This is a genomic window from Actinoplanes sp. CA-030573 (genome assembly GCF_050951115.1).
Taxonomy (GTDB): domain Bacteria; phylum Actinomycetota; class Actinomycetes; order Mycobacteriales; family Micromonosporaceae; genus Actinoplanes.
This window is the reverse complement of the sequence record NZ_CP192038.1, coordinates 5,419,607-5,474,784: the sequence shown is the minus strand read 5'-3', so window position 1 is coordinate 5,474,784 and position 55,178 is coordinate 5,419,607. Positions and strand designations below refer to the sequence as shown.

Here is a 55,178-nt window from a genome sequence, read left to right as displayed (position 1 = left end):
TCAGCAGCAGGGACCGGGCGGGGCCGGTCACGGTAACGCCGGCGGCGGGGCGCCTGCCGGGCTGCCAGGTTGCCCCGTCCGGGCGCCGGTCGACGGACCAGGCGCCCTCGTCGTCGGTGGCCACCCACTGGAGGATCTGTCCGGTGCCGCGAAGGGCGTGTGCGGACTCGGACCGCAGCATCTCCCAGGTGGGGGAGGTCAGCATCGCGAAGTGGTTGGTGATGAGCGCGGCGGCGATGTCGGCGTCGACGGCGGCCGGGCGTCCGGCCGCGGTGGCGGCGTCGAAGCCGTGGACCACGGCCTCGTTGAGCTGCGTGGCGAGCCAGAAACGCGTACCGGACCGCCCGTCGGCCGCCGGGTTGAACACGGGCGCGTCGAGGGCGTCGCCGGAGCACGCGGCGGTGAGCCGCTGCGCCGAGTCCGACAGCCACGCCGGCCACGCGCGGGGATCGGTGGGCAACGCGGCCATCTCGGTGGGCAGCTTGGTGGGGTCGGTGACGCGCCGCTCAATGATCTCGGCGACCCAGTGCTGGGTCTGGCCCACGTGCCGGACCAGGTCGGTGACGGTCCACTCGGGCGTGGTCGGCACGGCGGCGTCCGGGCCGGCCGCGGCGGCCGACTCGGCCAGGCGCCGGGTGTGGTCGGCGATCGCCCGCCGGGCGCGGTCCGGGGTCAGCTCGGTCATGGGATCGCCCTTCCGTAGGCTCGCTGTTCCGATTCAGACCCGGCGCGCCGGTCGAACTCATCGGCGGGATCCGCGGGACAGACCCTAGTTCCGTAGCTCGTCGATCAGGGCGCGGGCCACCCGGCCGATGCCGGCGTCGATCAGCGCCGGGTCGGTGGTGGTGGCGGGCGTGGCGCGGGTGAACACGGCGACCGCGTACTGCTCGCCGTCCGGGAAGGTGACCACGCCGGCCTCGTTGCGGACCAGGCCCATCAGGCCGCCGCTCTTGGCCGCCACCGTCACGCCGGGGCCGAAGCCGGCGGCGATGCGGTGGCGGGTCAGCTGCTGGGCCATCGCCTCGCGCACGGTGGCGCACGCCGCCGGGGTGGCGGCCCGGTCGGTCCAGATGGCCTGAAGCAGGGTCACCGTCTCGGCGGCGGTGGTCGCCCAGCCGCGGGCCGGGTCGAGGGCGGCGCTGGTGTGCAGACTCTCCCGGATCCGGGCGAGCGCCGGTGGCCGGGCGGCCGGGTCGTGGCCGGCGAGAGCCGGATAGGAAGGGAAGCCGGCCTCCGCGGCCATGTCGTCGAGCATCGAGCGCAGGTCGCCGGTGATGCGGGTGCCGCGCAGGCCGAGCGCGGCGGTGAGCGCGTTGATCCGGTCGGTGCCGAGCATGGCGATGAGCTCGTCGGTGGCCACGTTGTCGCTGATCGTGAGCATCTGGACGATCAGGTCGCGGACCGACATGGTGACCTCGTCGCGCAGCAGGGAGATGCCGGTCGGGCCGGGGGTGCGGGGCGAGGCGGGCAGGGTGCGCCGCTGCCGGCCGTCGAGCGAGCCGGCCGCCAGCGCGATCTGGATCTTGGCCACCGACGCGGGGGAGACGGGCCGGCCGGCGTCGAAACCGGCGCCGGGGCCGGAAGCGCGAACCGGCGCCGCGTAGGCGGCGCCGGTCACGTCGAGGTCGTCGAGGATCACGGGGCGGGGCAGGCGGGGGCGGCGAAGAACGCGTGCGCCCCGTTCGTGAAGCGGCAGCCGAACGTCGGCGACGCGACCGCGCGGGGGTTGAGGATCGCGTCGCCGGCCGGGCGGTGACCGGTGTGGATCCACGCCGTCAGGTCGTCGAACGCCGTGGTCAGCTCGGCCTGGGTGAAGTCGCAGTGTCCGGTGCCGCGGATCGCGCGGGACACGAACAGCTTGCTCTTGCCGTGGGCGGCGGCGCGGGCCGCGTACGTCTGCTCCATCGAGAAAGGCACGAAGAGGTCGCCGATGTCGTGCATCGACAGGACCGGGACGCGCGGGTTGCCGTCCACCCGCGGGATGCCCGCAAGGCCGGGATCGGCCGGCGCGGTCGCCTTGACCCGCAGGACCGAGGCGTTCAGGCGCCACTCGTCGGCGGTCGGGAACAGCCGGTCGGTGCTGCGGTAGAACGTGAACCGGTTGTCGGTGACGTTGCCGGGCGCGATGTAGGACGTACCGCCGGAGAGCCCGGGGTAGAGCCCGAAGAGGAACGGCAGGTCGTTCAGCGGCGCCAGCGAGGTGGCGGTGTTCCAGTACGCGAAGGCGCTGTCGAACCCGGGCCGGTCGCCGCCGCTGCGTCGCTCGACCACCGACGACCAGGTCTGGCCGAGTGCGGTCAGCGCCGGCGGCTTGCCGACGTTGACGCCGAGCGCGGGGAGGATGGCGGCGGTCTGGGCGCGCCACGTGTCCTGGTAGTCGGCCGGCGGCTGCAGCGGGAACGAGATGCGCACGCCGGCCAGCGCGGCCGCGGTCACGTTCGCGTCCAGGAAGTAGTCGAACAGCTTGACGTCGCCGAGCACACCGCAGACCGGCATCGCGCCCGAGAACGCCCGCGGATAGGTCTCGATCGCCACGGCGGTGACCTGCCCGCCCATCGACTCGCCGGACATGATCACGCTCTCCGCGGCGTGCCCGGTCACCTGGCGGAAAAGACCGATCAGCGCGTACGAGTCACGGACGCCCTGCCCGACGTCGTACCCGTTGGTGGCGTAGCTGGACGCGGCCCAGGCATAGCCGAGGTCGATGTAGTGCTGGCGCAGCCGGGGGCTGTCCACATAGACGACGGTGCCGCGGCCGCGGTAGCCGTGCGCGTAGAGCACCAGCTTGCCGTTCCAGCCGGCGGGCACCTCGATGCGGTAGGCCGCCCCAGCGCTGATGCCGGTGTAGATCTGGGCGCCGGGCAGCGCGACGAACGGCGCGCCCGAGATGTCGCATGCGGGATCGGCGACGAGATAGCCGGGCTGTGTCGTGCTCGGCGCCGGCGCCGCACACGAGGCGGCGAAGGCGGGGCGGCCGGCGAACCCGACGGCCGCGACGACGAGCAGAACGGCCACGACCGCACGACGAAAAATCATGTTGTTTACCTCCCGGTAACAAGAGACGCCCGGGAGGGACCGCTGTCAAGACCATGGGAGCGATACGGCCACAACGCGGCCCCGGCTATGGCGGAACGCGGGCCCGCTCGGCCACCATAACCTGCACAGAAGCGGAGGGAGGACGCGATGATGACGGCCGTGGACCGGGCTGACCTGTGCCGGCGACTCGAGCCGACGCTGCTCGCCATCGCCGAGGACCGCACCGGCGTGGCCCTGCGCGAGCTGCGTCCGCGCCGCGACGACTACCCGCTCGTCTTCGCGGCCGCCGCCGTCGGGCCGGCCATGGGCCGCTACGAGGCGCTGTGGGCCGGGCCGCTCGACTTCCGCCACCCCGAGCCGACGGCCCGGGCCGAGATCGCCCTGATGCCCGCCACCGACGAGACCATCTTCGTACCGGACCGGGTCTGGGCCTCGTGGCGGTACGTCATCCCCGGCCAGACCGCCGGCCTGTTCTACGACGGCCTGGCCTGGTGCGACGACCACTGGGCCTGGTTCCCGAAGCCGTACCGGCTGCGCGGCCGGTGAGGTCGGTGCCGGGCACTCGGCGGCTCACCGGGCCAGGCGCTTCTCCTGTCCCTCGTGCACGCCGGTGACCCATTCCCAGCCGGGCCGGGCCGAGGGGCCGATGCGCGGGTCACCGGCCACCTCGCCGGCGCGCAGGCCCAGCACGTACGCCCGATCCTGCGCTATGCGTTCGCGTGCCTGACCGGCCTCGCCGACCGACCCGTGGCCGGGGATGACCCACTCGGCGTCGCCGGCCACGTCGGCCAGCAGGCGCAGCGCGGCGAGGTAGTCCTCGATCGGGTCGGCGGCGCCACTGAGGTCGAGGATCGGCACCAGAACGTCGGACAGCATGTCGCCGGCAATGAGCACCCCGCTCTCCTCGACGAGCAGTGCCGCGTGACCCGGGGCGTGCGCCTGGTGCTCGATGATCCGCACCGGCGGGCCGTCCCACGGGACCCGTTCCGCCCCGGCGGGCAGGCCGGTGACGTCGCCGAGCGGCTCGAGCGGGACGTGGCCGGCGATCTCGGGCGGCATCATCGAGCGGACCCGGTCCTTCGCGCCCGGGTCCGAGAGCCGGGTTCGGGCCGTCTCGGCGGCGCGGGCCGTGGCGTACCGGGGCGCCGGGCCGAGCCGGGCGTGCCAGAGCAGGTGGTCCCAGTGCGGGTGGGTGGAGAAGCCGGCCAGCACGGTCCGGCCCTCGGCTGCCAGGTCGTCCGCCAGGCAGGCGAGCTCGTGCTCCTGCACCCCGGCGTCGATCAGCAGCACGCCGGCCGGGCCGTGCACGACGACGGCGTTGCTTTGGCAGAACTCGCTGCGGTGGATCAGGACGCCGTCGGCTACCGGTGTCAGCACGGGTGGTTCCTTCCGTATGTGATCGGCGGCCAGCCTACGGTCGGTCGGGTAAGGCGGCCGGCGCGGACCGGGGCGGTCAGGGGCGATCGGTGGCCCAGCGGCGGTCGGGCAACCTCCAACTCCGGGGAATCCTGGATGCCCCGGACGGCCTTCGACGACGATGATGCGCTCGTGAGCAACGTCAGCTGGACGCAATTCGCGCGGCTCGTGGGCGCGCCGGTCACGGTGACGCTGCGTGGGCGGGTCGCCTCCGCCGATGAGCCGGCCGAGCGGGTCTGCTTCGCGCCGCCGGACTTGTGGCGGGTCACCGACGACGATGGGCATCTGCGCTATCTCGCCAACGATGACGGGCACTACACCTATCCGCCGGGGGAGACGCGGGCCTGCTTCCAGCCGCGGCGGAAAGGGTTCTGGCACTCCGGCGGCACGGTCTGCTCGGCGCTCATCCACCCGCGGGATCTGGACGACGCCGACGACGACTTCACCCGGCCGCTGGGGGCGGTGGAGGAGATCGCGTTCCTCGGACGGGTGGCGTGGCGGGTGCTGCTCGCCCCGCCCGCGCGCAAGCCGCAGCCGGTGTGGCAGGTCCTCGACGTGGCCAGCGGTGTGACGCTGGCCTATCAGGCGCCGGACGGGCAGCCGCTGGTCGCCTTCACGGCGCTGGAGACCGATGTCGCGCTGCCGGACGGGACGTTCGCGGCATGAGGGCGGTCGTCTACGACCGGTACGGGCCGCCGGACGTGCTGCGGCTCGAGGAGGTGCCGCGGCCGGTGCCGGGGGCCGGGCAGGTCCTCGTGCGCGTGGCGGCGACCTCGGTCAACCTGAGCGACTGGGAGACCTTGCGCGGCACCCCGGCGTACGCGCGGATCGGCGGTTGGCGCACCCCGGCCCGCCGGACGCTCGGCTCCGACATCGCCGGCCGGGTCGAGGAGCTCGGGCCGGGCGTCACGAGGTTCCGGGTGGGTGACGAGGTCTACGGCGACAACCTCCGGATCAAAGGCGGATTTGCCGAGTACGCGGTGACGCCGGCCGAAGTGCTCGACCGGAAGCCGCCCTCGCTGTCGTTCGCCGAGGCGTCGGCGATCCCGCAGGCCGGCGCGATCGCGTGGCAGGGCACGGCCGGCGCCGGGACCGGGACGCGGCTGCTGATCAACGGCGCCGGTGGTGGCTCGGGCTCGTTCGCGATTCCCCTGGCCAAGCGGCTCGGCGCGCACGTGACCGGGGTCGACAACGCGTCCAAGCTGGACTTCATGCGGTCGCTCGGCGCCGACGAGGTGATCGACTATCGGGCCGCCGACTTCACCCGGGCCGGGCCCTTCGACCTGATCCTCGACCTGGTCGCGCACCGGTCGGTGTTCGCCTACCGGCGGGCGCTCGCCCCGGGCGGCCGTTACCGCTGCGTCGGCGGCCCGGTCCGCACGCTGCTGCGGGTGCTGACCGCCGGCACCGTGGCCGGCCTGGCCACCGGCCGGCGGATCGGTGTGCTGGCGGTACGCGAGGGCCCGGACCACTTCGCGCCGGTGACCCGCCTGTGCGTCGCGGGCGAGCTGGGCGTCCACATCGACCGCACGTTCCCGCTGGAGGAGACGGCCCGGGCGCTGGCCCACGTCGGCGAGGGGCGCGCGCTCGGCAAGGTCGTGGTGGCGCCCGGCTGAGTGGCCGGCGCGGGCGGTGGGCCCCGCCCGGGGGCTGAGGTCGGACGGGGCCCACCGCGGTCACGCGGCGAGCCGTGGAACAGGGCCGGGCGCCGCCGGTCAGGCCAGCCAGATGAAGTCGAACTTCTCCCACGGCCCGATCTCGGTGCCGCGCGCTCGCAGGTAGCCGTTGTAGTTGGGGTCCTTCACGCCGACCTCGGCGCTCAGCCACCGGTTGGCGTCGACGCTGCGGATGGCGTAGCACTCGAGGCTGCAGCCCGACGCGCGTACGGTGTAGAACTCCTCCCAGACGTCGATGATCGTGCCGTCCGGCCGGGCCCGGACGTAGTCGCCGTCCGCGCGCTCGGTGGTCCACCAGCCGTTGTTGCCGTCCAGGGTCGAGTCGAAGGCCTCCGACGAGCCGCTGCGACCGCCGCCGATGATCTGGCAGAGGTAGAACTTCTCCCAGGGCCCGATGACCTGGGCCCGGGCCCGCAACAGACCGTCCATCTTGCCGGGGTAGGCGGCCTCGGTCGACACGTACAGGCCGTTGGCGACCGAGCGGAGGGCGACCTGGCGGCAGTTGTTCGCGGTGTAGGCGGCGGCCGGCGCCTGGAACACGAGGAGGCCGGCCGCGGCGGTGACGACCGACATCAGCGTCGCCAGGAGGGTGCGTGATCTGCGCATGACCGCCATCGTCGGCAGCGGATCGCCTCCGGGCCAGGCGGTTGCGGTTTCCGGAAACCCGCGGTGGCCCCGCCCGGGGGCTGAGGTCGGGCGGGGCACGCCCTCATCCTCGGTGCGGGCCCGTGCCCGGGACAGGCAGCCGACCGGCAAACGACCGGCAACCCACCCGGCCGGGTGATCGGTCACCGATCGTTACCCAAGGGTGTGGGCGGAATCCCTATAGTTCACGCTCGTGCCCCCGGATCATGTGATCATTGAGGCTGACGAACCCCCCGGATCGCGAACGGGGGCTCTCGTGTCCGCGCCCGGTACGGCACCGCCGGTGGCCTGGTCCACGCAGGTGCGCGTCCGCGACGGCGTCCGCTTCCGGCGCGAGGCGTTCGGCGGAGTGGCGTACGTTCCGGAGCTCGACCGGTTCGCGGCGCTCGACCACCGGGCGGCCGGTCTGGTCGCCGGCCACCGCGCGCCCGCCGATCACGAAGAGTGGTCGCTCGCCTCCGAGCTGACGGCGGCCGGCATCCTCGACGGGCCGCCGGCGGGGGACTGCCGGCCACCGGCCGGGCGGTCGCTGATCGGCGCGTTCGACGATCTTCCGGCGCTCGAGGGGCCGCTCGTGGTGAACACGTTCGCGACCGCGTTCTGCCCGCTGCGCTGCCGGTACTGCCACGCCGACGATCTCATGCAGCCGTTCCGGGCCGGGGAGTCCGACGAGGACCTCGAGCGGGTCGCGCGGACGGCGGCGGCGGTCCCGGCCATGGTCGCGGTGATCACCGGCGGCGACCCGATCGTCAGCCCGGTGCGCAGCGCCCGGCTGATCGAGAAGCTCGCGGGGGAGAAGGCGATCGTGGTCGACACGTCCGGCGCGGGCGACGTCACGCCGCTGATCCCGCTGCTCAAGGGCGTGCAGGGGCACCTGCGGGTGTCGCTCGACAGCGCCGGCGCGGCGCTGCACGACCGGTTGCGGCCGATCTCGCCGCGCCTGCTGCCCCGGGGGACCAGCTCGCACGCGGCGGCCTGGGCGACGATCCACCGGGCGGTGGAGGCCGACGTCGCGGTCACCGTGCAGACCGTTGTGACCCGCGCCAACGAGGACCCCGGCCACCTCGCGAGCCTGGCCGGGGCGCTGACCCGCGCGGGCGTACGCAATTGGGTGTTGCATGTGGTCGTTCCGGCCGGGAAGGCGGCCGAGCCGCGCAATCGTGCCCTGCTGCCGGGCGCCGACGTGTCGCGGAAGCTGGCCGAGGTGGTCGAGCGGGTGGACGGCGACCTGCGGGTGCGGGTGACCGCGACGCACGCGAACCCGAACGCGGTGCTGCTGGTGGGCAGCCGCGGCGACGTCTATGCGGAGACGGGCCCGGCCGGCAAGGTGAAGATCGCGGAGGCCACCGGCGACCGCGACGCGTTGCTGCGGCTCTTCCGCGACCGGGTCGATCTGCGGGCGCACGCCAACCGTTATCTGGGCGGGACGGCGCCGTTCAGGACGAGTGCGGACGCCTGACGCCGCGCCATGCCGTAGAGCAGGGAGTGCACCTGCGGGACGGCCGAGCGGTGCAGGGCGTCGGCGGGGGAGATGCCGCCGAGCGCGGCGTCGGGGGTGCGGAACCAGGCGAGCGTGGCGGCCTCACCGATCGCGGGCGTGAGCAGCGCGGCGATCCGGCGGGCGGTCTCGAGACGGCCGCGGGCGAGCCGCGCGGCCTCGTCGGGGGTGGCTGTCCAGGCGTCGATCTCGGGCGTGCGGGCGGCCCCTCCGACGTACGCGGTGAAGGCCCTCCCCAGCAACGATGTGCACTCGTAGATGAGCTGACCCATCTCGTCGGCCCACTTCTCGGCGTCGGCCGTCAGGTACCCCATGCCCAAAGGCTACGTCAGTCCTGCTCGCCGAGGAACCACGACGACATCCGCCGGGCCAGCAGGTCGGCCAGCCCGGGCGTGGTCTGCAGCTCGCCCAGCACGTCCTGCCAGGCGTTGAACGTCCGGTCGCCGAGGCGGGCGCCGCCGCCGGTGCGCAGGTACTCCGGTAGTAAAAAGGCATGCCGGACAAGCCACGGCATATACCGATTCTCCCGGCGCCAGTTCTCCTGGCCGACCGCGCGGTCGATGTACGCGTGCAGGTCCGAGTAGTGGTCCCAGCGGATCAGCCCGGAGTCCTGGCTGAGGTTGACGATCCGCGGGTGGTAGAGATGCCGGGTCGGCTCGCCGGTCACCGTGTGCCGGTGCCGCCACAGCGGGCGCTCGTCCTCGCCGGCGAGGGTCATCACCTCGCTCGGCTGCCAGCCGAGCAGCAGGTCGTTGAAGAGCGACCAGACGGCGGGCGCGGTCAGCAGCCGCTGGGCGCCCCGGGTCTTGAGGCTTTCCAGGATGAGCGCCGCCGACTCCTCGTCGGGCTCGATGTCCGGCACGATCTTCGCGGCCCGCAGCGTCTCGTACGCGCTGGGCTTGTGCTGCCCGTAGTACTCCTGCAGGACCGCCCACGGCCGGGTCGGGCGCGACCGCAGCCGGGGCGGGCGCTGCTCCTGCTCCTCGATCCAGCTGCGCAGCGAGATCACGTCCGGCGACTGGGCCTCGGGGATGCGGGCGAACCACTCGCCGACCCGCTCCTCGAAGTCGGCCCGGACGGTCGGCGGCTGGTTGCCGATGTCGTCCAGCGCCAGCACGACCCGGACGCCGTGCGAGGAGAGCGCGGCGGCGGCCAGCGCCTGGACCATGTGGATGATCGAGGGCGGCCGCAGGCGTACCGGCCAGAACAGCAGCGCCGGCGCCGGATGCGCGGGCCGCTCGAGCCGCCAGTCGAACCGCTCACCGAGCTGCCGGAGCAGGTCGGTGGCGCCGTCGGCGGGCGTGCGCAGCGGCACCGAGCCGAGCCCGCGGGCCATCTCGAGCTGCTCGAACAGGCGGGGGACCGGCACCCGGGGCAGCGGCGGCGGCCCCTGGCCGGCCGGGATCAGCGCGAACCGCACGGCGAGCTTCTGCAGGAGCACGTCGCCGTCGACGCTACTGTGGACCACCACGTTCGCGCCGCCGCCGATCCGGGCGGCCAGGCCGCGGATGCGGGAGTCGCGGTCGGCGTCCTCCCGTACGCCCCAGAGCACGTGCGCGCCCTCGGCCACGGCGGCCTGGAGCACGGCCGTCACGATCGGGTCGCCGCCGCGGTAGCCGAGCACACAGATGGTCTTGCCGGCCAGCAGCTCGGTCAGCCGGTCGGCCGCGTCCCGGGGCAGGCGCGGGTCGCGCAGGTCGGGCAGCGGCGCGGTGCGCTGCCGGCGGTCCAGCGGCCGCCAGTAGCCGAGCAGGTGCAGCACGTCGATCTCGCCCGGGCGGGTCGACCGGGTCAGCGACGGGTGCGAGAACGGGGTGATCGGGTTGGCGATCAGCCCGGCCCGGCCGAGCGCCACCTCGATGCCCGGCTCCGGGGTGGCGGCCAGGACGAGGTGGTCGAGCTGGTCGGGGAAGGCGGCCGCGATCCGGCCCAGCGCGAGCAGGCCCGGCGCGATCCGCCACGAGCCGGCGGCGAGCTCGAGGATGCGGGCCGAGTCGAAGTCGAGCGGCCGGGCCGGGATCGGGTCGGGCAGCCGCTCGTCGTCGGGCGGGCGGTAGCGCTCGAGCACCATCCGCTGCACGACGACGTCGAACTCCTCGGGGCCGAGCCAGTCGTCGAACGCCTTGCGGTAGCCGGCGTGGAGCGCGGCCGGGTCGGTGGCGGTATCGGAGACCCGCCGCAGCTCACGCCGGAGGTCGTCGTTCTGCCGGAGCTGGACGTACTCGCCGGCCACCCGCACCAGCGAGCCGGGCCAGCCGCCGTCCGCCCCGGCCAGGTCCGGTCCGATCAGGAAGATCAGCCGGCGGTCCTGTTCACGCAGTTCGCGAGTGAGACGGACCAGAAGATCGTCCTTGTCGGCGAACCGCGCCACGACACCTCCTCACCCCCGAGAGCGACCATTGTCACTCATACCCCAATGTGTGCTCGGAGACGGGTCCCTCCGCCACCAGCCGTCCCTCGGCCAGCTCGGCCTCGAGCTGGAGCGGGCCCCAGCCGTAGTAGCCGACGAAGACCCGCAGCCGCACGTCGCTGAGCCGGGCCGGCCGCGGGTCGGAGGTGAGGTCGATCAGGCCCACCCGGCCGGCCAGCGGGCTGAACGCGGGCAGCGCGCCCGGTCCGTCGTGCACGACCGCCACCCCGAAGGCCCGGTACGGGTCGAGCGGCCCGCCGGTCCAGAGCACCGGCGGCTCGGTGACGACCTCGGCCCACTCGCCGAGCACCGGGCGCACCGGCCGGGTGGTCCGCTCGTCCAGGCGGACCGCCACCGCGCCCTGGTCGGGCCGGTGATCGAGCACCAGCAGCCGGGCCGCGGGCGAGCCGAGCGAGCCGTCCGGGCAGCTGAGCACCTGCCCGACGAGCAGGTGCCCGGGCTGGCGGGCGGCGTTGCGCACCAGGTGCAGCCCCGGGTTGTGGTCGCGCAGCTCGGGCAGCGGGCGGCCCTTGGCCTCGAGCGCCTCCCGGACCGTGCGCCAGATGGTGGCGAGGTCGAGCAGCTCGGGTCCGCCCGGCAGGCCCGCCTTCAGGGTGCGGATCAGCTCGCCGGTGAACGCCGTGTGCTCCTCGTCGGCGGGCGCGTAGGCGGTGCTGTTGCGGGCCGACGCGACCAGCACCGAGGCGCGGTCGATCTCGACGACCGGTTCGGCGCCCATCCGCTCCAGCGCCCGGCCGGCGTAGCAGCAGTCGAGGACGACGACGCGATGCCGGGCGCGACTGGTGAGGATCCGCTCGCGCAGCCACTCGTACGGGAAGGAGGTCGAGTTGAGCATGGGCCGCTGGGTGATGCGCACCGAGAGATGCAGGGCGCCGCTGTCGGCGACCACACCGTGCCCGGCGTAGTAGACGAGGAAGAGCCCGCCCGGTCCGGCCTGTTCGGCCGCCTCGACCAGGGCGAGCTCCATCTCGTTGGGCAGGCTGGGGTTGGCCAGCACCCGGCAGCGCTCCGGCGGCAGTCCCCAGTAGAGGTCGTCGCAGAGCAGGTCACGCAGGTCGGTGAGGTTGCGCTCGACCGTGGGCAGCGCGTCCAGGTGCTCGTAGTCGGCGGCGCCGATCAGGACCGCGACCGACGCGTGCGGATCCGCGAGACCCGGGCCTTCGACCATGCCGCCCAGCGTAAGGTAACGACGCTTGTCAGTGTCGCCGGTTGAACTCGTGGCTCAGCACGTACCGCGCGACGCCGTTGCCGATCTTCACCCCCTGCTCGTCGGCGGTCCGGAAGTGCACGCCACCCCAGATGCGGGCCTCGACCACCTCGTCGAGGGCGGCCGAGAAGCTGTCGAAGTGCCGGACCGTCCCCGAGTCGGCGCTGTAGGCGCTGAACGACAGGTCGTCGCGGCCGAAGAACGCCCGCAGCGCGGCCATCACCGTCGCGGTCGAGCAGGTGTGCCCGGAGGTGTAGTCCGGGAACGGCGGGGTCACCAGCAGCGGCGTCCAGGCCGGGTCGCCGGTGGTGGCCGGGTTGCCGTCGTTGTCGGCCTCCCGCACCGCGGTCACCGGCCGCCAGAAGCTCCAGAACTTCTTCTCGTTGAAGCAGGCGATCAGCGAGTCGGCGTTGGCCACGTCGGCCATCGCGAACATCCGGGCCGTCTGCAGCGTGCTCAGGTGCTGGGTGCCGGCCAGCTGTCGCTTGATCTCCCACTCGGCCAGCCGCCGGTCGTGCCACCACTTGGCCGCCTCGGTCTGGTCCGGCGTGCGTACGGTGCTGGTCGCCCCGCCGATCGCCTTGACCTCGTTCAGGTCGCGGGCGTACTGCCGGCCGGTCAGCGCCGGCGGCCCGGCGGTGCGGAACATGTCGTTGCGCGGGATCACGAACGGGCGCATGCCGCCGACCCAGGCGCCGTCGGCGGCGTTGGTGGGCGGGGTGGGCCGCCAGACGCCGGGCGCGGTGCCGGTGGCCCAGGCGGCGTCGCCGAACGCGCCGTCGTCCACCCGCGCGGCGATCATCGCGTCGGCCGCCTGCTCGCCGACCGCGACGCCGCCGTCCTTGGACCGGCCGTCCGGGATCGCGGCGAGCGAGCCGGCGTACATGTCGTCCAGCGACGCCGACTGCTCCGGGAAGAGCGACACCAGCACGCGGTAGGCGGCGGTGGCGACGGCGGCGTCGGCGCTGTCCCCGCGGTGGGCCTTCGGCGCGATCAGGTACGGCTGGTAGTGCGTCCCGGCGATGGCGTTGACCGCGTCGTAGACCGCGCCCTGCACCATGGCGAAGCTGCGCGGCGCCACGTACGGACCCTGGCGGGCCACCTCGTAGATGGCGGTCTGCGCGTTGGCGTTCCAGACGACGACGGAATTGGTTCCGGCGGCGGCGGCGGCCGGCACGGGCGTGGCGGCCAGCACGACGGCAAGGAGCAGTTTCATCGATGTCCCCCGTTCGATGTGTCGATCAACATCGAAACCGGCGGATCATGCGCGGGGCAACCCCGTCTATCCGATTCGGACAGACGGGCTTTTAGTGCGGTTGCGCCATTGCGGTCGCGGTCCGGCTCCCGTACGCGGCGAAGAACTTGTCCCGGAACTCCGACATCGGCCACACCGGGGTGTCCGCGCCCGGCTTGAGGCCGTCCGCCCAGTTCCAGCCGGAGAGGCGGTCGAGCACCTCGCGGTCGTGCGCGATGATCGTGATCGGGATGTCGTGGCTGGCGTTGGTGTAGCCGCTCACCAGGGGCATCGGCTGGTGGTCGCCGAACATGACGACGACCAGGTCCTTGTCGCCGTACTTCTGCGCCCAGGAGATCAGCGCGTCGACCGAGTAGGCGATCGACTTCGCGTACTGCACCTGGGTGCGCTCCCCGGACGTCCACAGCGTCGACCGCGGCTCGAAGCCCTGCGTCATCGAGCGGTAGACGCTGCCGTCGCCGACCTGGTCCCAGTCGAGCATGCGCGGGATCGGGGTCCATGGCTCGTGACTGGACGTCATGGTGATCTCGGCCATCAGCGGGCCGGTCTTCTTCGCGTACACGTTGTCCTGGAACTTCTTGAAGGTGTACTGGTCGGGCATGCGCGACCAGCCGAACCGCGGGCCCTGATAGCCCAGGTTCCGCGAGTCCCAGACCTCGTCGTACTTGTAGAACGACGCCTCCGGCCAGGCCACCGTGTTGCCGGGCTCCATGCCGACGGTGCGCCAGCCCGCGTCGTGGAAGGCGCTGGTGATCGTCACCCGGTTGCTCGCGGTCAGCTGCCGGTACCGCTGGGTGTTGTCGATCCACAGGCCGGACTGCAGGGTGGCGTGCGCGAGCCAGCTGCCGCCGCTGAAGGTCGAGGAGGTGAGCCAGCCGCTCTTGGCCGCGAAGCCGGCCGCCTCCAGCTTCTTGGCGTCCACGGCGAGCTGCGGGTCGACGATCGCGCGCATGTTCGGCTTGGTCAGCGACGACCGGCCGTAGCTCTCCACCACGCCGATCACCACGTCCTTGCCGCGCAGGCCGGTGAGCATCTCCTGCGGCGGCACCTTCCGGTACGGGTCGGCGGCCGCCTGCGCCGCGAACTTCCGCTGGTCCCGCAGCGCCGCCGGCACCTGCTTGACCGTGCTCTTGAGCAGGTCGGCCGAGGTGTCGGAGGCTACCGGCGCGCTCGGGAACCAGGTCAGGCCGCTGATCGCCAGCGCGACCCAGACGGCGGTGAGGCCGACCAGGGTGCGGCGGGCGGGCCCGGGGTAGCGGGCGGTGAGCCGGGTGAGCCGCAGCACGGCCAGGGTGCAGAGGGCGAGCACGATCAGCGACAGCGCGACCGCGCCGATCACGGCGCCGATCGCCTTGCCGCGCCCGTCGGTCTCGACCAGCGCGTTGAAGCCGTCGTGGAAGAGCGGCCAGTCGAGCACCGGGTTGAACCGCCGGCCGAGAACCGTCCGGAACCCCATGTTGACGATCTTGAGCACGACCACGACGCCGAGCCCGAGCCCGAGCAGCGCCGCGACCGGCCGCCGCCACCGCCGGGGCAGCGCGAGCAGGACCGCCGCCCCGATGATCACCTCGATCGGCAGGCGGAGGAACGCCGACTCGGTGGCGGTGCCCTTGGGCGGCCGGGCCACCGCGTCCGGCACGATGAGCGCGAGGTAGACCAGCACGGCCGCGGCGGACGTCAGCACCCACCCGGCGACGCGACGCCAACGGGGGGCGGCCGGTCGGCTTTCGAGCGTCAAGATCTGCATCCTCCGGAACGGGCGGCCGCGGGCAGCCGGACGCCACCCACCTTCCGTTCATACGAGGAAACTTCCGTGAACGGTTCAGTTCGGGGTGACTATCGCGAAATCGGGGTCGGTCCGGTCCAGCGCGGCCAGGAGCCGGCCGAGCACCGCCCGGTCGCCCTCCATCGATATGCCCTCGGTCTGCCCGGCGGCGAGCGCGGGCAGGGCCTGGGCGGTCAGGCGCAGCGTGACGTCGGGGCCGGGCCGTCCGGCGACCGGCGGCGCGTACGTCAGGACGCCGTTGCGCAGGGTCAGCCGCCACTGCTGCCCGGTGTCCGTCAGGTCGATGTCGATCGTGAGGTGCTCGTCCCAAGAGCGCGGGCCGTCGACCCGGATCGCCAGCGTGTCGAACAGCTGCTCGGGCGTGAGCTGGGCGATCAGGTCGGGCGAGGCGACGGTGACCGGTGTCGGCACGACGCCGTGCCGCAGTTCCTGCGCGGCGGACAGGTAGACGCAGCGCCAGGTGCCGTTCTCGGCGCCGTAGCCGAGCTGCTCGTAGGCGTCGGCGAGCAGGCCCTTCGCCCGGTCGTGCCCGGGCTGGGCGAACACGACGTGGTTGAGCAGCTCGGCCGCCCAGCGGTAGTCGCCCTCGCGGAACGCTTCACCGGCCCTGGCCACCACCGTGTCGGCCCCGCCCATGGCCGCCACGTACCGGCGGGCGGCCTCGGCCGGCGGGTGCGGCCACAGGTGCGCCGGGTTGCCGTCGTACCAGCCGAGGTAGCGCTGGTAGACGGCCTTGACGTTGTGGCTGACCGAGCCGTAGTAGCCGCGGGCGTGCCAGGCATGCTCGAGGGCGGGCGGCAGCGGCAGCATCTCGGCGATCTCCGGCCCGGTCAGGCCCTGGTTGAGCAGCCGCAACGTCTGGTCGTGCAGGTACGCGTACAGGTCGCGCTGCAGCGACAGGAACTCGATGACCCGGTCGTTGCCCCAGGTCGGCCAGTGGTGGGAGGCGAAGACGACCTCGGCCTCGCCGCCGAACAGCGCCATCGCCTCGGTGAGGTAGCCGGCCCAGGCCCGGGGGTCGCGCACCTCGGCGCCGCGCAGGGTGAGCACGTTGTGCAGGTTGTGGGTGGCGTTCTCGGCCATGCACAGGGCCCGCCGGTCCGGGAACCAGAGGTGCATCTCGGCCGGAGCCTCGCTGGACGGCGCCATCTGGAAGACCATGCGCACGCCGTCGACGGTCTCCTCCTGCCCGGTGCGGCCGATCGTGACGGTCGGCGGGATCAGCGTCACCGTGCCGGTCGAAGTGCCGGCGCCGAGCCCGGTACCGACCTGGCCGCCGGCGTCGCGGGTCAGGTTGGCGCCGTACATGTAGACGGCGCGGCGGCCCATCGCGGTGCCGGCGTAGACGTTCTCGCTGACCGCGTGGGCGACGAAGCCGTCCGGCGCCAGCACCGGCACGCCCTCCGGCTCGGGCAGTACACCGCGCGCGCCGCCGAAGTGGTCGAGGTGGCTGTGCGTGTAGATCAGCCCGGTCACCGGCCGGTCGCCGCGGTGCCGGCGGTAGAGGGCGAGGGCGGCGGCCGCGGTCTCCTTCGAGATCAGCGGGTCGATGACGACCACGCCGGTGTCGCCCTCGACGAACGTGACGTTCGACAGGTCCAGGCCGCGGACCTGGTAGATGCCCTCGACCACCTCGAAGAGGCCGTGGATGGCGGTCAGCGTGGACTGCCGCCAGAGGCTCGGGTTCACGGTGACCGGCGCCGGCCCGTCCACGAACGCGTAGGCCGCGGCGTCCCAGACCACCCGGCCGGCGTCGTCCCGGATCCGCGGGTCGTCGAGGGTGCCGAGCCGTCCCCGCGTGGCGTCCGCGAAGTCCTGCTCGTCGTGCAGCGGCAGCGCCTTGAGCAGATGGTCGTGCTGCGCGGCGATCGGCGGGGTGGGTGGCTTCCGGCTGGTGTCCATGGGCCCGACGGTGCCGGGCGTACGGTCCGGGGCCATCCTCCGCCGCGGATGAGCGCGCCGTCAGAACGGGAAGGTGCGCGGGGTGTCGCGCAGCGTTATCCACTGCAGCTCGGTGAAGTCCTCGCTCGCGAACTGCAGGCCGAAGCGGCCCCAGCCGGATTCCTTGAGGCCGCCGAACGGCATCTGGGGCTCGTCGTTCACGGTCTGGTCGTTCAGGTGCACGATGCCCACCTCCAGGCGGCGGGCCAGGTCGAGGGCGCCCAGGACGTCGGCCGAGATGATGCCGGCGGTCAGGCCGAAGCGGGACGCGTTCGCCATCGCCAGCGCCTGGTCGGGGCCGTCGGCCACGTCGAGCAGGGCGACCGGGCCGAAGGTCTCCTCGGTGGCGATCTCGGCCTCGGCCGGCACGTCGGTCAGGACCGTGGGCGGGTAGCACGGCGGCGCGGCGACGCCGCCGGTGAGCAGGCGCGCGCCCATCGCGACCGCCTCGGTGACCCGGCGGTCGACCAGGCTCAGCGCCCACTCGTCGATCAGCGGGCCGACCACGGTCGCCGGGTCGCGGGGGTCGCCGACGGGCAGCCGGGAGACCTTGGCGACGAAGCGGTCGATGAAGGCGGGCGCCACCGCGCGGTCGACGATGATGCGGCGTACGCACATGCAGATCTCGCCCTGGTGGACGAACGCGCCGTAGGTGGCCGCATCCACCGCGAGGGAAAGGTCGGCGTCGGCCAGGACGATGAGCGGGTTGTGGCCGCTCAGCTGGAGGATCGGGCGCTTGAGGTGGCGGGCCGCGAGCTCGGCCAGGCGGCGGCCGGTGACCGTGGAGCCGGTGAAGCTGATCCGGCGGACGAGGGGATGGGTGACCAGCTCCTCGGCGATCATGCCGGCGTCGCCGGGGGCGTGACAGACCACGTTGACCGCGCCGGCCGGGAGGCCGGCGGCGGCGAAGATCTCGGCCCACAGCGTGCCGCCGGTGACGGGCGATTCCTCGCTGGGCTTCAGCACGACGGTGTTGCCGAGGGCGAGCGGGCCGACGATCGCGCGGCCGGCCAGGGTGAGCGCGGCGTTCCAGGGCGCGATCGCGGCGACCACCCCGACCGGGCGGCGTACGGCCAGGGCCCGCGACCCGGGCACGTCGGTCGGCAGGATCTGGCCGGTCGGCGCGTGCGCGAGCCCGGCGGCCTGGCGCAGCAGGGCGAGGCTGAAGTCGGCCTGGACGTTGGCGAAGTACGGCCCGCAGCCGGTCTCGCGGGCGAGCAGGTCGATCACCTCGGCCCGGCGCCGGTCGAGTTCGTCGGCGGCCCGGATGAAGATCAGCTGGCGTTCGCTCGGCGGCATCGCCGACCAGGCCGGGAACGCGGCGTGGGCGGCCTCGATGGCGAGCCGGGCGTCCTCGCCGTCGCCGGAGGCCACCTCGGCCAGGACGGCGCGGTTCCACGGGTCGTGGTCGGGGTGGGTGCGCCCGCCGATCGAGGCGACCCGCCGGCCGCCGATGTGGTGCAGCACCGTCCCGATCATCTGGCGATGCTAACCGGGCGTTCGAATATCCGGAACGGCTGCCGATAGAGTGCGACGGCATGACGGCACCGTCGTACTCCCAGTCCCTGGAGCGGGGGCTGCGCATCCTCACCGAGTTCGCCGCCCACGGGCCGGTTCTCGGCATCGCCGACATCGCACGCGCCGTCGATCTCAACCGCAGCACCACGCACCGGTACGTCGCCACGTTGACCAGCCTCGGCTTCCTGCAGCAGGATCCGGAGACCAAGAAGTACTCGCTCGGCCCGCGCGCTGCCGACCTGGGCTTCGCCGCGATCAGCTCGATGGAGATCACCGGGGTCGCGGCCGGGCACCTGCAGGCGCTCGCCGACGAGACCGGATGCGCGGCCAGCATGGCGGTGCTCGACGGCGCCGACATCGTCTACGTGGAGCGGCGCCGCTCGCGCCGGGCGGCCGGGCTGGCCGTCGACCTCAACCTGCATGTCGGGTCGCGGCTGCCGGCGTACTGCACATCGATGGGCAAGGTGCTGCTCGCCTACCGCGACCCGGTGGCGCTGCGGCCGCTGCTCGACCGGATGGACCTGGCCCGGCGCGGCCCGCGCACGATCACCGTACGGGAGCAGCTGGTCGCCGCCCTGGCCAAGGTGCGCCAGGCCGGGATAGCGGTGAACGACGAGGAGCTGGCGCCCGGGCTGCGGTCGATCGCGGCCCCGATCCGGGACCGGTCCGCGCACGTGGTCGCGGCCATCAACGTCGCCGTCCACCTGACCACGTGGACGGCCTCGGTCGAGTCGGTGGTCAGCCGGCTGGGTGGGCCGCTGCTGCGTACCGCCGCCGAGATCTCGCATCAGCTCGGCTACCGTTCGAATAGTTGAAACATCGCGTTGTCCCGCCACCGTTCCGGGCCTAGATTCGGCGGCACCCTTGCCGGTCTGGAGGCCCCGATGGCACTGCTCGACTCGTCCCGATGGAACGACCTGATCTTCGAGGGCGGCTCGTGGCGCCCGGGCAGCGGCGCCACCACCGACGTGATCGAGCCCGCCACCGGCGAGACGCTCGGCCAGGTCAACCTGGCCACCCCCGCCGACGTGGCCCGGGCGGCCGAGGTCGCGGCCGGCGCCCAGCGCGAGTGGGCGGCGCTGCCCCACCCGGCGCGCGCGGCGGTGCTGCGCAAGGCGGCGCAGCTGTGGGCCGAGCACGCCGAGGAGATCAGCTGGTGGAACGTGCGTGAGGTCGGCGCCGTCCCCGGCATGGCCGGCTTCGCCGTGCACGTCGCCGAGCAGGAGTGCTGGGAGGCGGCGTCGCTGCCCAGCCGGCCGTACGGTCAGCTGGTCCCCTCCGAGGAGCCGAGGCTGTCGATGACCCGCCGCTACCCGGTCGGCGTGGTCGGCGTGATCAGCCCGTTCAACGTGCCGATCATCCTCGGCATCCGCTCGGTCGCGCCCGCGCTCGCGCTCGGCAACGCGGTGCTGCTCAAGCCCGACCCGCGCACCGCGGTCACCGGGGGCCTGGTGCTGGCCCGCATCTTCCAGGAGGCGGGCCTGCCCGACGGCCTGCTCCAGGTGCTGGTCGGCGGCGCCGACGTCGGCGAGGCGCTGATCACCGACCCGCGGGTGGGCGTCGTCTCGTTCACCGGCTCGACCGAGGCCGGCCGCCGCGTCGGCGCGCTGGCCGGCAGCCACCTCAAGCGGGCGCACCTCGAGCTCGGCGGCAACTCCGCCCTGCTCGTGCTCGACGACGCCGACGTGGACGCCGCGGTCAACCTGGCGGCGTGGGGGAGCTGGTTCCACCAGGGCCAGATCTGCATGACCACGGGCCGGCACCTGGTGCACGAGCGCGTCTACGACGACTTCGTCGAGCGCCTCGCCGACAAGGCGGCCAAGCTGCCGGTGGGCGACCCGGCCCGCGAGCAGGTCGCGCTCGGCCCGGTGATCGACGCCGGCCAGCGCGACAAGATCCACGAGCTGGTCACGTCCTCGGTCGGCGACGGCGTGCGCCTGGCCGCCGGCGGCACGTTCGACCGCCTCTTCTACCAGCCGACGGTGCTGGCCGGCGTGTCACCGTCGACGCCGGCCTTCGCCCAGGAGATCTTCGGCCCGGTCGCGCCGGTCGCCCGCTTCGGCAGCGTCGAGGAGGCGATCGCCCTGGCCACCGCCTCCGAGTACGGCCTGTCGCTGGGCATCGTCACCCGTGACGCGATGCGCGGCGTCGAGCTCGCCGACCGGATCCCGACCGGCATCGTCCACATCAACGACCAGACGGTCAACGACGAGGCGAACGCGCCGTTCGGCGGCACCGGCGCCTCCGGCACGGGTTCCCGCTTCGGCGGCGCCGAGGCCAACATCGACGCTTTCACCGAGACCCGCTGGGTGACCGTCCGCAGCACCCCGGCCGCGTTCCCGTTCTGACCGGGCGCGTCGCGCCGCTCTCCTGACCTCGCGTCAATCCAGGCCGCGCCAGGTGTCGCGGAGCACCTGGCGGGAAAGGATGTCGGCCTGGCGGGTCGGCTCCGGGACGCGGAAATGCGTGCTCAGGTCGACCGCCAGGCCGGTGGCGTCGGCCAGGCCGATCCGGTGGCCGACCGAGACGTAGACCGGTTGCACCTCGGTCTGCGTGCGTACCGAGTGGCCCAGCACCTCGCCGTCGTCGTGGATCGGGGCCCAGTCGCCGCGGCGGGGCCCGGGCTCGGGGTAGGTGCCGATGAACTCGGTCTTGCCCACGCCGAACGTCGGCACGTCCAGCAGCACGCCCAGGTGGCAGGCGATGCCGAAGCGGCGCGGGTGCGCCACCCCGTAGCCGTCGCACATCACCACCTCGGGGCGGGACTTCAGCTTCCCGACAGCCTCCAGCAGGAGCGGCAACTCGCGGAAGGCGAGCAGCCCCGGCACGTACGGGAAGGTGACCGAGCCCTCCGCCACCGCCGTCTCCCGCACCCAGAGGTCGTCGACCGAGACCGTGACCGCCGCCGCCACCGCGCGCCGGCTGCCGACCGCGTAGGAGATGTCGAGGCCGGTGACCGTGCCCGGCCGGGAGATCGGCGACGTGGGCAGTACCAGGCGCTGTCGCAGCTCGTCCTGAATGCGCTCGGCGTGCGCGGCGTCGACCGGCGTCTCGAACGGCACCGCCGTCCAGCTGAAGCTCATCCCCGTGGCTCCCGGGTCCCGCTGGTGGAAATGTGCGTGCATCCCACCATGAGCACCAGATCGCGCCGCCGACGGGCCCGCCGGCGCGAGAATCTCGGAGATCCCATCGGCGCCCGGGAGGGACTGCTCACATGATCGTGCGGAAGCCGGCCCACGCCCGCAGCGCGTTCCTCGACGACTTCCTGCGCAGCCTGCGCGACGAGGGCTTCGGCGGGGCGCCGCTGACGCTCGGCTACGACGAACAGGGGCGCCAGCTGTTCGAGTTCGTCCCCGGCTGGGTGCCGTACCCGATGGCGCCCTACCGGCTCCCGGACGCGGCCGTGCTGAGCGCCACCGCGCTGATCCGCGACTTCCACGACGCCGGGGCCCGTTCGCCGCTGTCCGGTGGTGCCGAGACCGTCTGCCACTCCGACCTCGGGCCGCACAACACGGTCTTCCGCGACGGCCGGGCGATCGCCCTGATCGACTTCGACGCCGACACCGGGCCGGGCCGCCGCATCGACGACTTCGACCAGGCGGTGTGGTCCTTCGCCGACCTGCTGGAGCCCGCGGTGCCGTGGCCGGACCAGGCGCGCACGGTCCGCCTGATGTGCGACGCCTACCCGGGCATGACGCCGGGCCTGGTGATCGATGCGCTGACCGCCCGCTTCGAACGGGCCCGCGCCGACCATGCCGCGAACGGCCGCATCCCGGCTGCGCGCGTCTTCGAGGACCTGCTCCACCGGGTGTCGGATTACGGCGACCGCATCCGCGGCTGGTCGCCGTCCGCGTAGCGTGCGGTGCGATGGGCTGGGACAAGGTGGAGCAGCACCTGGACACGTCCACCGGCACCGCCGCCGAGGGCACCTGCCGGTGGGAGGTCACGCTGCGGCCGGGCCCGGACGGCGCGATCGTCCGGGAGGTACGCGCGGGCGGCCAGCCGTGGAACCCGGCCGAGGAGACGATCTGGCCGGCCTGGTCGCCCAGCTTCGGGCAGGACGCGGGCGCGGGCGCGCCACTGGAAGGCGTGCACGACTACTGGTCCGCGGCCGGGGACCGGCTGCGCGACTCGGCCAAGTGGCTGTCCGCGGTCATCGGCGCGTCGCTCGGCGTGCTGGTCGGCACGTCCCCGCTGGCCGACCTCGGGCAGCACCGGCCGCCCGGCATCGCGCTGGCGGCGGGCGCGGCCGGCATCGTGCTGCTCGGCACCACCCTCTTCCTGGTCCTGCTGGTGATCCGGCCGACCTCGCTGTCCTTCGCCGACGTGCAGAAGGCCGGCGACAAGAGCGCGGTCGGCCGGTGGCGCGAGATCGTGGAGCGGCAGCAGGACCTCTACCTGCCGACCGGGATCACCACGCTGACCGCCCTGCGGCAGTCGATGATCGTCGAGGAGGTGACGCTGGCGGCGCTGGCGCGGGTGCCGAACGCCGAGGCCCGGGCGGTGCGGGCGGCGCGGCTCAAGGAGCTGCGGGACGCGGCGGCGCGGGTGGCGACCATCGGCGAGTTCTATCGCATACGCCGACGGAGCACCGTGGCGACCACGGTGGGGCTGGTGCTGGGGCTGGCCGGCACGATCCTGATCGTCGTCGCCTTCGCCTGGCCGCGCCCCTAGCGTTACCCTGCCCGGCGTGGAGATCGTGACGCGGGGGGATCGGCCGGACCTGCACGAGATGGCGTCGGCCGTCTTCCGCGAGCGCGCTGGCCGGAGTTCATCTTCCACGACGAGGTGCCCAAGAAGTATCTGAGCCGGGCGCCTGCCGTCGGGCTATGACGAGGCGCTGGTCCGGGCGGTCGAGGGCCGGGAGGCGGGCATCGCGCCGACCACGCTGAGCTTCATGGCCGCCGCGGTCGGCGCCGGGCACGACCGGCGTGGGCTCGCCACCGTGGTGCTGGGCGAGCTGACCCGCCGCGCGTCCGAGGACGGTCTGGCCCACGTGATCGCGCCGCTGCGGCCGACCTGGAAGCACCGCTACCCGATCGTGCCGATGGACGAGTACGCCGGCTGGACCCGTGCCGACGGGCTCTCGATCGACCCGTGGATCCGCACGCACCAGCGGATGGGCGCCCGCGTGCTGACGACCGCCGCCCGCTCGACCGCGGGCGGTACGTCGAGGAGAACCTCTGGGTCCAGCACCGTTAGACGGCGCCGAAGTGGGTCAGCTCGTTGCGGCGGGTGTTGAGGTCCAGTGCCAGTGAGCCGGCCGCCAGCCCGACGAACAGCAGGCCGGCGACCTCCAGGCAGACCGCCACCGGGTAGTGCACGGGGATGGTCAGCACCAGGGCCCGGCTCTCCAGGTCCCAGATGCGGACGGTGCGGTCCTGGCTGCCGGAGGCCAGCATCAGCCGGTCGCCGATGGTCACCGGGCACAGCGTGGTCACCCGGTCGACGTGCCCGGCCAGCACGGTGGAGACGCCGCCGGCCCGGTCCCACAGCCGGATCGTCTGGTCCTCGCCGCCGGTGATCAGCAGCGGGTCGGCGCCGGCCGGCACGGTGGTCATCGCGAGCACGCCGCCCTGGTGCCCGCGCAGCAGCCGGGCCTGCCGGCCGCCCGCGGTCCACAGCCCCACCGCGCCGTCGTCGCCCGCGGTCGCCAGCACCGGGCCGGCGCCGCCCGCGATCGGGTGCATGATGCGCATGGCACGCAGGTGGTCGTACAGCTCGTCGCCGATCCGCAGGCCGCCCATCCGCCGCGACGTGCTCCGGCCGGTGTCGGTCCGGAACGTGAACAGCTTGGTCGTGCTGTTGGCCGCGGCGGCGAGCGAGGTCCGGCCGTCGGCGTCGCGGTACGAGCACAGCGCCCGCACCGGCGGATCCATCCGGATGTGGTGGGTGATCTGCCGGCCGTGCACCGGATCCCAGGCCTGGATCAGCCCGTAGTCGCTCACCGACACCAGCGCGTCGGCGCCGCTGGGCGCGCTCGCCGTGCACAGCCGGGAGACGGTCTCGGTCAGGTTCGTCATCGTCGCCGTGTCGGCGCCGGTCTCGACGTCGACCACCCGGATCGAGTCCCGGTCGTCGGCCACGGCGACCAGGTTCCGGCGGCGGACGCGGACCGCGCAGGCGGCCGTGACCCGGCCTCGCCCGTTGCGCTCCACCTCCGCCGTCGTCAGGTCCCACAGCCGCGCGGTCCGGTCCTGGCTGACCGTGGCCAGGTAGTCCCGGCCGTCGATCGCGATCGGGCAGACCGCGGTCACGGCGGCGGTGTGCGCGCTGAGCAGGATGCTGTTGTCGCCGTCGAAGTCCCAGACCCGCACCGAGCCGTCCCCGGCGCCGGCCGCGAGCAGCGTGCGGCCGTCGGCCTCGATCGAGGTCAGGGCGCGGACCGAGTCGACGTGGCGGCCGATGCGGTTGAACTCCCGGTCCCGCGCCAGGAGGTCCTGCGGCTTGCCGAGCGGCCAGCCCAGCACCTCGTCGCTGTTCGAGGCGGCCACCAGCCGCCGCCCGCGCACCGTGATCGGGCAGACGGCGCGCACCGTGTCGATGTGGTTGTCGTAGTTGCGCAGCAGCACGCTCTTCTCCGGGTTCCAGACCCGGACCGCGTGGTCGTCGCCGCCGGTGACCAGCAGGTCGTGCCCGCCGCTGCGGAGCACCGACAGGGTGCGGACCGGGCCGCCGTGGGCCTGGAACGCGCGCGGGCGCGGATCGTTGAGGCGCCAGAGGCGGACCACGCCGTCGTCGCTGCCGGCGGCCACGCAGACATGGCCGCCGACCGACAGCGCGCACAGGGCGCGGACGGTCGAGCCGGGCCCGGCCAGCGTGCCGACGTGACTGCCGTCCGCGGGGTCGACGAAGCCGATCCGGCCGCGCCGCCCGGCCGCCGCGATGAGCTCGTGCTCGCCGCCCGGCACCGCGCACACGGCCAGGAAGCGGTCGGCCTCCAGCGCGAGCTTGCGGTGGGTGGCGTTGGCCGGGTTCCACAGCCGGACAAACGGGAAGTCGCCGACGGTCGCCAGCTGCGGCCGGTGCTCGACCGTGATCGGGCAGACCGCGCGGATGGCCCCCGGGTAGCCCTCGAGCGCGCCGTAGTCGGAGCGGCGGGTCACGTCCGCCCAGCGGATGCGGTACGGCAGGCCGCGGCGAGCGGCGAACGTGGTCGGCAGGGACTCGATCTCGGCGGTGACCCCGAACAGCGCCGCCCGCTCGGCCGGCCCGGCCACCACCGCGCGCGGTGTCAGGCGCAGCATCCGGGCCCGGGCCACCCCCTCGCGGGTGGCGGCCTGCCCGGCCAGGGCGGTCAGCCGCGGCAGGTCGGCGTGCAGCAGGAACCCGTCGTCCAGGAGCAGCGCGTCGACCATGCCGGCGCGGGCGGCGTACGCGGGAAGCGCGCGCAGCAGATAGTCGTCGGCGCCCGCCCATCCCCGCTCGCCGCCGCGGCCGTGCCCGATCAGCGCGGCGGCCAGCGCCCGCTCGTCGCTGCGTCCCCGCCGCAGCGCGTCGTTGAGGGCCTGGTGGAACAGGCGGTACCGGGGAACGCCGGCGTCGTTGCTGGACTCGACCAGGAAGTTGGCGGCCGACGAGCCGGCGAACGCGGCCAGCGTCTCGCGCGGGACCCGCACGTCGAGCGCCTCCAGGGCCACCTGCCAGAGGTCGATCGAGAAGCCGGGGGCCTGAGCGTAGGCGAGGGCGGTCAGCACCGTGGTGGCCGGCACGCCGCCGATGTCGGGCAGCCGGCCCAGGTACTCGGCGAGGGCCTCGTCGACGGTCGCGGTGAAGGACAGGGCCTCCGGGTCGACGGCCTCGGCGTCGTACATGCCGTGCGAACGGGCGATCAGGCCGGCGATGAGGAAGTTCGGCTCGGCCAGCCGGGCGATCCGGGCGGCCACCGGTCCGGCGACGGCCGGGTCCGCGTACGGGTTGCCGGGCCGCTCGTCGCCGAGAAGCGCGAGGGTCGCCTCGGCATAGTCGGTGAGGTCGCCCAGCGTGAAGTACTCCTGGCGGTCGAGGTCGATGACCGCGGCGTTGCCGAACGCCCGCAGCAGGTCGCCGCCGTCGTCGGTGCGGCGGCTGCCGACCACGACCTGGGCGCCGTAGCGCGCGCATTGCCGGACCATCGGCACCAGCACCGATTTGACGACGATCCGGGCCTGCGCCGGGCTGACCGCCTCGTCGAGCGCGTCGACCACCAGGTTGAACCGGTGCCGGTCCCGGTCGCGGGCGAGCCGGTCGAGCAGCGCCGGCACCAGGTCGCCGACGGTCCGCGGGATCCGCACCGACGCGGCCCGGGCGATCTCGACGGCCACGTCCAGGGCGGTCTTGCCCTTGACGTGCACGGCGCAGGCGATCGAGCCGAGCGGCGTGCGCACGTTGTGGTCGTCGGCGGGCAGCTCCCCGGCCACCTCGCGGTCGGCGGTGGTGACGATCCGGCCGAGCACCGCCGACTTGCCGACGCCGGGCGAGCCGGTCACGACCAGGACCCGGGGGTCGGGCCGGTCCCGGGTCAGCCAGCCGACGATCGTGCCCAGGGCCCGGCCCCGGCCGCGGAAGCGGTAGCCGCTCTCGGTGTCGATCGAGACGCCGCGCGCCCGGGGCCGCCAGTGCCGCGCCGCCTCCACGTCCTCGCGCAGCGACCAGCCCCATGCCGCCAGCGCGGTCTCGCCGGCGGCCGCGACCGTCCACGCGGTCAGCTCGCTCAGCTTCTCGTCGGGCAGCGCCCGCTCGACCCGGTGCAGCGTGACGGCCTGGGCGTCGCCGGGGTTGGCGCCGCCGGTGCGGGCCGTGCCGACCAGGGCGACGATTGCGCCGTAGTCGGCCGACCAGACGCCGGCGCCGCTGAAGCCGGGCGTCACCGGATAACGCGACTGGCGTTCGAGGCCGACGCTGCCGTACGAGAGCGGGCCGCCGATCCGCCCGTGCGCCTCCGAGCCGAGCGGCGAGTCCCGCGGGAAGCCGAACGACCACCACGGGTTGCCCTTCAGCGCCCGCGGCTCGGGCGAACGCAGCGGCGCCGGATGGGCCTCGGCCGGCGCCGGCTCGGCCAGCTGGAGCACCGCCAGGTCCTCGGCCGGGTTGCCGCGCACCTCGGTCACGGCGCGGCGGGCGTCGCGCGGGCCGCCGGACTTGGGGAAGGCCACGCTGAGCGGCCGTTTCCCGTCGACCACGTGCCAGCAGGTGAGCACCCGGCGCCGATCGACGAGGATGCCGGTGCCGATCGCCGAGTCGGGCTGGTCCGCGGCGTACAGTGCCACGGTCCAGGGATCGTGGTCGGGCCCGGCGTGCGGCATGTCAGCCATCGGCGGCTACCATGCGTCGATACTTCCAGTACGGAACGCGACCGTCTATGCGACGTGAGTGACGATTTTCATCGTGTGCCACCGCCGGGTCCGGAGGTGGCCGTGTGATCATGCTCCGAACAATCGGCCGAAGCGGTGGAGGAACCCGGTGGGCATGACGTCGCTGGTGTCCGCGGTGCGGACTCAGGTGCTGGGACTCGTCGCGCGGCGGTTCGCCGGCGGCAACGGTCCGTACGCGGGACTGTCCATGCTGCCCGACAAGATCCTGTGGCCGCTGCACCGGGACGGGCTCGACCCGGTCCCGCAGATGGCGCGGTGGCGGGCCGAGCGGCCGGTCACCCGGTTGCCGCTGCCGTTCGGCATCCGGGCCTGGCTGGTCACCGGCTACGAGCCGGTCCGGGCCGTGCTGGGCAGCGTCGACGGCTACAGCAACGACTTCGGCAAGTTCGCCGGCCGGATCGGCATGGGCGTCGGCCAGGACCCGGGCGGGCTCGGGTTCGCCGACCCGCCGGTGCACACCCGGCTGCGCAAGGTGCTGACACCGGAGTTCACCATGCGGCGGCTGGCCCGGCTGCAGCCGCGGATCGAGGCGATCGTGGCCGGCCGGCTGGACGCGATGGCCGAGCTGCCGACCGGGCGCGCGGATCTCTGGCACGACTTCGCGCTGCCGATCCCGGCGCTGACCATCTGCGAGCTGCTCGGCGTCCCGTACGCCGATCGCGAGTACTTCCAGAAGCTGAGCACCGCGCGCTTCGACCTGGCCGAGGGTGCGGGCGCCTCGCTCGACGCGGTGAGCGAGTCGCTGGGCTACCTCGGCGGCCTGATCGAGCAGCAGCGCCGGGAGCCGGGGGAGGGGCTGCTCGGCTCGCTGATCCGCACCCACGGCGACGAGATCGACGACCGGGAGCTGGCCGGGCTCGCCGACGGCGTGCTCACCGGCGGCCTCGAGACGTCGGCCAGCATGCTGGCGCTGGGCGCGCTGGTGCTGATGACCAACCCGGTGATGGCCGAGCGCATGCGCGCCGGCGACGGTGTCGACGAGATGGTCGAGGAGCTGCTGCGCTATCTGACGGTGGTGCAGGTGGCGTTTCCGCGGGTGGCGACCAGGGACGTACGCGTCGGAGACGCCGACATCCGCGCCGGTGACGTGGTGATGTGCTCGCTGAGCGGCGCCGACCGGGACGACCTGATCGGCGCCGATCCGCACCGCATCGACCCGGACCGGGCGCCGAACCGCTCGCACATGGCGTTCGGCTTCGGCATCCACCGGTGCATCGGCGCCGAGCTGGCCCGGATGGAGCTGCGCACGGCGTACCCGGCCCTGGTCCGCCGTTTCCCGGCGATGTCGCCCGCCGTCCCGCCCGCCGAGCTCAAGTTCCGCAAAGCCTCGATCGTCTTCGGGCTCGACGAGCTGCCGGTCACGCTGGGCTGACGTCTTCAGCGTTTTCTCAGTGGCCGGCCGTCAGGCTGCCCGGCCATGAGCGACCCCACCCTCACCTACCCCGAGGCGATCGTCATCGGTCTGCTGCAGGGGGTGACCGAGCTGTTCCCCGTGTCCAGCCTCGGCCACAGCGTGCTGCTGCCGGCCCTGATCGGCGGGCGGTGGGCGCGCGACCTGAGCCTGACCGCCGACAAGTCGCCCTATCTGGCCTTCGTGGTGGCGGTGCACGTGGCGACGGCGGTCGCGCTGATCTGGCATTTCCGAGCCGATTGGGTACGCATCGTCCGTGGCCTGGTCTCGTCGGTGCGGACCCGCTCGATCGCCACGGCCGACCAGCGGCTGGCGTGGCTGCTCGTGGCGGCGACCATCCCGGTCGGCCTGGCCGGGCTGGCGCTGGAGCACGCGATCCGTACGGCGCTGGGCCGCCCCGTGCCGGCCGCCATCTTCCTGATCATCAACGGCGTGATGCTGGCCGCCGTCGAGCGGGTGCGCGCCCGCCGCGCGGTCCGGCCTTCCGGGGCCGGGGCCGCCGCCGTGCCGCTGGGCTCTGCTCACCAATACGCGCCATCCGCTCATCGGGACGGCTTCGGGAGCTCTGCTCACCAATACGCGCCGTCCGCTCACCGGGACGGCGTCGGGAGCTCTGCTCACCTATACGCGTCGTCCGCGGCCGATCCGGATCAGCGGCTCGCGCGGCAGAGCTGGGCCCAGGCGCTGCTGATCGGCGCCGCCCAGATCCTCGCGCTGTTCCCGGGCATCAGCCGCTCGGGCGCCACCATCGGGGCCGGGCTGGTGCGGGGCCTCAACCACGAGGACGCGGCCCGGTTCGCGTTCCTGCTGGCCACGCCGGTGATCCTGGCGGCCGGGGTGCTGAAGATGCCCGAGCTGGCGGCGCCCTCGGCCCGGGGGGTGCTCGGCCCGGTGCTGGCCGGAAGCCTGGTCGCGGGCGTCGCGGCGTACGTCTCGGTGCGGTTCTTGACCCGGTATTTCGAGACCCGGACCCTGAACCCCTTCGCCGTCTATTGCGTGGTCGCCGGCCTGTTCTCGCTGGCCTGGCTGTCCCTGGCATGAGAAGAGCCGCCCGGCGTGCTGGCCGGGCGGCTCTTCTCAAGGTCACTTGACCTGGACGTTGAACAGCGGGTTCGCGGCCAGCTTGCGGAACGTCGCGAGGCTGCGGGCCGAGCTGTTGATGCTGATGTCGCGGTCGCCGGTCGCGTCCTTCTTCGTGTCGAAGTAGACGATCGCCTTGATCGCCGGCCGCTTGGCCAGCTCCGGCAGCACGCTGTTGAACTGGGCCGACTTGTCGACGACCTTGCCGACGCGGTGGTAGGCGCCCCACTCGGCCACCATGATCGGCTTGCTCTTGTGGTTGCGGACGGCCCAGTCGTAGAAGCCGGTGCCGCCGGGCGCGCGCCGGTCGAGCAGGTCACCGAACATGCCGGCGTGGTAGTAGTTCTTCTCGGCGCTCACGTACGAGTCGAGGCCGACCCAGTCGACGACGTCGTCACCGGGGTACAGGTCCTTCCACCAGGACTGCGCCATCCACTTCTCGTTGCCCATGTAGGCCACGACGCTCACCGCGTTGGTGACGCCCTTGGCCCGCAGCCGCTGGATCACGTGCCGGAACGAGTTCCGGAAGTCCTTGGCGGTCATGCCCGAGCCGGCCTGCGGACGGACGTCGTCCTCCGGCTCGTGGTTGAGCACCAGGAAGAACTTCTTGTTGTAGGTCGCCTTGACCCGGGCCGCGAACGCGTCGATCCGCTTGTCGAGCTTGCCGGCGGCTACGTTCGCCCAGGTCGAGCCGTACTCGACGCGCCAGTTCAGCAGCAGCACCCGCGGCTGCGCCGGGTCCTGCGTCATCTTGATCTCGGCGGCCGTCGGGAACTTCTCGTCGCCCTTGTGGTACGTGTGGAAGATCGTCGAGGTGCGCCCGCTGAGCTTCTCCCAGGTCCGCAGCTCGGCGTCGCGCGGCAGCTGGGTGAAGCCACCGGCGGCGGCGCCCCACAGCACGTTGCAGCTCGGCACCAGCTTCGCGTCGGTCACGCAGCCGGTCTTCGGCTTGACGGTCGCCGGCGCGGTGTCGGCCTGGGCGGCGCTTGCGGCACCACCGAGGACGGCGCCGAACCCGGCGAGCACGGCGGCCAGCGAGTGCACGGACTTGCGAAACATTCCATCTCCCCCACGTTGTCCGGCCGTTGTCGCCGGGCATGGGAAAGAGATTCCAGGGCGTGCGGTGCGCGCCAAGTGCCCGCGGGGGTGCCGATGAGTTGCGCCTCGCCGCGGACCCGGAAGGGTCGACCGTGGTGATCGGCGGGCGCCGGCCGGGCATGAGACTTCTCGGGTGCTTGCGTATCCTCGCGACAACCTACAAGTTGTAGGAGTCAGCCACGGCGCGCCATGGCCCCCCAGAGGCGCGTCCGGGCCCGGAGGGGTGGCCGCCCCCGGCCGCTCCTCCGGTGCCGGGCTCCGGCGGCTCGGGCGGCTCGCGAAAACGGGTCGTCCGGGCGGCCCCCTCCTGGCACAGTGGCGCACCATGACCGACTTCGAGCTGGTGACCGCCGCCGACGTACCGCTCATGCAGGGCCTGGCGCAACGCGTCACCGCGCTCCGGCCCGATCTGATCAGTGCCGGGGCCTCGTACGGCGAGCTGGCCTGGATCTGGGGGCAGTGGAGCAGTCGCTTCCAGGCGACGTGGCCCCGGCGGCTGTGGTTCGCCGGGGACGAGCTGGTGGCGTTCGGCTGGGTGTTCCGGCCCCGGCGGGTGCGGCGCAACGACGGGTCGGTCCGCGAGGTCACCGACGCCACCCTGAGCTATCTGGTGCACCCCGGCCACGCCGGGCTGGTCGACGAGGTGATCGAGTGGTACGACGCGGCGGCCGCCGGCCTCGTGCGCCGGGTGACGCCGACGACGGCCGACGAGGTCGCGCTGCGGCGGTGGGCCGCGCACGGCTACGCGACCGACCACGAGGAGCTCGGCGACACCGGCGGCTGGACCCAGCTCAACGAGCGGGACCTCACCGGCCTGGACGAGCCGGTGCTGCCGGACGGGTTCCGCTTCCGCACCGCCGGCGAGGTCGCCCCGGAGGCCGTGGTGCGGGCCCACGTGGACGCCTGGGCGCCCTCGGCGTACACGCTGGAGAGCTACGCGGCGGTGCGGCGGGCGCCGGGGTATCGCGACGACCTGCACATTCTGGTCGAGGCGCCGGACGGGACGATGGCGGCCTCGACGATCATGTGGCTCGACGCGGTGAACAAGTCGGTCGAGTTCGAGCCGGTCGGCACCCATCCGGGCTATCGGCGGCTGGGGCTGGGCCGGGCGATGATGCTGTACGCGATGCACCGGGCCCGGGCGGCCGGGGCGACGCACGCGACGGTCGTCTGCCTCGGCGCGCCGGGGCATCCGAAGGCGCGCGGGCTGTACTACGGCGTCGGCTTCCGGGAGATCTCGCGGGACGCGCCGCTCATCAAGGCCTAGAGCCCGAAGACGTGGCCCAGCCCGGTCACCTCGATGGCCTTGCGGACCGGCGGCGACGGCTCGGCCAGCGTCAGCGTCACGCCCTTGGCGGCGGCGCTGTTGCGGGCGCTCACCAGCGCACCCAGGCCGTACGAGTCGATGAAGCCCAGCTCGCTCACGTCGACCCGCAGGTAGCGGCACCCGGGGACGGCGGCCGCGGCGGCGAGGCTGTCCCGGACGTCGTCGGAACGGTCCAGGTCGAGCTCGCCGGAGAGGGCGGCAACCACCAGGCCGTCGGGATCGGCTGGTTCGTACCGGATGGTGGGGTCGTTCGGCATTCGCCAGATGCTACCCGCCGCCGGTCGATCAGGCGCGGCGGAGGAGCGCCAGCGCCTAGTGCACCGAGCGGACGGCGCTCGCACCCTCGCCGACCGCCGCGGCGACACGCTTCATCGACTCCGATCGTGCGTCGCCGGCCGCGAACACCCCCGGGGTGCTGGTCTCGAACGGCAGCGGCGCGCGCCCGGCGCCGGTCCACCGGTCGCCCAGCTGCGCGTCGGTGAGCAGGAAGCCCTTGTCGTCGACCGCGATGCCGGGCAGCCACTCGGTCGCCGGCGTCGCGCCGATGAAGCAGAACAGGCCGAAGCAGCCGCACGGGGCGTCGTCGCCGGAGAGGGTGATCCGGTCCAGGCGGTGCGTGCCGTGCAGCGCCGTCACCTCGGTCGCTGTCCGCACCTCGATGGCCGGATCGGCGAGGATCCGCTCCACGAGATAGCTGGACATCTTGGCGTACAGGTCGTCACCCCGTACCGCCAAAGTCACCTTGCTCGCCCGCCGCGCGAGGTAGATCGCCGCCTGCCCGGCCGAGTTCGCCCCGCCCACCACGGTGACCGGCATCCCCGTCACCGCCTGCGCCTCGAGGTCGGTCGCCGCGTAGTAGATGCCCGATCCCACGAAGTCGGCCCAGCGGTCGAGGGGCAGATCGCGGTACGCCGCACCGGTCGCGATCAGCACCGTACGCGTCTCGATCTCGGTGCCGTCGACCAGCGTGACCACATGTCCGCCGGGGCCGGAGCGCAGCGATCGGACCCCGCACGGGCTCCCGATGTGCGCGCCGAACTTCAGCGCCTGCACGGCCGCGCGCGAGGTGAGCGCCGCGCCGCTGAGCCCGAACGGGAACCCCATGTAGTTCTCGATGCGCGAGGAGGCGGCCGCCTGCCCGCCGATCGCCACCGCGTCCAGCAGCTGCGTCTCCAGCCCTTCCGACGCGCCGTAGACCGCGGCGGCCAGACCCGCCGGTCCGGCGCCGACGATCGTGAGATCGGCGATTCCCTTGGGCGTACGCCGATACGTCAGCCCCAGGTGCTGGCTGAGGACACCCGGGTTGACCGACCGCAGGGTCCCGCGCGGCGTGACCACGGCCGGCAGATCGGCGCCGGTCAGGCCCTGGTCCGCCATCGTGGCCCGGCCCTCCGCCGACTCCGGCTCCAGCCACAGGTGCGGCACCGCCTGCCGGGACAGGAACGTCTCCAGCGCCATGCCCGGGCCGGTCGCGGCCTCGCCGACCACCTCGAGGTTGCGGCCGGACCGCTCGGCCAGCAGCAGCCGCCGGGCCAGGAACGCCCGCAGCAGCAGGTCGCTGAGCTCGGTGTCGCGGGCCATCAGCAGCCGGAACGACTCCGGGCCGATCCGGTGCACGGCGCCGTCCTCGGCGACCCGGGCCGACAGGATCCGGGTCTGGCCGGTCAGCAGGTTCATCTCGCCCACGAACTGCCCGGCCCGCCCGGTGATGAACAGCTCCCCGGGCGCGATGGCCGTCGGCGTGCGCACGATCTCGACCGACCCCTCCTCGATCAGGATGAGGTCGCAGTCCTCGTCGCCGACGTCGAAGAGGATGTCGCCGGCCTTCACCTCCTGCCGCACCCCGTACCCGGCGACGCGCGCGAACCGTTCGGCGTCGAGGGTCGGGAAGGCGGCGGCGGTCAGCTCGTCGTCGGACTCGCCCAGCTCGGGAAAGGAGGTCACCACGGGGGAATCGTGGCAGAGCCCCCGCGCGATGCTCAACGCTCATCCGGTATGGTCTTCTTCGACGCGGACGTAGCGCAGCTGGTAGCGCATCACCTTGCCAAGGTGAGGGTCGCGGGTTCGAATCCCGTCGTCCGCTCTCTCTTTTTTCGTCCGGGTGATGGGCCTCCTCCGGGTGATGGGTCCCCGGCACTCCCGTTCGACAGCCGCCCTCAGGCGGGGACGGTCGAGTCGCGGATGACGAGCTTGGCCGGGTGCGGGTGCACTCCGGGGCACGGGTTGCCCTCGATGGCCTTCAGCAGCAGCTCGGCGGCGGTGCGGCCCAGGCCCTCCAGGTCCATGTCGATGCTGGTCAGCGGGGGACGGCTGGCCAGCGCGATCACGTCCCAGTTGTCGAAGCCGGTCAGGGCCACGTCCTGGGGGACGCGGCGGCCGGCCTCGCGCAGCGCGTCGGCGGCGCCGCGGGCGATCTGGTCGCTGCCGCAGATCAGGGCGTCCACCTCCGGGGAACGGGCGAGCAGCAGGCCGGCCGCCTGGCGGCCCCAGGCCTCGCTCCACTCGCCGTGCAGGGGCGGGACCACCAGGGTCGCGTCCGAGGTGGAGAGGCGCTCGGCCACGGCGTCGGCGCGGACGCGGGCGGAATGGTGGTGCTCGGGGCCGGTGATCACGGCGATCCGGCGGCGGCCCACGGTGAGCAGGTGGTCGGCGGCCAGGCGGGCGCCGCCGGGCTCGTCGGGGACGACCGAGCAGTCGGTGGGGGAGGACGACGCCAGGAAGGCGTAGACGACCGGGACGCCGCCGGTGTCGGCGAGCGGGGGCCGGGTGCCGGCGCGGCGGCCGGTCACGATGATGCCGTCCACGCGGCGGCCCAGCAGCGTACGCAGATGGTGTTGCTCCCGGATCGGATCGTCGCGCGCGTCGCAGAGCAGGACCGACATCTCGCCCGCGCCGAGGGTGTCCTCGGCGCCGATCAGCAGCGGGATGCTGAACCGGCCGATGGTGTCGGTGGTGATCATGCCGACCGTGTACGTGCGGCCGGCGTGGAGGCTGCGGGCGGCCGGGTTGGGGCGGAAGTCGAGCTGCTCGGCGGCCTGGCGGACGCGGGCCACGGTGTCGGCGCGCAGCGAGCCCCGGCCGTTCAGCGCCTTGGACGCCGTGCCCACCGAGACGCCGGCCAGGGCGGCGACGTCGCGGATGGTGGCGGTGCGCGGCCGGTGCATCCCTGCAACGTACCGCGCGGTCGCCGGGCCGGTGGGCCGGGACCGCGCGGCGCGGTCCCGGCCCGCTGGGCATCAGGTGAGCTGGATGTAGTCGAGCTCGGCGTAGCCGGTGCCGCCGGCGAAGAACGGCGCCCCCTTCGCCAGACGAATCACGTTATATCCGGCGCGAAGCGTCACCGTGGTACCGACCGTAGAGCCGAAGACGCCCCACGAACCGGTCGGCGGGTAACTGATCGTCGTCCAGGCGCTGCCGTTGTAGGCCAGCCCCTGGGTCGCGGTCGCGCCGGTCCCGTTGGCGTATCCGACGGTCATCGTGTACGACCGGGCGGCCGGCACGTTGACGACGAAGTCGACGTAGGAGTCACGCCGGGCGTCCCCGGTGTTGTCGATGCGCCCGACATAGCCGCCGTTCGACGCGCTCGCCGCCGACAGCCGCGTGGCCCGGAAGACGGACGCGTTCTCCGCCTCGTAGCGCTGCTGGTAGGCCGGCACCCCGCCGGTCGGCTGGATGACCAGGTGGTACGCGCGCCCGGCGTCCATGTTCGGCACGGTCACCGTGATCGAGCCGCCGCTCACCGCGTACGTCGAGGTGGAGATCGCCGTGGGCGCGGTGACCGCGGTGAACCGCCCGGAGCTCGCCGCCGACTCGAGCGTCACCGAGACCGAGCCGCCGAGCGCCGACAGCCCGTTGACCCGCACGTAGTTGGTGCCGGACTCGTTGCCGACCACGGCGTTGACGATCTTCCGGGTGCCGTCGTAGGCCGCGAAGCCGTCGAGCCCGGTCTGCGTGGCCGGCACCGTCTGCACCATGTTGCCGGCCATGTCCCCGTACCACTTGTAGGGCCACCAGGTGCCGGTCGGCTGGTTGTTGTTGACGACGAGACCGTTCACGGTGCCGTACTCGTACCAGAACGCCCGTTGCGCCGACTGCACGCCGGCCCGTTCGAGCTTGGCGATGTAGCTGGTCACCGAGCCGGGAACGTCCACCTCGGAGGTCGTCGCGTACTCGTTGACGACGATCGGCCGCGGGCTGATGCCGAGAGAGCTTTCCATCGCCCGGTACGCCGCGACGTGTGCCGCGATACCCGAGGGGCCGGACAGCTCGTGCCACACGGTGATGTCGGGCAGTGCGTCGGCGGCCTTGGCGGCGGAGAGGAAGGAGCTCATCAGGCCCTGGTTCCAGGAGGAGAACCCGGGCCCGGCGACGGGGGTCACCGTGTCGAGCGTCCTGATTCTCTGGTACGTGCGGACCCAGCCCGCGTTCCAGGAGCCGGCGGCCGTGGTGTTCCACGTCCAGTCCGGCTCGTTCCAGATCTCCCAGGCCTGGATGTTGCTCACCGACGTGGCGTTGAGCCGGGCCCGGACCATGGTGTCGACCTTGCCCAGCCAGTCGTCCCAGCTCACCCACCGGTAGGGGAAGTCGGGGTAGATGTCGGGCATCCGGATGATCTCGGCGGCGCCGACCCGGTCGGCCTGGGGCGCCACCTTGAGCGCGTCCCCGCCGGGCGGTTGGCCGTTCGGCTTCTGCCCGACGCCCGGCGCCGGCTGGGTGAGGGTGTTCATCTTGATCGGGAGCAGGGTCGAGTCGGCGGGCCGGCTGTTCTCGGCGAGGGCGTAGAGCCCACCGGACGCGACGTGGGTGACGGGCCGGATCGCCGTGCCGGCGTTGATGGTGAGGGTGGTGCCTGCCGCCTGTGCCGGGCTGGGGAGCGCACCGGCGGTGATGAGTGTGAGGACGGTCAGGGTCGCCGCGGATGCGGCTCGGCGCTGATTCTTCACGGGCACCTCGGGGATGTGGTGGAGAGCGGGGTTACTCCTCCCGTGCGGCAAGCGGAATCCAGACCCGCATGGGACCGGGTTCCCGGTTCGCCCACAGGAAGTAGGGGATGGCCGGGACGGTCGCGGTGACCGTGCCGGCGGTGCTCGGCGCGAGCGGCCGGTAGAGGTCGGCGGGCTCGGCGGCCCGGGCGCGCAGGGTCGCGAGAATCGCCACGGGAGCCACCGGCTGCGCGGCGCCATCGTGCGGGGTGGTGAGGTCGTGGGCCGTGGGGAGGTCATGCGTTGCGGCGATGACAAGCGGGTGGGCGGCGTCCAGTTCGAGGTCTTCGAACAGGACACCGTCGAGCGACGGCGGCAGGTCGGCGTGCTCGAGGCAGTAGACGACCGGGCCCCGGGCCAGGGCCGCGCATCCGCGGACGGCGTCGACCCGGGGATGGGCGCCGACCAGTCGTGGGGGCATGGCCAGCACCAGCGACACCACGTCGCCGGCGCGCCAGGTGCGGGTGACGCGCAGGTAGCCCTCCTGCGCGCCGGCCCGGACCAGTGAGCCGTTCACCGACAGGCGGGCGTCGCGGCACCACGCCGGCACGCGCAGGGCCAGCGTCCACGGCCCGTCGCCGGCCGCCGTCACGGTGATGTCGATCCGCTCGTCCCAGGGATAGGAGGTGCGCACGTCCAGGGTGTAGTCGCCGTCCACCACCGTGCCGGCCGCGTAGAGATGTAGCTGGAGGCCACCCGGCGTCGCGGTCGCCACGTAGCCGTGCAGGGACGCCATCAGGCGGGCCAGGTTCGGCGGGCAGCAGGCGCACGAGTACCAGGTCAGCCGCTGCGACGGGGTGTCCTCGTGGGAGCCGTCGTGGCCGGTGCGCAGCTGCAGCGGGTTGGAGTAGAAGAACGACCGGCCGTCGAGCGCGATGCTGCCGGCGATGCCGTTGTGCAGCAGCCGTTCCATCTCGTCGGCGTAGCGCGCCTTGCCGGTGGCCAGCAGCAGCCGCCACGCGAGCTGGAAACTGCCGATCGCCGCGCAGGTCTCGGCGTAGGCGCGGTCGGGCGGCAACTCGTACGGGTCGCCGAAGCCCTCGTCCTTGTGCCGCGAGCCCTGCCCGCCGGTGAGATAGGTCTTGCTGGCCAGCGCCGACTCCCACAGCCGTTCGGCCGCCGCGAGCAGCGCGGCGTCCCGGGTCTCCACCGCCACGTCGACGGCGCCGGCGAGCAGATACATCTGCCGTACGGCGTGGCCGGTCGCCTCGTCCGCGTCGAGCAGCGGCGTGTGGTCCTGCCAATATCGCGGGCCGAACCGGCCGGGCCCGAGCAGCCCGTGCCCGCGCAGCTCGACCAAGCGCCTGGCCAGGGCCAGGTACGGCTCGTGACCGGTGAGGCGGTAGAGCTCGACCAGCGCCGTCTCCACCTCGGGATGACCGTCGATCAGGTCCGCGCCGTCCGGGCCGAACCGCCGCACGAGCAGGTCGGCGAAGCGGCGGGCCACCCCCAGCAGCTGCGGCGCGTCGGTGGTGCGGGCCGCCGCGACGGCCGCCTGGATCAGGTGCCCGGCGCTGTACATCTCGTGACTGAACCCGAGGTCCGTCCATTGCTGATCGACATGGTCGACCTGGTAGTACGAGTTGAGGTACCCGTCCGCGTCCTGCGCCTTCTCCAGCAACGAGATCGTGTCGGTGACGAAGCCGGGCTGCGTCCCCGACCAGGCGGCGGCCTCCAGCGTCTTGTAGACGTCGGTGTCGGCGAACCACATGCCGGCGAACGCGGCGTCCGAGTCGCCGGTCACCCGGCGGAGATTCGCGAGATTGCCGTACGCGGTGAGCTGGTCGACGCAGTGCGGGAGGGTGGCCGTCGCATTGCGCTCCTGCCAGCCGCCCAGCAGTCCGGATCGGTCGAGCCGGACGGCGGTCAGCGGCAGCGGGCGCAGGGCGGTCAGCGCCGACGGGGTCGGCGCGGCGGGGCCGGTCATGGGAGTCCTCAATCTTTCACGGCGCCGGCGGTGACGCCGGCGGCCACGTAGCGCTGCGCCAGGATGAGCAGCAGCGTCGCGGGGATGGAGGCGACGACGGCGGTGGCCATGATCGCGTTCCATTGCTGGTTGTTGTTGCCGATGTAGTGGTAGATGCCGAGGGTGATGGGCTGCCTCGTGCCGCCGCCGTCGAGGGTGGTGGCGAAGACGAAGTCGGACCACGCCCACAGGAACGCGAACAGCGAGACGGTGACGACCGCGTTGCGGCTGACCGGCAGGATCACCGACCAGAACGTGCGTACGGTGCCGGCGCCGTCGATGCGGGCGGCGTTGGTCAGCTCCTCGGGGATGCCGGACATGAACGCCGTGAAGATCAGGACGCCGAACGGGACCGCGATCGTGGAGTCGGCCAGGACCAGGCCGGCGGCGCTGTTGAGCACGCCCAGGCGCAGGTAGATGGCGTAGAAGCCCATCGCCATGATGATGCCCGGGATCATCTGGGCCATGAGCAGCACGAAGGACAGCGCGCCGCCGCCCCGGGGCCGCAGCTTGGCCAGCGAGTAGCCGGCCGGGGCCGACAGCGCGACGGTCAGGATCACGGTGCCGAGCCCGATCAGGAAACTGGTCCCGAGGTACGGCAGCTGTTGGTGCAGCACCGATCGATAGCCCTCGAGGGTCCCGTGCACGGGGAACAGGTAGGGCGGATCGTGGCGCATGTCGGTGTCCCGGGTGAAGGACACGTTGACCATCCAGTAGACCGGGAACAGCATGAGCGCGGTCAGCACGACGCCGACGCCGGTCTTCACGCGGCTTCTCACGACATCGACCTCCGCTGCGTCCGGATGTAGAGCAGGCCGAAGACCAGCGCCATCACGATGAGCAGGTTGCCGACCGCGGCGCCCGGCCCGAACTGCGGCAGCAGGTTGCCGAAGCTGAGCTTGTAGGACCAGGTCGCGAACGTCGTCGAGGCGTCGGTCGGCCCGCCCCTCGTCATGATCCAGACAAGGTCGAAGACCTTGAGCGTGTAGACCAGCCCGAGCAGCAGGGTGATCGCCGAGACCGGCCGCAGCAGCGGGAACGTGACCCGCCAGAACCGCTGCCAGCCGCTCGCGCCGTCCAGCGCCGCCGCCTCGTGGATTTCGTCCGGGATTGCCTGCAGCCCGCTGTAGAGCACGACCAGGTTGAACGGGATGCCGATCCAGATGTTGGCGATGATGACGCTCGTCAGCGCCCAGTGCGGCGACGTCAACCAGTTGACCGGATCGACGCCGGCGACCTTGAGGAACGCATTGACGACGCCCGAGTCGCTGTTGAGCATCCACGACCACGTCGACGAACTGACGATCAACGGCAGCAGCCACGGTACGAGGAACAGCGCCCGTAGTGTGGCCGAGAGCCGGAAGCTCTGGGCGAAGAAGACCGCCAGCGCCATGCCGATGGTGAACTGGAACAGCAGCGACACGCCGGTGAAGACGACGGTGTGCAGCAGGGCCGGCCAGAACGTCGGGTTGTCGATGACGGCCCGGTAGTTGTCGAGGCCGCTGAACGGCGCGCCGCCCTGCACGAACGACCGGACCGTGTAGTGCCGCAGGCTCAGGTCGAGGTTGCGGTACAGCGGGTAGGCGTAGAACGCGACCAGGTAGATCACCACCGGGGCCAGGAAGCCCCAGGCCGCCCACTGTCCCGACCGCTTCCGGGCGACCCGACCCGGCGCGGCCGCGGTGGCCGGCTCGGGACGGGTCAGCACGTCGGTCACTTGACGGCCGCGGCCGCGGTGGTCTGCGCGGCGGTCATCGCGTCCTGCGGCTGCTTGCTGCCGGAGAGCGCGGCCTGGAACGCCGTCCACATCGGCTCCGAGATCTTCGGGTACTTGGTGCCCAGGTTGTCGCTGGTGCGGCCCTTCGCCGCGCCGACCGCCTGGACCCACACCTTCAGCTCCGGGTTGGCCGCCACCTGCTTCTCCTGGACCTCCTTGGTCGCCGCCACGTAGGACAGGGTCGTGTCGGTGGTCAGGGCGTTGTCGGCGTTCGTCAGGCACTTGATGATCTTCTCGCTGGTCGCGTACCGCCCGGTGTCGCTCTGCACGGGCGCGGTCACGAACTCGCCACCGGTGGGTGCCGGCGCGGTGCCGCCGGCCTGCGACGGGATGGGAATGATCCCGTACGGGAAACCGGTCTTCTTGGCATTGGCCAGCTGCCACGTGCCGTTCTCGCTGAACGCGAAGTCGCCGGTCGCGAACTCCTGCCAGCTGGTGGTCTGGGTGTTGTTGAGGACCGAGTTGGGCGCGAGGCCCTTCTTGACCCAGTCGGTCCAGAGCGTGACGGCGGCGACGCCCTGGGGCGAGTCGAGCTGGGTGAGGTTCGCGCCGGCGCCCCAGAACCAGGGCAGGAACTGGAACGAGCCCTCCTCGGTGCCGATCGCGGAGAAGGTGATGCCCTTCTTGCCGGCCGCCTTGACCTTCTCCAGCGCGGCGGTCAGCGACGTCCAGTCCTTGATCGTGGCCGGATCGACCTTGGCCGCGTCCAGCACCTTCTTGTTGTAGTAGAGCGCCAGCGTGTTGGCGCCGATCGGGATGCCGTACGTCTTGCCGTCGAGCTGCCCGGCGGCGAGCAGATTGGGCTCGATCGCCGACGTGTCGATCTTCGTATCCGCGGTCGTGGTGAGCACGCCCGCCTCGGCCAGCGTGGAGACCACCGGGTTGTCGACGATCAGCACGTCCGGGGAGTTGCCCTGCTGGGCCGCGAGCAGCGCCTTGTTGGTCAGGTCGGTGGTGTCGAAGCCGGTGCGCTTGACCGTGACGCCGGCGTCGGTGCCGCACTTCTGCAGCAGCTTGACCCAGTCCGACGAGTCGTCGAACTGCGGGTAGGGATCCCAGATCGCGAAGGTGCTCTGCTGCGGGCCGGAGGCGCCCGCCGAGGATCCGTCGTTCGAGCAGGCGGTCACGCCGACCGCGAGCGTCAGGGCGGCGAGGGCACTCAGGCCGCGCCGGGAGAACGTCATGTTCGGTACCCCTGGTTTCCGAGGAGGAAGAAACAGAAGGAAAACGATTGCCTCGACGCTAGGGATCACCTTGCCGGGATGTCAAGGGCCGGTTACGGTTCGAGAGTCGTGGTCGGGGAAACCGGGGAGGAAACGCTGGGCACCATCGATCGCGCCGCCACCATCAGCGAGGTGGCGGCTCTTGCCGGAGTTTCCCCGGGTACGGCGTCGAAGGCGTTGAACGGGCGGGGCGCCCTGCGGCCGGAAACCCGTCAGCGCGTGCGGGAGGCCGCCTCGCAGCTGGGCTTCGTGGCCAACGCCGCCGCGCGCAGCCTGCAGGCCGGCCGCACCTACACGGTCGGCATGATCACCACCGACTCGATCGGCCGGTTCAGCATCCCGCTGCTGATCGGCGCCGAGGACGCGCTCGGTGCGGGCCAGGTGTCGGTCTTCCTGTGCGACGCCCGCGACGACCCGATCCGCGAGCAGTACTACCTGCGGACGCTGCTGGGCCGCCAGGCCGACGGCATCATCGTGACCGGGCGCCGGACCCAGGCCCGCCCGCCGATCGGCCGGTCGCTCCCGGTGCCGGTGGTCTACGCCTTCATCAGCTCGACGGACGAGGCGGACTGCTCGGTGGTCCCCGACGAGGCCGACGGCGCCCGCCGCGCGGTCGAGCACCTGCTGGCGGTCGGCCGCCGCCGGATCGCCCACGTGACCGGCCCCGAGCACCACCACTCGGCCACGGTCCGGGCCGGCGCGGCGATGCAGGCGCTGGCGGCGGCGGGCCGGGAGCCCGCGGCGCCGGTCCTGTTCGGCGAGTGGTCCGAGGCGTGGGGCCGCCAGGCCGCCGGCATCCTGCTCTCGACCGGCGCCGCGGTGGACGCGGTGTTCTGCGGGAGCGACCAGATCGCGCGCGGACTGGCCGAGGCGTTGCAGGAGTCCGGCCGGCGGGTGCCCGGCGACGTGGCGCTGGTCGGCTTCGACAACTGGGACGTGATGGTCGACGGCTGCCGCCCGGCGCTGACCAGCATCGACATGGACCTCGAAGGAATCGGGCGGACCGCGGCGGAGCTGCTGCTGGCCGCCATCAACGGCGACCCGGCACACGGCCGGCGGGCGCTGCCGGGCCGCTTGGTGCCGCGAGCGTCGACGGCGGTGCACCCGAGCTGATCCGGCGCCCGGTCAGCGGGTCGTGGTGGGTGCGCCGGGCCGGGACGCCGCCGGTGCGGCGGTGCCAGGCCGGGACGCCGGTGCGGCGGCGCGAGGTCGGGACGCCGGCGAGGCGGCGCCAGGCCAGGATGCCGCAGAGGCCGAAGCAGAGGGCGTTGGCCAGGCCGTGGGTGGCCGCCATCCAGGTCAGCGACGGGTGCGGCAGGCCGGTCGCCTCGCCGAGCGCCCAGCTCAGCGCGAGCAGCATGGTCGCGGCCAGCACGCCGGTGGATGTCAGCAGCAGGGCCCTGGTGGTGCGGTCGCGCGCGGCCGGGACGATGTGCCGCCAGGTCAGCCCGGCGACCAGCCACATGCCGGCGGTGAGGACGACCGCGCCGGCCAGCTCGACGTAGTCGCTGATGAAGTAGCCGGCGAAGACCAGCGCCGTGCCGGCCGGCACGGTCAGCGCGGCGAGGGTGGCGGGGCTCGGCCGGCCGGGCGGGGCGGTGGTGGCCGCGGCGAGGGTGACGGGGCTCGGCCGGCCGGGCGGGGCGGTGGCGGCGACCAGGCCGGCGATCAGGGCGGCCGCGAAACCCGCGAAGTGGAAGTGTGCCACGGTCAAAGCCAGCACGGCCGGGCGGAAGCCGAGCAAGTGGTAGCCGTATCGCTCGGCGACCAGCGCGGCGGCGGCCACGAACGGGGTGACCAGCGCCGTGGTGACGGCGACGCCGACCGGGGTGGGGCGACGGAGCCGGGGCAGCGCGTTGATCGCCAGGAACGCGGTCGCCAACGCGTACGGAATCGTGAACGCAAGCGTGAGCGGACCGCGTGGAAGCCACAAAGCGATCGCGGCCGGCAGGGCCGCCGCCGGCCACCAGCGTGCGCGGATGCCGGCGAGCCGGAGACCGAGCGGCACCACGAGCAGCATGCCCACCGTGACGGCGACGTTGACGATGGCGGTCATGGCGGCTCCCGTCGCTTAGTTGAACGTGTTCAACTATAGCGGGCTACGTGTTGGCCCGCTTGACCAGGCCGGCCAACGTCTCGGCGGTGAACGGGCTGCCCGGGAACATCGCCATCCGGCCCAGCGGGAAGCTGCCCAGCATCTGCAGCGTCGAGGAGTCCATGGGCAGCCCGCCGGCCAGGCCGCCCTCCGCCATCGCGGTGAAGACCTCGGTCAGCACCTCGGCGCCGCGCGGGTCGGTCAGCCACTCGCCGATCGTGGAGTCGGCGGTCAGCGGCACGCGCGCCTCGTCGCCGGGCACGTCGACGGTGAGCGATGCGCGGATGTCGCGGGACGAGGCGCCGATCTCGATCCGGTGGGGCCCGCCCTCGACCACCCAGCGTGACAGCCGCACGTCCCAGTAGGCCAGGTCGCCGCGCTCGATGAGCAGCACGACCTCGGCGGTCTCACCGGCGGCGATCGGGACGCTCGCGAACGCCTTCAACTCCCGCGGCGCGCGGCGCACCCGCGAGGACGGCACACTCACGTACGCCTGGACGACCTCCCGCCCGTCGACCGGCCCGGTGTTGGTGACCGGCAGGCGGAGCTCGATGCCGTCCTCGCGAACGACGGCGCCGGCCTCGCCGTACGAGAAAGTGGTGTAGGAAAGGCCGAAGCCGAACGGATAAGCCACCTCCTGCCCGCGCGCGTCGAAGCCCCGGTAGCCGAGGTGGATGCCCTCGCCGTAGCGCACGTGGCCGGCCTCGCCCGGGAAGTCCAGGTAGGACGGATGGTCGGCGAGCCGGAGCGGGATCGTCTCGGCGAGCCGGCCGGAGGGGTTCACGCGGCCGAAGAGCACGTCGGCCACGGCGCTCCCGCCGGCCTGGCCGAGCAGCCAGCCCTCGACCAGGCCGGCGACGTCGGCATCCCACGGCTTGGTGGTGACCACGGCGCCGTTCGACAACACGACGACCGTACGGGGGTTGGCCGCCGCGACCCGCCGGATGAGCTCCAGGTGTGCGGCCGGCAGATCGAGCGACTCCCGGTCGGCCCCTTCGGTCTCCTGCTCGGTGCCCGCGAAGACGACCGCGATGTCCGAGCTGCCGGCCAGCCGGACCGCCTCGTCACCCCCGGCGGCGAAGCCGACCCGGCCGGGCGCGGCCTCGGACATGGCGGTGAGGGCGTCGTCGAGCCGGGTCGGGGTCATCTGTGAGCTGCCGCCGCCCTGGTAGCGCGGGGTGCGGGCGAGCTCGCCGAGGACCGCGATGGTCTGGCCCTCGGTGCGCAGCGGCAGGACCGCGCCCTCGTTCTTGAGCAGCACGATGCCGCGGCCGGCGATCTCCCGGGCCAGGGCGTGGTGTGCCGCCTGGTCGTACCCGTCCGAGGTGTCCGGTGTGGACTTCGCCACGAGGTCGTGCACCCGCGACGCGGCGAGCGCGAGGGTCCCGGCCGGGAGGCGGCCGCCGGTGACGGCTTCGACCAGGGCCTGGTCACCGGCCGGGTCCGGCCCGGGCATGGTCAGGTCGAGTCCGGCCCGCACCGCCTCGACCCGGTCGACCACGGCGCCCCAGTCCGAGACGACGACCCCGCGGAATCCCCACTCGTCACGCAGCACCTCGGTGAGCAGCCAGTGATGCTGACTGGCGTAGACGCCGTTGACCCGGTTGTAGGCGCACATCACGGTCCACGGCTGCGCGGTCGTCACGACCCGCTGGAAGGCGCGCAGGTACAGCTCGCGCAACGATCGCTCGTCGACGTCGGCGCTGATCCGCATGCGGTCGGTCTCCTGGCTGTTCACCGCGAAGTGCTTGAGCGAGGCGCCGACCCCGCGCGACTGCAGGCCCTGCACCCAGGCGGCCGCCAGCACACCGGTCAGCAGCGGGTCCTCGCTGAAGTACTCGAAGTTGCGGCCGCCCAGCGGGGTCCGCTTGAGGTTGATGCCGGGACCGAGCAGCACCTGCACGCCCATCGCCCGGCACTCGTCGCCGAGCGCCTCGCCCATCCGGCGCAGCAGCTCGGGATCCCAGGTCGAGCCGGACGCGACCGCGGGCGGGAAGCAGGTGGCGGGCCGGCCGGCGAGCAGGTCACCGGCGCCGGCGACCTGCAGGCGTACGCCATGGGGCCCGTCGGTCAGGGTGATCGCCGGGACGTCACCGGCCGCCGTGCTCGACCAGAAGTCACTGCCGCTCGTGATCGCCGCTTGATCATGCAAGTCCATGAGAGGTCCCTTCGCTGACTTCGGAGCGGGCTTGACATCTCGACGCTCTTGACATCTTGCCGTGGTTGACTGCATCTAGGCATATGCACGCAACGTGGCGTGGCTGCCCCGTAACGGACGGCCCGCCCCGGCGGCTTCCGCGGATCGGACGGGATGGGGAGCAAGATGCGTATCAGCGACATTCTCCGCGTCAAGGGCAGCAAAGTCGTCACCGTGACACCGGACTCGGATGTGGCCCGGCTCCTGGCCGTGCTGGCCGAGCACAAGATCGGTGCGGTGATCGTGTCGGCGGACGGCAGCCGCGTCGACGGGATCGTCAGTGAGCGCGACGTGGTACGGGCGCTCGCCGCCCGCGGCGCCGCGGTGCTGAGCGAGCCGGTCAGCCGGATCCACACCGTCAGCGTCCGCTCGGTGTCCCCCGAGGCGCCGATCGAGGACGTGGCCCGGCTGATGACCGATCACCGGTTCCGGCACGTGCCGGTGCTCGAGAACGGCGGCCTCGCCGGCCTGGTCAGCATCGGCGACGTGGTCAAGAACCGCATCGACGAGCTGGAGTCCGAGCGCACCAGCCTCGAGGGCTACATCACCGGCGAGCGTTACTAGCCGCGCCACCTTTGGTAGGTTGTCGGGCAGGTCATGAGTGTCAGCGCACAGCCCCGGCTTGCTGACCGGCAACCCTTCCGTCCGCGATGGGGTGCCCCGGGTGAGGACCGGGCCTGTCGCCGGCCGGCGAGGGCAAGCGCGGACCCGCAAGAGGGTCCCCTGTTGCGGAGGTACACCCATGTCCCTGGCCGTCCAGACTGCCGACCTCGACGTCATCGGCGCCGGTTTCGTCCACCTCGACTACGCCGCGACGGCCCCGTGCGTACGGGTGGCCGCCGATGCCGTGCAAGCCCTGCTCCCTCGCTACGGCAGCGTGCACCGCGGCGCCGGTCCCCGCTCGCAGGCCTCCACCCTGGAGTACGAGCGGGCCCGCGCCGTCGTCGCCACGTTCCTCGGCTGCCGCCCCGGCGACCAGGTCGTCTTCACCCGCAACACCACCGACGCGCTCAACCTGCTGGCCCGCGCGCTGCCGCCGGGCACGACCACGGTCGTCTTCGACGGCGAGCACCACGCCAACCTGCTGCCCTGGCCGTCGGTGCTCCGGCTGCCCGCGCCATCGTCGCCGGCCGAGGCGGTGGCGGCGGCCGACCGGGCGCTGGGTGACCGGACCGGCCCGGCGTTGCTGACGGTCACCGGCGCGAGCAACGTGACCGGCGAGGTGTGGCCGCTGCGCGAGCTCGCCGCGGTCGCCCACCGGCACGGCGCCCGGATCGCGGTCGACGCCGCCCAGCTCGCCCCGCACGCGCCGGTGTCGCTGGCCGGCCTGGACGCCGACTACGTGGCGCTCTCCGGCCACAAGCTGTACGCGCCGTTCGGCGCCGGGGTGCTCGCCGGCCGCGCCGACTGGCTCGACGCGGCCCCGCCCTATCTGGCCGGCGGCGGTGCGAGCGCGTGGGTCGGCGACCGTGCCGGCGACGTGCGCTGGGCGACCGGCCCGGCCCGGCACGAGGGTGGCACCCCCAACCTGCTGGGCGCGGTGGCGCTCGGCGCGGTCTGCGCCGCCCTGCTGGAGACCGACCGCGCGGCGCTGCGCGCGCACGAGCAGGAGCTGCTCACCCGGCTGCGGGAAGGGGTGCGGCGCCTGCCGGGCGCGGTCGAGGTGAGTCTGTTCGGTACGCGGACGGCCGAGCGCGTGGGGATCGTGTCGCTCGCGCTGCCGGGCCGCGATCCGGTCGCCGTGGCCGCCCGGCTGGCGGACACGTTCGGCATCGGCGTGCGGGCCGGGCAGTTCTGCGCGCATCCGCTGGTGCGGCGGCTGGCGTCGGTTCCGGGTGGTGCCGGTTGCGGCGAGGCGGGATTGCTGCGGGTGAGCTTCGGGCTCGGCACGACGTCCGACGACATCGACAGCCTTCTCGGGGCGCTGGGGCTTCTGCTGGGCTGAGCGACCGCGGCGGCCGGAGGGATGGGGCGATGGATCTGCGCGTGACCGGCGGCGGCCGTGGCGAGCCGCTGCTGCTGTTGCTTCATGGGCTGGGCGCGACCGGCGACGTGTGGTCGGGGTGGGCGCCGCTGCTCGCCGAGCGGTGGCCCGGGCGCTGGCTCGCCCCGGACCTGCCCGGCCACGGTGGCTCGGCGCCGCTGCCGGAGTACACCTTCGACGCTCTGGCCGGCGCGGTCCGCCCGCTCGTCGAGAACGGGCGGACCGTCGTGCTCGGCCACTCGCTCGGCGGCGTCGTCGCCCTCGCGCTGGCGGCCCGGCCCGGGGTGGTGGCGGTCGTCGGGCTCGGCATCAAGGTCGGCTGGACCGGCGACGAGCTGGAGCGGGCGCGGGCGCTGGCCGGGCGGCCGGTTCAGTGGTTCGGCACGCGTGAGGAGGCCGTAGCCCGGCATCTGCGCGTCTCCGGCCTGGCCGGGCTGGTCGCCCCGGACGACGCCGCCGTCCGCAGCGGCGTCCGGGAGGAGGACGGCCGCTGGCGGACGGCGCTCGACCCGCGCGCGTTCGGCGTCGGCGCCCCGGACATGGCCGGGCTGCTGGCGCGGTCGGCCGCGCCGGTGACGCTGGCCCGGGGCGAGCACGACCCGATGAGCACCGACGACCAGATCCGGGCGCTCGGCGTCGAGCCGGTCCCGCTCCCGGGGCTGGGCCACAACGCCCACGTCGAGAGCCCGGCCGTGTGCTACCCGTTGATCTCGTCCCGCCAGGCCAGCCACTGACGCAGCGCCGACAGGTCGTAGTCGGGGCCGCCGGCCGCGACCGTGAACAGGGTGACGCCGCGGTCGAGCAGCGCCGGTCCGTCCTCGGCCGGCTTGCCGTTGACCGCGGCCGAGATCTCGATCTCGGCCGGGTCGCGCCCGACGTCGGCGCAGTGGCCGCGCAGGATCTCGGTCTTGCGGGCGATCGTGGCGGCGTCGCCGAAGCTGTGCCAGATGGTGGCGTGCTTGGCGACCAGGCGCAGCGTCTTCTTCTCGCCGCCGCCGCCGATCAGGACGGGGAGGTCGCGGGTCGGCCGCGGGTTCAGCTTCGACCAGCGGGACTCGATGCGGGGGAGGGCCTCGGCCAGGTCGTCGAGCCGGCTGCCGGCGGTGCCGAACTCGTACCCGTACTCGTCATAGTCCTTCTCGAACCAGCCGGAGCCGATGCCGAGAATGAGCCGGCCGTCGCTGATGTGGTCGACGGTGCGGGCCATGTCGGCCAGCAGCTCGGGGTTGCGGTAGCTGTTGCAGGTGACCAGCGCGCCGATCTGGACGCGCGAGGTCTGCTCGGCCCACGCGGCGAGCATCGTCCAGCACTCGAAGTGCAGGCCGTCCGGCTCGCCGTACAGCGGAAAGAAGTGGTCCCAGTTGAAGACGATGTCCGCGCCGAGGTCCTCGGCCTCGGCGACGGCGCGGCGGATGGCGGCGTACTCGGCATGCTGCGGCTGGATCTGAACACCGATCCGGACGGGCCTGGAAGTCATGATCACAGCCTAGGCGTGCGGCCCCGCCGGCGCGCGCCTCACCGGGCCGGCCGAGCGCTTCTGTCGGATCAGGGGAAAACGGTGGCCCGGTCCGGCCCGGTGACCGACAGTGAGGGGAGCGAGCCAGACGGGAGTGACCCGATGACGCACGACCCGGTCCCGCGCCGCCGCCCCGCGCCGCTCAACCCCTTGCTCGCGGCGCTGCTGGCGTGCGGGGCGGTCGCGGTCCTCTTCGTGGCCGGGGTGCTGGCCTCCCGGCACGGACCCGGCCGCGAACCGGCCGCCGCCGATGTGCCGGCCCGGCCGGCTTCCCCGGAGGCCCCGCGAGCCCCCGAGCCGGGCATCGGCGACCCGGTCCGGGACGGCAAGTTCGAGTTCGTGGTCTCGCGGGTCGACTGCTCGCGCACCACCGTCGGCGTGGAGCACCTCACCCGTACGGCCAAGGGGAAGTTCTGCGTGGTGAGCCTGTCGGTGCGCAACATCGCCGGCGGGTCGCGGTACTTCATCGGCCGGGCGCAGAAGGCGCTCGACTCGTCCGGCGTCTCCTATCGCGACGACGACATCGCCGGCATCTACGCCAACCACGACACGCAGACGTTCCTCGACCGGGTCACGCCCGGTGAGCGGGTGACCGGACAGCTGGTCTTCGACGTTCCCCGGAGCGTCACGCTCACGAGCCTCGAGCTGCATGACTCACCGCTGTCGGGCGGCGCCGAGGTGACCCTCAGTCACTTCTCCCGGTAGTCGGAGACCACCGACGACAGGATGCTCGGCGACGCGTTCCACTTCTGCGGGTTGGTGCCGTCGCAGGCGGCCAGCACCAGCTTGCTGATCTTCATGGCGGTGAACTGGTCCCAGAGGTCGGTGGCCGAGGGCAGCAGGCAGTACGGGTTCGCCGCCGTCGTGCCGAAGGTCGACTCGATCCGGTACGACGTCTGGTTGATCCCGGTGAAGACGCTGCGCGTCCACAGTTGGTTGGCCGGGATCGCCGAGCTCAGGGCGCACGGCGTGATGCGGACATACTGACCGGCCGCGGTCGAGCCCGGGCTGTACAGGCAATAGGTCGTCACCCCGTCGCTGCCCTTGAGGTAGACGCGGCCCTGGGCCGAGGTGGCGCCGGTGGCGATCGCCGGCAGGAACCACACCTGGTTCCACTGGATGACCTTGTTGGGCGACTGCTTGCACGGGAAGATCACCAGGAACGACGAGGCGACGTTGTTGCTGGTGACGTCCAGGCACCGGCCGAACTGGTCGTAGTTGACCAGCTGGCGGGTGGCGTCACCGGCCGCGCCGGTGCCGGCGCTGGCGTCCGGGAAGAACGTCTTGTACTTGGTGTAGTCGCCGGACAAGCCGCTGCAGGGTGTGCCGTCGGTGCCGTCGCCCTGCGTCCCCGCCACCCGGTTCGCGTTGTTGCCCAGGACGTTGTTGATGACCACGGACGGGGGCAGCGTCGTCCAGTCGACGTTGAAGCACTTGCCGTCCGGGTTCTGCCCGTCGGTGGTGCCCTCGAAGTTGTCGCGGTTGTTGAGGCTCCAGATCTGGGTCAGCTTGGTCATGTCGCAGTCTTCGAAGGTCACCTTGGTGTGGTTGACGCTGGCCGCCGACAGGCAGGCGCCGTTCGGGAAGGCGGCCGAGCCCTCGCTGTTCTTCAGCTGCACCTGCAGCGTCGGGTTGTAGGTGAAGACCTGCTTGGGGTCGGAGGCCGCGCAGGTCGCCAGCACGAGCTGGGCGCCGGCCGCGAGCGGCATCGGGTCGGTCACCCCGCTCGGCGCGGCCAGGCATTGATCGCTGTTGTAGACCTTGATCGTCCCGCCCGGCACGTTCGGCTTGGTACGGCTCTGGAAGAGATACGTGGCCTGGACCGTCCGGGACTCCCCGCCGTAGCCGCCGGTCGAGACCAGTAGCGCGTACATGGGCGCGGTGACCGGCCCGCCACTCGCCGCGCAGCCGATCCGCTTGGTGGCCGCCCACGCCTCCGGGTCGGCGCCGGCCGGCGGGGCCACGCTCAGGTAGTAGAAGTTGACCTTGTAGCCGGCCGTGTACGCCGTGCTGACCGTCCCGGCGATCGTGACGTTCGGCCCCGGGGCGGCGGCGGTGCAGGGCAGCGTGCTGAGCGCCGCGTCCCCGGCCGCGTTCACCGGCAGCGCCCGCAGCTGGGCCAGGCCCGACTCGATGCCGCTGGTGGCGGCGTCCATCGCCACCGCCCGGTTGGCGTCGAAGCGGGCCGTGCCGAACTGGAGGCTGACCGTGCTGCCGAGCAGCCCGATCGCGCCGACCGCGATGATCGACAGGAGCATGACCAGGGGCAGCGAGCCGCCGTCGCGGTCGCGGAGCGGCATCATGACCGGGTCGCCGTGCTGTAACAGGGCTCGGCCGTCGCGGCGAGCGGGTTGCCGTTGGCGTCCAGCGCCGTACCGGCGTACGTGTTGAGTGCCGTGTAGGTGACCGCGCTGGTCTTGGTCATCGTCCCCGAGCCGGCGCTCAGCCGGACGGTGAGCAGCTGATGGTTGACCGCCTGGGTCGGCTGGATGCGCACGAACGGGGTGACGCCACCGACCAGGTTCGAGGCGAGCGGCTGCCATCCGCTCGGCGCGGCGGCCGACCCGATCGTCCAGGAGCGGCTCTGCAGCTGCTGGTTCCGCGGGCCGGTTCCGGTCAACCGCAACTGCAGGCACCTCTTCGCGTACGTGGTGTCGGTCGGCTGCTCCTTCTCGACGACCATGATCTCGACGTACGGGGAACCGGCCGCGCCCTCGTTGTGCACGGTCCCGATCGCGTAGGCGTACCGGATCGACCTGTCCAGCCGCAGGAGGGCGACGCTCAGCTGGCTCTGCACCGCCGCGTCGGACTCCGCCACCACGTTGGTCCGGTAGACCTGGAGGATGCCGGTGGTCGCGACCGCACCGACCACCGAGATGATCCCGAGCACCACCATCATCTCGATGAGGCTGTAGCCGAGGTCGTGGTCCTTCATCCGCCCACCAGGAACGGGTCGGTGACCGCGGTGCTGAACAGGCCGGCCGTCGCGTACGTGCAGACGCCGCCGGCGCAGCCCGACTGCGGCCAGCTGACCGCGACGACCAGCCGCACCAGCGGGGCCGCGGCGGTCGTGGACCCGCACGCGAGGCCGGTCGTCGACCCGGCGACGGTGGGCTGCCAGCAGGCGCCGACGTAGTAGTAGCGCTTGAACGAGACGGCGTCGAGCTGCACGACCTCCGGGTCGGCGGGGGAGGCCACCACCGTGCCGTCGGGCTGGGCGCCGGGCTGGGGAACGCCGAGCGTGCCGGTGCCGGCGGCGTCCCAGCGGGCGACGCCGGTTCCGAGCATCGAGGTCACCTCCGCGGAGACGACGCCGGCGCAGGCGCCGCACAGGGCGCGGCCGCCGAGCAGCGCCGACCCGCGGACCCCGCGGGCCCGTTCCATGCCCTCGACCGCGAGCTGCACGGCGGTGTCCCGGAGCGACGCGTACCGGCCGGCCCGCCGGGAACCGATCATGAAGACCGTCATCGACGTCATGATCATGGTGAGGATCCCCAGGGAGACGACGACCTCGACGAGTGTGAAACCCTCGTCCGCGTCGTCACCGGGCCGTCCGCGCACACCGAGCCCGATCGGCCGGAAAGCGAACGATCTGAGCGATAGTCGCCGGCCCGTACGATGATCCGATGCCGCCCACCATGCCCTGGCTCAACGAGCCGCCGCAATGGTCCGACCGGGACGGCGTGCTCAGCGTGCGCACCGGCCCGGAGACCGACTTCTGGCGGCACACGTTCTACGGTTACGTCACCGACAACGGCCACTTCTACCATCGGCCGGTGACCGGCGACTTCACCGCTTCGGTCGTGGTCGCGGCCGGCCACTCGGCCCTGTTCGACCAGGCCGGCCTGATGCTGCGGGCCGGCGAGCGCACCTGGCTGAAGACCGGGCTCGAGGTGACCAGCGGCGCGGTGCAGCTGAGCACGGTGCTCACCCGCGACGAGTCCGACCTGTCGGTGGTCCCGGTGCCCGGTTACGCCGGATCGCTGACGCTGCGGCTGACCCGCTTCGGCTCCGCGGTGTGCGTCCATCGCGGCGACGAGGAGGGGGGCTGGCACCTGGTGCGGCTCGGCCACCTGGACCTGCCGGAGACGGTGGACGTGGGCGTGATGTGCTGCTCACCCCGGCGCGAGGGCCTGGAGGTCGCCTTCCGCGACTTCCGGGTCGGCGACCCGATCTCGCGCGAAGGCCTCGAGTAGCGCGGCCGGGCGCCGGTCAGCTCGTGATGCCCAGCGGGCGGTAGACCTCGAGCGAGATGCCCTTCGGGAACGGGCGCGACTCGACCCGGTCGAGGGCGATCCGCGGGCCATCGGCCGGGAACAGGCGGGTGCCCCGGCCGACGACGACCGGGAAGACCAGCAGGCTGAGCTCGTCGACCAGATCCTCGGCCAGCAGCCGGCGGACCAGGGCGCCACTGCCGTGCACCTGCAGCTCGCCCCCGGGGGCGGCCTTGAGCGCGCGGACCGCGGCGGTCAGGTCGCCGCCGAGGACGGTGGTGCCGGCCCAGGCCGGCTCGGTCAGCGTCGCCGACGCCACGTACTTGGGCTTGGTGTTGAAGGCGTCGGCGATCGGGCCGCTGCCGGCGGGCAGCGCACCCCAGTAGGGGGCGAAGATGTCGTACGTGCGGCGGCCGAACAGGAACGCGCCGGCGCCGCGGCACCGCTCGTCGACGTACGCCGTGGCGTCGGCGTCGAAATGGTCCATGGCCCAGCCGTCGCGGTCGAAGCCGGCCCGCCGGTCGTACTCGGACGGGCCGTTGCCCT

48 protein-coding genes, 1 tRNA gene and 1 riboswitch (2 of these 50 running past the window's edge) are annotated in these 55,178 nt (G+C 73.0%); of the genes, 19 read left to right on the top strand and 30 right to left on the bottom strand.

Annotated elements, in window-relative coordinates; translation table 11 throughout:
• The 3 genes from ACQP2F_RS25375 to ACQP2F_RS25365 form a co-directional block, all read right to left on the bottom strand.
• Nucleotides 1–685: the 5' portion of a maleylpyruvate isomerase family mycothiol-dependent enzyme gene (locus tag ACQP2F_RS25375; RefSeq protein WP_433291398.1), read on the bottom strand. 107 nt of this gene lie to the left of the window's left edge; 685 of the gene's 792 nt are visible here — the first part of the coding sequence; it begins with the start codon at nt 683–685; the stop codon falls past the left edge of the window.
• An 84-nt stretch (nt 686–769) separates the two neighbouring features.
• On the bottom strand, nt 770–1,639 hold the full coding sequence (locus ACQP2F_RS25370; protein ID WP_433291396.1) for a serine hydrolase: 870 nt from the start codon (nt 1,637–1,639) through the stop codon (nt 770–772).
• Nucleotides 1,636–3,036, bottom strand: coding sequence for a phthalyl amidase (locus tag ACQP2F_RS25365; protein WP_433291394.1), 1,401 nt, complete (start codon nt 3,034–3,036; stop codon nt 1,636–1,638). The genes ACQP2F_RS25370 and ACQP2F_RS25365 overlap by 4 nt, the downstream gene beginning before the upstream one ends.
• Nucleotides 3,037–3,183: 147 nt before the next feature.
• Here ACQP2F_RS25365 and ACQP2F_RS25360 point away from each other — a divergent pair, with 147 nt between their 5' ends.
• Nucleotides 3,184–3,582, top strand: coding sequence for a hypothetical protein (locus tag ACQP2F_RS25360; protein WP_433291392.1), 399 nt, complete (start codon nt 3,184–3,186; stop codon nt 3,580–3,582).
• 24 nt (nt 3,583–3,606) lie between these two features.
• On the opposite strand, the gene ACQP2F_RS25355 is transcribed toward ACQP2F_RS25360, so the two are convergent.
• Nucleotides 3,607–4,413, bottom strand: a complete 807-nt coding sequence (locus tag ACQP2F_RS25355; RefSeq protein ID WP_433291390.1) for an MBL fold metallo-hydrolase — start codon at nt 4,411–4,413, stop codon at nt 3,607–3,609.
• Nucleotides 4,414–4,584: 171 nt separating this feature from the next.
• Between ACQP2F_RS25355 and ACQP2F_RS25350 the strand changes: the two genes are divergently transcribed.
• On the top strand, nt 4,585–5,118 hold the full coding sequence (locus ACQP2F_RS25350; protein WP_433291388.1) for a hypothetical protein: 534 nt from the start codon (nt 4,585–4,587) through the stop codon (nt 5,116–5,118).
• Nucleotides 5,115–6,068, top strand: a complete 954-nt coding sequence (locus tag ACQP2F_RS25345; RefSeq protein WP_433291386.1) for an NAD(P)-dependent alcohol dehydrogenase — start codon at nt 5,115–5,117, stop codon at nt 6,066–6,068. Before ACQP2F_RS25350 ends, ACQP2F_RS25345 begins: the two co-directional genes overlap by 4 nt.
• Before the next feature lie 99 nt (nt 6,069–6,167).
• Here ACQP2F_RS25345 and ACQP2F_RS25340 read toward each other — a convergent pair whose 3' ends face one another.
• Nucleotides 6,168–6,734 (bottom strand): fascin domain-containing protein, encoded by a 567-nt coding sequence (locus ACQP2F_RS25340; RefSeq protein ID WP_433291384.1) that lies wholly within the window; start codon nt 6,732–6,734, stop codon nt 6,168–6,170.
• Nucleotides 6,735–7,029: 295 nt separating this feature from the next.
• On the opposite strand from ACQP2F_RS25340, the gene ACQP2F_RS25335 reads away from it, so the two are divergent.
• Entirely contained in the window at nt 7,030–8,232 is a 1,203-nt protein-coding gene (locus ACQP2F_RS25335; protein ID WP_433291382.1) for a radical SAM protein, read from the top strand.
• Here ACQP2F_RS25335 and ACQP2F_RS25330 read toward each other — a convergent pair.
• The 7 genes from ACQP2F_RS25330 to ACQP2F_RS25300 form a co-directional block, all read right to left on the bottom strand.
• Nucleotides 8,187–8,585, bottom strand: a complete 399-nt coding sequence (locus tag ACQP2F_RS25330) for a hypothetical protein (protein WP_433291380.1) — start codon at nt 8,583–8,585, stop codon at nt 8,187–8,189. The two genes, ACQP2F_RS25335 and ACQP2F_RS25330, sit on opposite strands and share 46 nt — an antisense overlap.
• Nucleotides 8,586–8,599: 14 nt before the next feature.
• Nucleotides 8,600–10,642, bottom strand: coding sequence for a hypothetical protein (locus tag ACQP2F_RS25325; protein ID WP_433291378.1), 2,043 nt, complete (start codon nt 10,640–10,642; stop codon nt 8,600–8,602).
• Between the two features lie 31 nt (nt 10,643–10,673).
• Complete coding sequence (locus tag ACQP2F_RS25320; RefSeq protein WP_433291376.1) at nt 10,674–11,870, bottom strand: YqgE/AlgH family protein; 1,197 nt, start codon at nt 11,868–11,870, stop codon at nt 10,674–10,676.
• Between the two features lie 28 nt (nt 11,871–11,898).
• Nucleotides 11,899–13,125 carry a vanadium-dependent haloperoxidase gene (locus ACQP2F_RS25315; protein WP_433291374.1) on the bottom strand — a complete coding sequence of 409 codons (1,227 nt, stop codon included), beginning with the start codon at nt 13,123–13,125 and terminating at the stop codon, nt 11,899–11,901.
• A 91-nt stretch (nt 13,126–13,216) separates the two neighbouring features.
• Nucleotides 13,217–14,902 carry a sulfatase-like hydrolase/transferase gene (locus ACQP2F_RS25310; RefSeq protein WP_433291372.1) on the bottom strand — a complete coding sequence of 562 codons (1,686 nt, stop codon included), beginning with the start codon at nt 14,900–14,902 and terminating at the stop codon, nt 13,217–13,219.
• A gap of 84 nt (nt 14,903–14,986) precedes the next feature.
• Complete coding sequence (locus tag ACQP2F_RS25305) at nt 14,987–16,852, bottom strand: alkyl/aryl-sulfatase (protein WP_433291370.1); 1,866 nt, start codon at nt 16,850–16,852, stop codon at nt 14,987–14,989.
• Between the two features lie 60 nt (nt 16,853–16,912).
• The gene (locus tag ACQP2F_RS25300) at nt 16,913–18,370 is read right to left on the bottom strand and encodes an aldehyde dehydrogenase family protein (protein WP_433291368.1); all 1,458 of its coding nucleotides are present in this window, start codon (nt 18,368–18,370) and stop codon (nt 16,913–16,915) included.
• Nucleotides 18,371–18,429: 59 nt separating this feature from the next.
• On the opposite strand from ACQP2F_RS25300, the gene ACQP2F_RS25295 reads away from it, so the two are divergent.
• Together ACQP2F_RS25295 and ACQP2F_RS25290 are read left to right on the top strand one after the other, a co-directional pair.
• The gene (locus tag ACQP2F_RS25295; RefSeq protein WP_433291366.1) at nt 18,430–19,224 is read left to right on the top strand and encodes an IclR family transcriptional regulator; all 795 of its coding nucleotides are present in this window, start codon (nt 18,430–18,432) and stop codon (nt 19,222–19,224) included.
• 69 nt (nt 19,225–19,293) lie between these two features.
• Entirely contained in the window at nt 19,294–20,757 is a 1,464-nt protein-coding gene (locus ACQP2F_RS25290; RefSeq protein WP_433291365.1) for a benzaldehyde dehydrogenase, read from the top strand.
• Nucleotides 20,758–20,790: 33 nt separating this feature from the next.
• Here the strand turns inward: ACQP2F_RS25290 and ACQP2F_RS25285 are convergent, their stop codons facing one another.
• On the bottom strand, nt 20,791–21,492 hold the full coding sequence (locus ACQP2F_RS25285) for an endonuclease V (protein ID WP_433291363.1): 702 nt from the start codon (nt 21,490–21,492) through the stop codon (nt 20,791–20,793).
• Nucleotides 21,493–21,623: 131 nt separating this feature from the next.
• On the opposite strand from ACQP2F_RS25285, the gene ACQP2F_RS25280 reads away from it, so the two are divergent.
• From ACQP2F_RS25280 to ACQP2F_RS25270, 3 genes are all read left to right on the top strand, one after another.
• A complete protein-coding gene (locus ACQP2F_RS25280; protein WP_433291361.1) occupies nt 21,624–22,265 on the top strand; it encodes a hypothetical protein in 642 nt (213 codons plus the stop codon).
• Between the two features lie 11 nt (nt 22,266–22,276).
• Nucleotides 22,277–23,083, top strand: a complete 807-nt coding sequence (locus ACQP2F_RS25275) for a hypothetical protein (RefSeq protein WP_433291359.1) — start codon at nt 22,277–22,279, stop codon at nt 23,081–23,083.
• 223 nt (nt 23,084–23,306) lie between these two features.
• On the top strand, nt 23,307–23,651 hold the full coding sequence (locus ACQP2F_RS25270; RefSeq protein WP_433291357.1) for a hypothetical protein: 345 nt from the start codon (nt 23,307–23,309) through the stop codon (nt 23,649–23,651).
• Here ACQP2F_RS25270 and ACQP2F_RS25265 read toward each other — a convergent pair.
• Nucleotides 23,608–27,702 carry a trypsin-like peptidase domain-containing protein gene (locus tag ACQP2F_RS25265; RefSeq protein ID WP_433291355.1) on the bottom strand — a complete coding sequence of 1,365 codons (4,095 nt, stop codon included), beginning with the start codon at nt 27,700–27,702 and terminating at the stop codon, nt 23,608–23,610. The genes ACQP2F_RS25270 and ACQP2F_RS25265 overlap by 44 nt on opposite strands.
• Nucleotides 27,703–27,856: 154 nt before the next feature.
• Here ACQP2F_RS25265 and ACQP2F_RS25260 point away from each other — a divergent pair, with 154 nt between their 5' ends.
• Together ACQP2F_RS25260 and ACQP2F_RS25255 are read left to right on the top strand one after the other, a co-directional pair.
• A complete protein-coding gene (locus tag ACQP2F_RS25260; RefSeq protein ID WP_433291353.1) occupies nt 27,857–29,134 on the top strand; it encodes a cytochrome P450 in 1,278 nt (425 codons plus the stop codon).
• Nucleotides 29,135–29,179: 45 nt separating this feature from the next.
• On the top strand, nt 29,180–30,214 hold the full coding sequence (locus ACQP2F_RS25255; RefSeq protein ID WP_433291351.1) for an undecaprenyl-diphosphate phosphatase: 1,035 nt from the start codon (nt 29,180–29,182) through the stop codon (nt 30,212–30,214).
• Between the two features lie 42 nt (nt 30,215–30,256).
• Here ACQP2F_RS25255 and ACQP2F_RS25250 read toward each other — a convergent pair whose 3' ends face one another.
• On the bottom strand, nt 30,257–31,312 hold the full coding sequence (locus ACQP2F_RS25250; RefSeq protein WP_433291349.1) for a glycoside hydrolase family 26 protein: 1,056 nt from the start codon (nt 31,310–31,312) through the stop codon (nt 30,257–30,259).
• 364 nt (nt 31,313–31,676) lie between these two features.
• On the opposite strand from ACQP2F_RS25250, the gene ACQP2F_RS25245 reads away from it, so the two are divergent.
• A complete protein-coding gene (locus tag ACQP2F_RS25245) occupies nt 31,677–32,618 on the top strand; it encodes a GNAT family N-acetyltransferase (RefSeq protein WP_433291347.1) in 942 nt (313 codons plus the stop codon).
• On the opposite strand, the gene ACQP2F_RS25240 is transcribed toward ACQP2F_RS25245, so the two are convergent.
• The gene (locus ACQP2F_RS25240) at nt 32,615–32,935 is read right to left on the bottom strand and encodes an STAS domain-containing protein (protein WP_433291345.1); all 321 of its coding nucleotides are present in this window, start codon (nt 32,933–32,935) and stop codon (nt 32,615–32,617) included. The two genes, ACQP2F_RS25245 and ACQP2F_RS25240, sit on opposite strands and share 4 nt — an antisense overlap.
• Nucleotides 32,936–32,990: 55 nt before the next feature.
• Nucleotides 32,991–34,625 carry an FAD-dependent oxidoreductase gene (locus tag ACQP2F_RS25235; protein WP_433291343.1) on the bottom strand — a complete coding sequence of 545 codons (1,635 nt, stop codon included), beginning with the start codon at nt 34,623–34,625 and terminating at the stop codon, nt 32,991–32,993.
• 63 nt (nt 34,626–34,688) lie between these two features.
• Between ACQP2F_RS25235 and ACQP2F_RS25230 the strand changes: the two genes are divergently transcribed.
• Nucleotides 34,689–34,761: transfer RNA gene (locus ACQP2F_RS25230), tRNA-Gly, on the top strand.
• A 73-nt stretch (nt 34,762–34,834) separates the two neighbouring features.
• On the opposite strand, the gene ACQP2F_RS25225 is transcribed toward ACQP2F_RS25230, so the two are convergent.
• The 6 genes from ACQP2F_RS25225 to ACQP2F_RS25200 form a co-directional block, all read right to left on the bottom strand.
• Nucleotides 34,835–35,842, bottom strand: a complete 1,008-nt coding sequence (locus ACQP2F_RS25225) for a LacI family DNA-binding transcriptional regulator (RefSeq protein ID WP_433291341.1) — start codon at nt 35,840–35,842, stop codon at nt 34,835–34,837.
• A 72-nt stretch (nt 35,843–35,914) separates the two neighbouring features.
• The gene (locus ACQP2F_RS25220) at nt 35,915–37,627 is read right to left on the bottom strand and encodes a CBM35 domain-containing protein (protein ID WP_433291339.1); all 1,713 of its coding nucleotides are present in this window, start codon (nt 37,625–37,627) and stop codon (nt 35,915–35,917) included.
• Nucleotides 37,628–37,652: 25 nt separating this feature from the next.
• The gene (locus ACQP2F_RS25215; RefSeq protein ID WP_433291337.1) at nt 37,653–39,587 is read right to left on the bottom strand and encodes a glycoside hydrolase family 127 protein; all 1,935 of its coding nucleotides are present in this window, start codon (nt 39,585–39,587) and stop codon (nt 37,653–37,655) included.
• Nucleotides 39,588–39,595: 8 nt separating this feature from the next.
• Entirely contained in the window at nt 39,596–40,357 is a 762-nt protein-coding gene (locus ACQP2F_RS25210; RefSeq protein WP_433307607.1) for a carbohydrate ABC transporter permease, read from the bottom strand.
• A gap of 44 nt (nt 40,358–40,401) precedes the next feature.
• The gene (locus ACQP2F_RS25205) at nt 40,402–41,334 is read right to left on the bottom strand and encodes a carbohydrate ABC transporter permease (protein WP_433307605.1); all 933 of its coding nucleotides are present in this window, start codon (nt 41,332–41,334) and stop codon (nt 40,402–40,404) included.
• 5 nt (nt 41,335–41,339) lie between these two features.
• Complete coding sequence (locus tag ACQP2F_RS25200) at nt 41,340–42,587, bottom strand: sugar ABC transporter substrate-binding protein (RefSeq protein ID WP_433291335.1); 1,248 nt, start codon at nt 42,585–42,587, stop codon at nt 41,340–41,342.
• Between the two features lie 108 nt (nt 42,588–42,695).
• Between ACQP2F_RS25200 and ACQP2F_RS25195 the strand changes: the two genes are divergently transcribed.
• On the top strand, nt 42,696–43,739 hold the full coding sequence (locus ACQP2F_RS25195; RefSeq protein ID WP_433291333.1) for a LacI family DNA-binding transcriptional regulator: 1,044 nt from the start codon (nt 42,696–42,698) through the stop codon (nt 43,737–43,739).
• Here the strand turns inward: ACQP2F_RS25195 and ACQP2F_RS25190 are convergent.
• Nucleotides 43,657–44,682, bottom strand: coding sequence for a YndJ family protein (locus tag ACQP2F_RS25190; RefSeq protein WP_433291331.1), 1,026 nt, complete (start codon nt 44,680–44,682; stop codon nt 43,657–43,659). The genes ACQP2F_RS25195 and ACQP2F_RS25190 overlap by 83 nt on opposite strands.
• Before the next feature lie 43 nt (nt 44,683–44,725).
• The gene (locus ACQP2F_RS25185) at nt 44,726–46,879 is read right to left on the bottom strand and encodes a glycoside hydrolase family 3 C-terminal domain-containing protein (protein WP_433291328.1); all 2,154 of its coding nucleotides are present in this window, start codon (nt 46,877–46,879) and stop codon (nt 44,726–44,728) included.
• Nucleotides 46,880–47,044: 165 nt separating this feature from the next.
• On the opposite strand from ACQP2F_RS25185, the gene ACQP2F_RS25180 reads away from it, so the two are divergent.
• The 3 genes from ACQP2F_RS25180 to ACQP2F_RS25170 all read left to right on the top strand — a co-directional run bounded on the left by ACQP2F_RS25180 (nt 47,045) and on the right by ACQP2F_RS25170 (nt 49,636).
• Complete coding sequence (locus ACQP2F_RS25180; protein ID WP_433291326.1) at nt 47,045–47,482, top strand: CBS domain-containing protein; 438 nt, start codon at nt 47,045–47,047, stop codon at nt 47,480–47,482.
• 29 nt (nt 47,483–47,511) lie between these two features.
• A riboswitch (SAM riboswitch) is annotated at nt 47,512–47,627 on the top strand.
• Between the two features lie 33 nt (nt 47,628–47,660).
• Nucleotides 47,661–48,863 (top strand): aminotransferase class V-fold PLP-dependent enzyme, encoded by a 1,203-nt coding sequence (locus tag ACQP2F_RS25175; RefSeq protein ID WP_433291324.1) that lies wholly within the window; start codon nt 47,661–47,663, stop codon nt 48,861–48,863.
• Between the two features lie 29 nt (nt 48,864–48,892).
• Entirely contained in the window at nt 48,893–49,636 is a 744-nt protein-coding gene (locus ACQP2F_RS25170) for an alpha/beta fold hydrolase (protein WP_433291322.1), read from the top strand.
• Here the strand turns inward: ACQP2F_RS25170 and ACQP2F_RS25165 are convergent.
• Nucleotides 49,600–50,379, bottom strand: coding sequence for an LLM class F420-dependent oxidoreductase (locus ACQP2F_RS25165; RefSeq protein WP_433291320.1), 780 nt, complete (start codon nt 50,377–50,379; stop codon nt 49,600–49,602). The two genes, ACQP2F_RS25170 and ACQP2F_RS25165, sit on opposite strands and share 37 nt — an antisense overlap.
• Nucleotides 50,380–50,520: 141 nt before the next feature.
• Between ACQP2F_RS25165 and ACQP2F_RS25160 the strand changes: the two genes are divergently transcribed.
• The gene (locus ACQP2F_RS25160; RefSeq protein ID WP_433291318.1) at nt 50,521–51,123 is read left to right on the top strand and encodes a DUF4352 domain-containing protein; all 603 of its coding nucleotides are present in this window, start codon (nt 50,521–50,523) and stop codon (nt 51,121–51,123) included.
• Here the strand turns inward: ACQP2F_RS25160 and ACQP2F_RS25155 are convergent.
• Genes ACQP2F_RS25155 through ACQP2F_RS25145 form a run of 3 tightly spaced genes read right to left on the bottom strand, consistent with a single transcriptional unit; the run spans nt 51,108 to nt 53,979 of the window.
• The gene (locus ACQP2F_RS25155; protein ID WP_433291316.1) at nt 51,108–52,721 is read right to left on the bottom strand and encodes an RICIN domain-containing protein; all 1,614 of its coding nucleotides are present in this window, start codon (nt 52,719–52,721) and stop codon (nt 51,108–51,110) included. The genes ACQP2F_RS25160 and ACQP2F_RS25155 overlap by 16 nt on opposite strands.
• A complete protein-coding gene (locus ACQP2F_RS25150) occupies nt 52,718–53,353 on the bottom strand; it encodes a PulJ/GspJ family protein (RefSeq protein WP_433291314.1) in 636 nt (211 codons plus the stop codon). The genes ACQP2F_RS25155 and ACQP2F_RS25150 overlap by 4 nt, the downstream gene beginning before the upstream one ends.
• Nucleotides 53,350–53,979, bottom strand: a complete 630-nt coding sequence (locus tag ACQP2F_RS25145) for a type IV pilus modification PilV family protein (RefSeq protein WP_433291312.1) — start codon at nt 53,977–53,979, stop codon at nt 53,350–53,352. Before ACQP2F_RS25145 ends, ACQP2F_RS25150 begins: the two co-directional genes overlap by 4 nt.
• 65 nt (nt 53,980–54,044) lie before the next feature.
• Between ACQP2F_RS25145 and ACQP2F_RS25140 the strand changes: the two genes are divergently transcribed.
• On the top strand, nt 54,045–54,614 hold the full coding sequence (locus tag ACQP2F_RS25140) for a DUF1349 domain-containing protein (RefSeq protein ID WP_433291310.1): 570 nt from the start codon (nt 54,045–54,047) through the stop codon (nt 54,612–54,614).
• A 16-nt stretch (nt 54,615–54,630) separates the two neighbouring features.
• Here ACQP2F_RS25140 and ACQP2F_RS25135 read toward each other — a convergent pair whose 3' ends face one another.
• Nucleotides 54,631–55,178, bottom strand: the 3' portion of a protein-coding gene (locus ACQP2F_RS25135; RefSeq protein WP_433291308.1) for a dihydrofolate reductase family protein. 46 nt of this gene lie beyond the right edge of the window; the window shows 548 of its 594 coding nt (coding positions 47–594); its start codon lies beyond the right edge, outside the window — the gene reads right to left on this strand; it ends in the stop codon at nt 54,631–54,633.

What these genes read in the sequence shown, in the direction of transcription:
- ACQP2F_RS25150 (WP_433291314.1), bottom strand. Translation starts at nt 53,353, where the DNA reads ATGAAGGACCACGACCTCGGCTACAGCCTCATCGAGATGATGGTGGTG.
- ACQP2F_RS25285 (WP_433291363.1), bottom strand. Translation starts at nt 21,492, where the DNA reads ATGAGCTTCAGCTGGACGGCGGTGCCGTTCGAGACGCCGGTCGACGCC.
- ACQP2F_RS25215 (WP_433291337.1), bottom strand. Translation starts at nt 39,587, where the DNA reads ATGACCGGCCCCGCCGCGCCGACCCCGTCGGCGCTGACCGCCCTGCGC.
- ACQP2F_RS25175 (WP_433291324.1), top strand. Translation starts at nt 47,661, where the DNA reads ATGTCCCTGGCCGTCCAGACTGCCGACCTCGACGTCATCGGCGCCGGT.
- ACQP2F_RS25295 (WP_433291366.1), top strand. Translation starts at nt 18,430, where the DNA reads ATGACGGCACCGTCGTACTCCCAGTCCCTGGAGCGGGGGCTGCGCATC.
- ACQP2F_RS25225 (WP_433291341.1), bottom strand. Translation starts at nt 35,842, where the DNA reads ATGCACCGGCCGCGCACCGCCACCATCCGCGACGTCGCCGCCCTGGCC.
- ACQP2F_RS25365 (WP_433291394.1), bottom strand. Translation starts at nt 3,036, where the DNA reads ATGATTTTTCGTCGTGCGGTCGTGGCCGTTCTGCTCGTCGTCGCGGCC.
- ACQP2F_RS25250 (WP_433291349.1), bottom strand. Translation starts at nt 31,312, where the DNA reads ATGTTTCGCAAGTCCGTGCACTCGCTGGCCGCCGTGCTCGCCGGGTTC.
- ACQP2F_RS25260 (WP_433291353.1), top strand. Translation starts at nt 27,857, where the DNA reads ATGACGTCGCTGGTGTCCGCGGTGCGGACTCAGGTGCTGGGACTCGTC.
- ACQP2F_RS25255 (WP_433291351.1), top strand. Translation starts at nt 29,180, where the DNA reads ATGAGCGACCCCACCCTCACCTACCCCGAGGCGATCGTCATCGGTCTG.
- ACQP2F_RS25300 (WP_433291368.1), bottom strand. Translation starts at nt 18,370, where the DNA reads ATGATCGGGACGGTGCTGCACCACATCGGCGGCCGGCGGGTCGCCTCG.
- ACQP2F_RS25245 (WP_433291347.1), top strand. Translation starts at nt 31,677, where the DNA reads ATGACCGACTTCGAGCTGGTGACCGCCGCCGACGTACCGCTCATGCAG.
- ACQP2F_RS25210 (WP_433307607.1), bottom strand. Translation starts at nt 40,357, where the DNA reads ATGCTGTTCCCGGTCTACTGGATGGTCAACGTGTCCTTCACCCGGGAC.
- ACQP2F_RS25305 (WP_433291370.1), bottom strand. Translation starts at nt 16,852, where the DNA reads ATGGACACCAGCCGGAAGCCACCCACCCCGCCGATCGCCGCGCAGCAC.
- ACQP2F_RS25165 (WP_433291320.1), bottom strand. Translation starts at nt 50,379, where the DNA reads ATGACTTCCAGGCCCGTCCGGATCGGTGTTCAGATCCAGCCGCAGCAT.
- ACQP2F_RS25200 (WP_433291335.1), bottom strand. Translation starts at nt 42,587, where the DNA reads ATGACGTTCTCCCGGCGCGGCCTGAGTGCCCTCGCCGCCCTGACGCTC.
- ACQP2F_RS25180 (WP_433291326.1), top strand. Translation starts at nt 47,045, where the DNA reads ATGCGTATCAGCGACATTCTCCGCGTCAAGGGCAGCAAAGTCGTCACC.
- ACQP2F_RS25340 (WP_433291384.1), bottom strand. Translation starts at nt 6,734, where the DNA reads ATGCGCAGATCACGCACCCTCCTGGCGACGCTGATGTCGGTCGTCACC.
- ACQP2F_RS25240 (WP_433291345.1), bottom strand. Translation starts at nt 32,935, where the DNA reads ATGCCGAACGACCCCACCATCCGGTACGAACCAGCCGATCCCGACGGC.
- ACQP2F_RS25185 (WP_433291328.1), bottom strand. Translation starts at nt 46,879, where the DNA reads ATGGACTTGCATGATCAAGCGGCGATCACGAGCGGCAGTGACTTCTGG.
- ACQP2F_RS25290 (WP_433291365.1), top strand. Translation starts at nt 19,294, where the DNA reads ATGGCACTGCTCGACTCGTCCCGATGGAACGACCTGATCTTCGAGGGC.
- ACQP2F_RS25265 (WP_433291355.1), bottom strand. Translation starts at nt 27,702, where the DNA reads ATGGCTGACATGCCGCACGCCGGGCCCGACCACGATCCCTGGACCGTG.
- ACQP2F_RS25275 (WP_433291359.1), top strand. Translation starts at nt 22,277, where the DNA reads ATGGGCTGGGACAAGGTGGAGCAGCACCTGGACACGTCCACCGGCACC.
- ACQP2F_RS25160 (WP_433291318.1), top strand. Translation starts at nt 50,521, where the DNA reads ATGACGCACGACCCGGTCCCGCGCCGCCGCCCCGCGCCGCTCAACCCC.
- ACQP2F_RS25140 (WP_433291310.1), top strand. Translation starts at nt 54,045, where the DNA reads ATGCCGCCCACCATGCCCTGGCTCAACGAGCCGCCGCAATGGTCCGAC.
- ACQP2F_RS25330 (WP_433291380.1), bottom strand. Translation starts at nt 8,585, where the DNA reads ATGGGGTACCTGACGGCCGACGCCGAGAAGTGGGCCGACGAGATGGGT.
- ACQP2F_RS25320 (WP_433291376.1), bottom strand. Translation starts at nt 11,870, where the DNA reads ATGGTCGAAGGCCCGGGTCTCGCGGATCCGCACGCGTCGGTCGCGGTC.
- ACQP2F_RS25280 (WP_433291361.1), top strand. Translation starts at nt 21,624, where the DNA reads ATGATCGTGCGGAAGCCGGCCCACGCCCGCAGCGCGTTCCTCGACGAC.
- ACQP2F_RS25345 (WP_433291386.1), top strand. Translation starts at nt 5,115, where the DNA reads ATGAGGGCGGTCGTCTACGACCGGTACGGGCCGCCGGACGTGCTGCGG.
- ACQP2F_RS25315 (WP_433291374.1), bottom strand. Translation starts at nt 13,125, where the DNA reads ATGAAACTGCTCCTTGCCGTCGTGCTGGCCGCCACGCCCGTGCCGGCC.
- ACQP2F_RS25190 (WP_433291331.1), bottom strand. Translation starts at nt 44,682, where the DNA reads ATGACCGCCATCGTCAACGTCGCCGTCACGGTGGGCATGCTGCTCGTG.
- ACQP2F_RS25270 (WP_433291357.1), top strand. Translation starts at nt 23,307, where the DNA reads ATGGCCGCCGCGGTCGGCGCCGGGCACGACCGGCGTGGGCTCGCCACC.
- ACQP2F_RS25360 (WP_433291392.1), top strand. Translation starts at nt 3,184, where the DNA reads ATGATGACGGCCGTGGACCGGGCTGACCTGTGCCGGCGACTCGAGCCG.
- ACQP2F_RS25170 (WP_433291322.1), top strand. Translation starts at nt 48,893, where the DNA reads ATGGATCTGCGCGTGACCGGCGGCGGCCGTGGCGAGCCGCTGCTGCTG.
- ACQP2F_RS25155 (WP_433291316.1), bottom strand. Translation starts at nt 52,721, where the DNA reads ATGATGCCGCTCCGCGACCGCGACGGCGGCTCGCTGCCCCTGGTCATG.